52 protein-coding genes and 1 tRNA gene (1 of these 53 cut by a window edge) are annotated in these 56,887 nt (G+C 64.2%); 42 read left to right on the top strand and 11 right to left on the bottom strand.

Annotation, left to right across the window (positions count from 1 at the left end):
• The 6 genes from ACTIFK_RS05910 to ACTIFK_RS05885 all read left to right on the top strand — a co-directional run.
• Positions 1-296: the 3' portion of a CDP-alcohol phosphatidyltransferase family protein gene (locus ACTIFK_RS05910; RefSeq protein ID WP_439542449.1), read on the top strand. The gene continues 235 nt to the left of window position 1, outside the view; 296 of the gene's 531 nt are visible here — the last part of the coding sequence; the start codon falls outside the window, past its left edge; it ends in the stop codon at positions 294-296.
• Positions 297-406: 110 nt separating this feature from the next.
• Positions 407-1,495, top strand: a complete 1,089-nt coding sequence (locus ACTIFK_RS05905) for an AI-2E family transporter (protein ID WP_439542127.1) — start codon at positions 407-409, stop codon at positions 1,493-1,495.
• Positions 1,492-2,208 (top strand): HdaA/DnaA family protein, encoded by a 717-nt coding sequence (locus ACTIFK_RS05900; RefSeq protein ID WP_439542126.1) that lies wholly within the window; start codon positions 1,492-1,494, stop codon positions 2,206-2,208. Before ACTIFK_RS05905 ends, ACTIFK_RS05900 begins: the two co-directional genes overlap by 4 nt.
• A 92-nt stretch (positions 2,209-2,300) precedes the next feature.
• A complete protein-coding gene (locus ACTIFK_RS05895; RefSeq protein WP_439542125.1) occupies positions 2,301-4,487 on the top strand; it encodes an RNA degradosome polyphosphate kinase in 2,187 nt (728 codons plus the stop codon).
• 120 nt (positions 4,488-4,607) lie between these two features.
• Entirely contained in the window at positions 4,608-6,146 is a 1,539-nt protein-coding gene (locus ACTIFK_RS05890; RefSeq protein ID WP_439542124.1) for a Ppx/GppA family phosphatase, read from the top strand.
• 130 nt (positions 6,147-6,276) lie between these two features.
• On the top strand, positions 6,277-7,176 hold the full coding sequence (locus ACTIFK_RS05885) for a DnaJ C-terminal domain-containing protein (RefSeq protein ID WP_439542123.1): 900 nt from the start codon (positions 6,277-6,279) through the stop codon (positions 7,174-7,176).
• A 151-nt stretch (positions 7,177-7,327) separates the two neighbouring features.
• Here ACTIFK_RS05885 and rnd read toward each other — a convergent pair whose 3' ends face one another.
• Complete coding sequence (gene rnd, locus ACTIFK_RS05880; protein WP_439542122.1) at positions 7,328-8,485, bottom strand: ribonuclease D; 1,158 nt, start codon at positions 8,483-8,485, stop codon at positions 7,328-7,330.
• A gap of 450 nt (positions 8,486-8,935) precedes the next feature.
• On the opposite strand from rnd, the gene ACTIFK_RS05875 reads away from it, so the two are divergent.
• Together ACTIFK_RS05875 and aspS are read left to right on the top strand one after the other, a co-directional pair.
• A complete protein-coding gene (locus tag ACTIFK_RS05875) occupies positions 8,936-9,589 on the top strand; it encodes a hypothetical protein (RefSeq protein WP_439542121.1) in 654 nt (217 codons plus the stop codon).
• Between the two features lie 369 nt (positions 9,590-9,958).
• Entirely contained in the window at positions 9,959-11,785 is a 1,827-nt protein-coding gene (gene aspS / locus ACTIFK_RS05870) for an aspartate--tRNA ligase (RefSeq protein WP_439542448.1), read from the top strand.
• A gap of 5 nt (positions 11,786-11,790) precedes the next feature.
• Here aspS and ACTIFK_RS05865 read toward each other — a convergent pair whose 3' ends face one another.
• Both ACTIFK_RS05865 and ACTIFK_RS05860 read right to left on the bottom strand, forming a co-directional pair.
• Positions 11,791-12,264 carry a hypothetical protein gene (locus ACTIFK_RS05865; RefSeq protein ID WP_439542120.1) on the bottom strand — a complete coding sequence of 158 codons (474 nt, stop codon included), beginning with the start codon at positions 12,262-12,264 and terminating at the stop codon, positions 11,791-11,793.
• Between the two features lie 343 nt (positions 12,265-12,607).
• Positions 12,608-13,243 carry a TetR/AcrR family transcriptional regulator gene (locus ACTIFK_RS05860; protein WP_439542119.1) on the bottom strand — a complete coding sequence of 212 codons (636 nt, stop codon included), beginning with the start codon at positions 13,241-13,243 and terminating at the stop codon, positions 12,608-12,610.
• Between the two features lie 108 nt (positions 13,244-13,351).
• Here ACTIFK_RS05860 and ACTIFK_RS05855 point away from each other — a divergent pair, with 108 nt between their 5' ends.
• Positions 13,352-13,810 carry a YaiI/YqxD family protein gene (locus ACTIFK_RS05855; protein WP_439542118.1) on the top strand — a complete coding sequence of 153 codons (459 nt, stop codon included), beginning with the start codon at positions 13,352-13,354 and terminating at the stop codon, positions 13,808-13,810.
• Positions 13,811-13,830: 20 nt separating this feature from the next.
• Here ACTIFK_RS05855 and ACTIFK_RS05850 read toward each other — a convergent pair whose 3' ends face one another.
• Positions 13,831-15,597, bottom strand: coding sequence for a hypothetical protein (locus ACTIFK_RS05850; RefSeq protein ID WP_439542117.1), 1,767 nt, complete (start codon positions 15,595-15,597; stop codon positions 13,831-13,833).
• Positions 15,598-15,926: 329 nt separating this feature from the next.
• Here ACTIFK_RS05850 and ACTIFK_RS05845 point away from each other — a divergent pair, with 329 nt between their 5' ends.
• Together ACTIFK_RS05845 and ACTIFK_RS05840 are read left to right on the top strand one after the other, a co-directional pair.
• Positions 15,927-16,358 carry a TIGR02301 family protein gene (locus tag ACTIFK_RS05845; protein ID WP_439542116.1) on the top strand — a complete coding sequence of 144 codons (432 nt, stop codon included), beginning with the start codon at positions 15,927-15,929 and terminating at the stop codon, positions 16,356-16,358.
• Between the two features lie 207 nt (positions 16,359-16,565).
• Complete coding sequence (locus ACTIFK_RS05840; protein WP_439542115.1) at positions 16,566-16,814, top strand: hypothetical protein; 249 nt, start codon at positions 16,566-16,568, stop codon at positions 16,812-16,814.
• Positions 16,815-16,900: 86 nt separating this feature from the next.
• Here ACTIFK_RS05840 and ACTIFK_RS05835 read toward each other — a convergent pair whose 3' ends face one another.
• Positions 16,901-17,560, bottom strand: coding sequence for a LysE family translocator (locus ACTIFK_RS05835; RefSeq protein ID WP_439542114.1), 660 nt, complete (start codon positions 17,558-17,560; stop codon positions 16,901-16,903).
• A 236-nt stretch (positions 17,561-17,796) separates the two neighbouring features.
• On the opposite strand from ACTIFK_RS05835, the gene ACTIFK_RS05830 reads away from it, so the two are divergent.
• From ACTIFK_RS05830 to ACTIFK_RS05780, 11 genes are all read left to right on the top strand, one after another.
• Positions 17,797-18,387, top strand: coding sequence for a hypothetical protein (locus ACTIFK_RS05830; protein ID WP_439542113.1), 591 nt, complete (start codon positions 17,797-17,799; stop codon positions 18,385-18,387).
• Between the two features lie 215 nt (positions 18,388-18,602).
• A complete protein-coding gene (locus ACTIFK_RS05825) occupies positions 18,603-19,445 on the top strand; it encodes a L,D-transpeptidase (protein ID WP_439542112.1) in 843 nt (280 codons plus the stop codon).
• 212 nt (positions 19,446-19,657) lie between these two features.
• On the top strand, positions 19,658-21,199 hold the full coding sequence (locus ACTIFK_RS05820; RefSeq protein ID WP_439542111.1) for an amidohydrolase family protein: 1,542 nt from the start codon (positions 19,658-19,660) through the stop codon (positions 21,197-21,199).
• Between the two features lie 49 nt (positions 21,200-21,248).
• Positions 21,249-22,124, top strand: coding sequence for a CAF17-like 4Fe-4S cluster assembly/insertion protein YgfZ (gene ygfZ / locus ACTIFK_RS05815; protein ID WP_439542110.1), 876 nt, complete (start codon positions 21,249-21,251; stop codon positions 22,122-22,124).
• Positions 22,121-22,738, top strand: a complete 618-nt coding sequence (locus tag ACTIFK_RS05810) for a DNA-3-methyladenine glycosylase I (RefSeq protein WP_439542109.1) — start codon at positions 22,121-22,123, stop codon at positions 22,736-22,738. The genes ygfZ and ACTIFK_RS05810 overlap by 4 nt, the downstream gene beginning before the upstream one ends.
• Positions 22,739-22,745: 7 nt before the next feature.
• Positions 22,746-23,369 carry an HD domain-containing protein gene (locus ACTIFK_RS05805; protein WP_439542108.1) on the top strand — a complete coding sequence of 208 codons (624 nt, stop codon included), beginning with the start codon at positions 22,746-22,748 and terminating at the stop codon, positions 23,367-23,369.
• Positions 23,370-23,494: 125 nt separating this feature from the next.
• Entirely contained in the window at positions 23,495-24,559 is a 1,065-nt protein-coding gene (locus ACTIFK_RS05800) for an NUDIX hydrolase (RefSeq protein WP_439542107.1), read from the top strand.
• Between the two features lie 225 nt (positions 24,560-24,784).
• Positions 24,785-25,906 (top strand): quinolinate synthase NadA, encoded by a 1,122-nt coding sequence (nadA, locus tag ACTIFK_RS05795; protein ID WP_439542106.1) that lies wholly within the window; start codon positions 24,785-24,787, stop codon positions 25,904-25,906.
• A 90-nt stretch (positions 25,907-25,996) separates the two neighbouring features.
• Positions 25,997-27,673, top strand: coding sequence for an L-aspartate oxidase (locus ACTIFK_RS05790; protein ID WP_439542105.1), 1,677 nt, complete (start codon positions 25,997-25,999; stop codon positions 27,671-27,673).
• Complete coding sequence (gene nadC, locus ACTIFK_RS05785) at positions 27,664-28,536, top strand: carboxylating nicotinate-nucleotide diphosphorylase (RefSeq protein WP_439542104.1); 873 nt, start codon at positions 27,664-27,666, stop codon at positions 28,534-28,536. The genes ACTIFK_RS05790 and nadC overlap by 10 nt, the downstream gene beginning before the upstream one ends.
• A gap of 118 nt (positions 28,537-28,654) precedes the next feature.
• Entirely contained in the window at positions 28,655-28,885 is a 231-nt protein-coding gene (locus ACTIFK_RS05780; RefSeq protein ID WP_439542103.1) for a hypothetical protein, read from the top strand.
• A 67-nt stretch (positions 28,886-28,952) separates the two neighbouring features.
• Here ACTIFK_RS05780 and ppdK read toward each other — a convergent pair whose 3' ends face one another.
• Complete coding sequence (gene ppdK / locus ACTIFK_RS05775; protein WP_439542102.1) at positions 28,953-31,664, bottom strand: pyruvate, phosphate dikinase; 2,712 nt, start codon at positions 31,662-31,664, stop codon at positions 28,953-28,955.
• A gap of 134 nt (positions 31,665-31,798) precedes the next feature.
• Here ppdK and ACTIFK_RS05770 point away from each other — a divergent pair, with 134 nt between their 5' ends.
• From ACTIFK_RS05770 to ACTIFK_RS05750, 5 genes are all read left to right on the top strand, one after another.
• Entirely contained in the window at positions 31,799-33,202 is a 1,404-nt protein-coding gene (locus ACTIFK_RS05770; protein WP_439542101.1) for a M20/M25/M40 family metallo-hydrolase, read from the top strand.
• Between the two features lie 2 nt (positions 33,203-33,204).
• Positions 33,205-33,984, top strand: coding sequence for a ribonuclease T2 family protein (locus tag ACTIFK_RS05765; RefSeq protein WP_439542447.1), 780 nt, complete (start codon positions 33,205-33,207; stop codon positions 33,982-33,984).
• Between the two features lie 154 nt (positions 33,985-34,138).
• Positions 34,139-34,636, top strand: coding sequence for a hypothetical protein (locus tag ACTIFK_RS05760; RefSeq protein WP_439542100.1), 498 nt, complete (start codon positions 34,139-34,141; stop codon positions 34,634-34,636).
• 212 nt (positions 34,637-34,848) lie between these two features.
• On the top strand, positions 34,849-35,232 hold the full coding sequence (locus tag ACTIFK_RS05755) for a hypothetical protein (protein WP_439542099.1): 384 nt from the start codon (positions 34,849-34,851) through the stop codon (positions 35,230-35,232).
• Between the two features lie 130 nt (positions 35,233-35,362).
• On the top strand, positions 35,363-35,848 hold the full coding sequence (locus tag ACTIFK_RS05750; RefSeq protein WP_439542098.1) for a hypothetical protein: 486 nt from the start codon (positions 35,363-35,365) through the stop codon (positions 35,846-35,848).
• A gap of 23 nt (positions 35,849-35,871) precedes the next feature.
• Here ACTIFK_RS05750 and ACTIFK_RS05745 read toward each other — a convergent pair whose 3' ends face one another.
• From ACTIFK_RS05745 to ACTIFK_RS05735, 3 genes are all read right to left on the bottom strand, one after another.
• On the bottom strand, positions 35,872-36,630 hold the full coding sequence (locus ACTIFK_RS05745) for a hypothetical protein (RefSeq protein ID WP_439542097.1): 759 nt from the start codon (positions 36,628-36,630) through the stop codon (positions 35,872-35,874).
• A gap of 514 nt (positions 36,631-37,144) precedes the next feature.
• Positions 37,145-37,891: a TorF family putative porin gene (locus ACTIFK_RS05740; RefSeq protein ID WP_439542096.1), complete on the bottom strand. Its 747-nt coding sequence runs from the start codon at positions 37,889-37,891 to the stop codon at positions 37,145-37,147.
• 244 nt (positions 37,892-38,135) lie between these two features.
• Positions 38,136-38,864: a TorF family putative porin gene (locus ACTIFK_RS05735; RefSeq protein WP_439542095.1), complete on the bottom strand. Its 729-nt coding sequence runs from the start codon at positions 38,862-38,864 to the stop codon at positions 38,136-38,138.
• Between the two features lie 506 nt (positions 38,865-39,370).
• On the opposite strand from ACTIFK_RS05735, the gene ACTIFK_RS05730 reads away from it, so the two are divergent.
• The 5 genes from ACTIFK_RS05730 to ACTIFK_RS05710 all read left to right on the top strand — a co-directional run bounded on the left by ACTIFK_RS05730 (position 39,371) and on the right by ACTIFK_RS05710 (position 45,174).
• Positions 39,371-40,129, top strand: a complete 759-nt coding sequence (locus ACTIFK_RS05730; protein ID WP_439542094.1) for an SDR family oxidoreductase — start codon at positions 39,371-39,373, stop codon at positions 40,127-40,129.
• 377 nt (positions 40,130-40,506) lie between these two features.
• Positions 40,507-41,859 (top strand): glucosaminidase domain-containing protein, encoded by a 1,353-nt coding sequence (locus tag ACTIFK_RS05725; protein WP_439542093.1) that lies wholly within the window; start codon positions 40,507-40,509, stop codon positions 41,857-41,859.
• Positions 41,860-41,918: 59 nt separating this feature from the next.
• Positions 41,919-43,484 (top strand): glucosaminidase domain-containing protein, encoded by a 1,566-nt coding sequence (locus ACTIFK_RS05720; protein ID WP_439542092.1) that lies wholly within the window; start codon positions 41,919-41,921, stop codon positions 43,482-43,484.
• A 242-nt stretch (positions 43,485-43,726) separates the two neighbouring features.
• Positions 43,727-44,062, top strand: coding sequence for an Mpo1-like protein (locus ACTIFK_RS05715; protein ID WP_439542091.1), 336 nt, complete (start codon positions 43,727-43,729; stop codon positions 44,060-44,062).
• 206 nt (positions 44,063-44,268) lie between these two features.
• On the top strand, positions 44,269-45,174 hold the full coding sequence (locus ACTIFK_RS05710) for an alpha/beta fold hydrolase (protein ID WP_439542090.1): 906 nt from the start codon (positions 44,269-44,271) through the stop codon (positions 45,172-45,174).
• Positions 45,175-45,262: 88 nt separating this feature from the next.
• Here ACTIFK_RS05710 and ACTIFK_RS05705 read toward each other — a convergent pair whose 3' ends face one another.
• Positions 45,263-46,246: a hypothetical protein gene (locus ACTIFK_RS05705; protein ID WP_439542089.1), complete on the bottom strand. Its 984-nt coding sequence runs from the start codon at positions 46,244-46,246 to the stop codon at positions 45,263-45,265.
• A 286-nt stretch (positions 46,247-46,532) separates the two neighbouring features.
• Between ACTIFK_RS05705 and uvrC the strand changes: the two genes are divergently transcribed.
• The 6 genes from uvrC to ACTIFK_RS05675 all read left to right on the top strand — a co-directional run bounded on the left by uvrC (position 46,533) and on the right by ACTIFK_RS05675 (position 53,281).
• Positions 46,533-48,632, top strand: coding sequence for an excinuclease ABC subunit UvrC (gene uvrC, locus ACTIFK_RS05700; protein WP_439542088.1), 2,100 nt, complete (start codon positions 46,533-46,535; stop codon positions 48,630-48,632).
• A gap of 240 nt (positions 48,633-48,872) precedes the next feature.
• The gene (locus ACTIFK_RS05695) at positions 48,873-49,952 is read left to right on the top strand and encodes an NAD(P)-dependent methylenetetrahydromethanopterin dehydrogenase (protein ID WP_439542087.1); all 1,080 of its coding nucleotides are present in this window, start codon (positions 48,873-48,875) and stop codon (positions 49,950-49,952) included.
• A 350-nt stretch (positions 49,953-50,302) separates the two neighbouring features.
• Positions 50,303-50,893 (top strand): CDP-diacylglycerol--glycerol-3-phosphate 3-phosphatidyltransferase, encoded by a 591-nt coding sequence (gene pgsA / locus ACTIFK_RS05690; RefSeq protein ID WP_439542086.1) that lies wholly within the window; start codon positions 50,303-50,305, stop codon positions 50,891-50,893.
• Between the two features lie 64 nt (positions 50,894-50,957).
• Positions 50,958-51,209: a molybdopterin converting factor subunit 1 gene (gene moaD, locus ACTIFK_RS05685; protein WP_439542446.1), complete on the top strand. Its 252-nt coding sequence runs from the start codon at positions 50,958-50,960 to the stop codon at positions 51,207-51,209.
• Between the two features lie 4 nt (positions 51,210-51,213).
• Positions 51,214-51,684 carry a molybdenum cofactor biosynthesis protein MoaE gene (locus ACTIFK_RS05680; RefSeq protein ID WP_439542085.1) on the top strand — a complete coding sequence of 157 codons (471 nt, stop codon included), beginning with the start codon at positions 51,214-51,216 and terminating at the stop codon, positions 51,682-51,684.
• A 214-nt stretch (positions 51,685-51,898) separates the two neighbouring features.
• Entirely contained in the window at positions 51,899-53,281 is a 1,383-nt protein-coding gene (locus ACTIFK_RS05675) for an N-acetylmuramoyl-L-alanine amidase (protein ID WP_439542084.1), read from the top strand.
• Between the two features lie 722 nt (positions 53,282-54,003).
• On the opposite strand, the gene ACTIFK_RS05670 is transcribed toward ACTIFK_RS05675, so the two are convergent.
• Entirely contained in the window at positions 54,004-54,678 is a 675-nt protein-coding gene (locus ACTIFK_RS05670) for a hypothetical protein (protein WP_439542083.1), read from the bottom strand.
• Between the two features lie 342 nt (positions 54,679-55,020).
• Between ACTIFK_RS05670 and ACTIFK_RS05665 the strand changes: the two genes are divergently transcribed.
• The 4 genes from ACTIFK_RS05665 to ACTIFK_RS05650 all read left to right on the top strand — a co-directional run bounded on the left by ACTIFK_RS05665 (position 55,021) and on the right by ACTIFK_RS05650 (position 56,750).
• Positions 55,021-55,112 (top strand) — tRNA-Ser (locus tag ACTIFK_RS05665).
• A 298-nt stretch (positions 55,113-55,410) separates the two neighbouring features.
• Positions 55,411-55,806: an EF-hand domain-containing protein gene (locus ACTIFK_RS05660; RefSeq protein ID WP_439542082.1), complete on the top strand. Its 396-nt coding sequence runs from the start codon at positions 55,411-55,413 to the stop codon at positions 55,804-55,806.
• A gap of 179 nt (positions 55,807-55,985) precedes the next feature.
• Positions 55,986-56,144 carry a hypothetical protein gene (locus ACTIFK_RS05655; protein ID WP_439542081.1) on the top strand — a complete coding sequence of 53 codons (159 nt, stop codon included), beginning with the start codon at positions 55,986-55,988 and terminating at the stop codon, positions 56,142-56,144.
• A gap of 180 nt (positions 56,145-56,324) precedes the next feature.
• The gene (locus ACTIFK_RS05650) at positions 56,325-56,750 is read left to right on the top strand and encodes a hypothetical protein (protein ID WP_439542080.1); all 426 of its coding nucleotides are present in this window, start codon (positions 56,325-56,327) and stop codon (positions 56,748-56,750) included.
• Positions 56,751-56,887: the final 137 nt, after the last annotated feature.

The raw sequence follows: 56,887 nt of genomic DNA, 5'->3' as shown, positions 1-56,887 counted from the left end.
TGCGGGGCGCGCTGCCGTCTTGGCTCGTGATCGCGGTGGTCTCGCGCGACATCCTGATCGTGGTCGGCGTCATGCTCTCGTGGCTGCTCGACAAGCCCGTGCGCATCAGCCCGCTGGCCGTCAGCAAAGCCAATACCGTGGCGCAGATCGTGCTCGCCGGTGTCGTACTGGCGGATGACGGTTTCGGGCTCGGCCTGGAAGCGCTCCGGATCGGGCTCGTCTGGGTGGCCGGTATCCTCACCATCGCTTCGCTCTATGCGTATCTGCGGGCTTGGCTTCGGCACATGTCGGGGTAAAGTCCGCGACAGTGGTCAAGCGCGTGACCGTGCACCGGCGCGCGCATGACACGCCTGTTTTGGCGAAGCTTTGCGTTTTGGCGAAGCATTGAGGACATTGAGGAGACACGATGCGGGCGGAGCGGCAGGTCCTGTTCTGGATGACGGCGGCCGCACTGCTGATCCTCACGATCGCGGTGCTCAAGGATATTCTGCTGCCGTTCGTGGCCGGCATCGCCATCGCCTATTTTCTCAGTCCGCTTGCCGACAAGCTGGTCGAACTGGGATTGAACCGCGTCGTCGCCTCGCTGCTGATCGTCGTGACGCTCGTCGTCCTGGCGGTCGCAAGTCTTGTCCTTATCGTGCCGGTCATCCTTTCGCAGGCGCAGGACCTCGCGGCCGCATTGCCGGGTGAGGTGACGCGGCTTCGGGAAGGGGCGGACGCGTGGGCACGGGCACGTTTCGGGCCGGGGTTCACCGGCCTCGATACGCAGATCGGGCGCGCGACCGAGGCGCTGTCGGAGAACTGGGCGAGCCTAGCTGGTTGGGCCGCGACATCGATCTGGAGCCGCAGCCTCGCGATCGTCAATTTTCTGGCATTGCTGCTCGTGACGCCGCTCGTGGTGTTCTATCTGCTGATCGACTGGCATCCCATGCTGCAAAAAATCGATGGCTGGCTGCCCCGGGGACATGCGTCCTCCGTGCGGGCGCTGGCGACGGACATGAACGATGCCGTTGCGGCGTTCGTGCGCGGGCAGGGCACCGTGTGCCTGATCCTCGGCGCCTTCTACGCCATCACACTCACCGCCATCGGCTTGAACTACGGCCTGCTGATCGGGCTCGTGACGGGCGCGCTCGCATTCGTGCCCATCGTGGGCTGGCTGATCGGCTTTCTCACCGCGACGACTGTCGCCATCGTGCAGTTCTGGCCGGACATGCTGCCGATCCTACTCGTCGTCGCCGTATTCATTGCAGCGCAAGCGCTCGACGCGGGCTTTCTCGGCCCGACGATCGTCGGATCCAAAATCGGGCTGCATCCCGTGTGGCTGATCTTCGCGCTCTTCGTTTTCAGCTATCTGTTCGGCTTCGTGGGCACGCTCATCGCTGTACCACTCGCCGCCGCGCTCGGCGTGCTGATCCGGTTCGCAATCGACGTCTATCTCAAGAGCCCCGTCTATCAAGGCTCGCCCGATCCACTCCTGCGCGAGACGGCCCCATGACACTCGGCGCTAAAGAGACGCCGCAGCAACTCGTCCTCGCTTTGCCGCACCGGCAGGCGCAGGAGGCGGAGGACTTCCTCGTCAGCCGGTCGAACGCGGCTGCCGTGGACCTGGTCGATAAGTGGCCCGAATGGTTGCAGCCCTCGCAGCTCGTGGTCGGTCCTGCCGGGTCCGGCAAGAGCCATCTGGCCAATGTCTGGCGGCGCCGCTCGGGCGCGGCGGTCGTGGCGGCGTGCGCCCTCGACGAGGCCGTGGTGCGCGACTTCGAGGTCAAGCCCGCGCTGGTGGTGGAGGATATCGACCGGGGCGTGGGCAACGAACAGATCCTGTTTCATCTGTTGAATCTCGCGCGCGAGAAATCAGGTGCGCTGCTCATGACGTCACGCGTGGCGCCGGGCGAGATCGCCATCACGTTGCCGGATCTCCGGTCGCGGCTGAGGGCGACGTCGCCGGTGCAGATCGCCTCGCCGGACGAGTCCCTGATCCGTTCGGTGCTGGTGAAACTGTTTTCGGATCGCCAACTCATGGTCGAACCGCATGTCGTGAGCTACCTCGCGCTGCACATGGAGCGCTCGATGGACGCGATCCTGCGCGTGGTGGCGCATTGCGACCGGCTTTCGCTCGCCGCCCAACGCAAGGTGACGCGGGCGATCGCCGCGGCGGCGCTCGCCGCTGACAGGCCTGCCGAAGGGCTTGAGGAGTATGACGAATAAGCCCCTGTCGGGCTGTCCCACTTCATCATACTGTCGCAATAGACACGCCTCATCCCGGTCGATTGGACCGGATTCTGCAGGAACACCAAAAAATGGCCTCGACGAGATCTAAGACCAAAGCGTCCGAAGTCAGGGCTCCGGCGCTGGAGGTCCCTGAGGGCCCGGCCCGGTTCTACAACCGCGAGCTGTCATGGCTGCAGTTCAACCGCCGCGTCCTCGAAGAAGCGCAGAACAAGAACCATCCCGTGCTCGAGCGCTTGCGGTTCCTGTCCATCTCGGCATCCAACCTCGATGAATTCTACATGGTGCGCGCGGCCGGCATCTATGGCCAGATCGCAGCCGGTGTGACGACGCTGACGCAGGACGGGCTGACGCCGCAGAAGCAGCTTGCCGAGGTCAATCGCTTCGCGGCGCGGCTGGTCGCGGACAAGCAGGCGTGCTGGATCGAAGTCAAGCGGGACATGGCGACGGCGGGAATCGCCATCGTCGAGCCGGCCGACCTCACCGCGCCCGAGAAGATCTGGCTCGAACGCCTGTTCATGTCGCACGTGTTTCCGATCCTGACGCCGATCGCCGTCGACCCGGCGCATCCATTCCCGTTCATCCCCAACCTCGGCCTGACGATGGCCGTGTGGATGCAGCGCAAGAGCGACGCCAAATCGATGAGCGGCCTCATTCCCATTCCGGGCCAGCTCGAACGCTTCATCCGCTTGCGCGCCGAAGGCAGTACCGAGGAGCAGATCCGGTTCATCCGGATGGAAGCGCTGATCAGCATGTTCATCTCGGAGCTGTTTCCCGGCTTCGACGTCAACAGCCAGGGCGCTTTCCGCGTGTTGCGCGACAGTGACGTGGAGCTGCAGGAAGAAGCCGAGGATCTGGTGCGGTCGTTCGAGACGCTGCTCAAGCGGCGGCGCCGCGGGCATGTGATCCGTCTCGAACTCGACGCGAAGATGCCCGACAGACTGAAGAAGTTCGTCATCGACGAGCTGGAGGTCGGCGAGGAATCCGTTTTCATCAAGGAAGGGTTGCTCGGCCTTTCGGACACCTCGCAATTGATCGTTTCGAACCGGCCGGATCTGATCTTCAAGGTCTACAATCCGCGCTTTCCGGAGCGTATCCGCGAATTCAACGGCGACTGCTTCGCGGCCATCAGCAAGAAGGACATCATCGTCCACCATCCGTACGAGAGCTTCGACGTGGTGGTGCAGTTCCTGCGGCAGGCGGTGGCCGATCCGAACGTGATGGCGATTAAGTGGACGCTCTATCGCACCAGCAACGACAGCCCCATCGTGCAGGCACTGAAGGAAGCGGTGGAGGCGGGCAAATCGGTCACCGCCGTCGTCGAGCTGAAAGCGCGCTTCGACGAGGCCGCCAACATCCGCTGGGCGCGCGACCTCGAAAAATCCGGCGTGCACGTTGTGTATGGGTTCATCGAGCTGAAGACGCATGCGAAGCTCGGGCAGATCGTGCGGCGCGAGAACTCCGAGCTGGTGACCTACTGCCATATCGGCACGGGCAACTATCACTCGCAAACGGCGCGCATCTATACAGACCTGTCGCTGTTCACGACGGACTCGGGGATTGCACGGGACGCCACGCGTATTCTCAACTTCGTCACGGGTTACGGCGAGCCGACGGAACTCGAGCACATGGCGGCCAGCCCGCGCGGTATCCGCAACCGGATCGTGGGCCATATCCGAGGCGAGATCGCGCACGTGAAAGCGGGCCGTCCCGGTGCGATCTGGATGAAGATGAACTCCCTCGTCGATGCGCAGATCATCGACGCGCTCTACGAGGCCAGTCAGGCGGGCGTTGAGATCGATCTCGTCGTGCGCGGCGTTTGTTGCCTGCGGCCCGGCATTCCGGGCCTGTCCGAGAACATCCGCGTCAAAAGCATCATCGGCCGCTTCCTCGAGCATGCGCGGATCTACTGCTTCGGACAGGGTGAAGGGCTGCCCTCGCCGGCGGCGGCCGTCTACATCAGCTCGGCCGACATGATGCCGCGCAACCTCGATCGGCGCGTCGAGGCGATGGCGCCGATCAAGAACGCGACCGTGCACGAGCAGGTGCTCGATCAGATCATGGTGGCCAATCTCAAGGACAATCAGCAGAGCTGGGAGATCAAGGGCGATGGCTCGTCGTCGCGAATCGTTCCGGCGGAGGGCGAGGCGCCGTTCAACGCCCACAAATATTTCATGACAAACCCATCGCTCTCCGGCCGCGGTCAGGCGCTTAAGGATCATTTCCCGCCGCGTTTCGATTTCATGCAAAAAGACTAGACCGTGTCCGTCCGACCCCCTATCAGGAGACCATCGTGCGCTGGCCGGGAGACGCATCAGCCCGGGCAGATCAACGCACATTGCCGTTGGTCATAGGCACGAGTCTGGGCAGCATCTTTGGTGAGCTTGACGCAGGTGTTCGGCGGGCGGGGAAAAGCGGTGGAGCTTGAACCGCTTGGCGTGATCGACATCGGGTCGAACTCGGTGCGCCTCGTCGTATATGAAGGCGCCGTGCGCGCCGCGCTTCCTATCTTCAACGAAAAAGTTCTCTGCGGTCTCGGCAAGTCGATCGTGTCGACGGGACGGCTCGGAGACGAAGGCGTCGAGCGGGCGCTGGAAGCGCTGAGCCGCTTCCGCGTCATCGCGCGCATCCTCAAGGTGAAAAACCTACGTGTGCTGGCGACAGCCGCCGTGCGCGAGGCCGAAGACGGGCGCAGCTTCATCCAGCGCGCGGAACGTGCGGCGGGAACGCGCATCGAAGTGCTGTCCGGCGAGAAGGAAGCCCAGCTTGCCGCATACGGCGTCCGGATGGGCTTCTGGGAGATCGACGGCACGGCTGGTGATCTCGGCGGCGGCAGCCTGGAGCTGATCGAGATCAACCGGGAGGCGATCACCAATGCGTCGACCCTGCCGCTCGGCGGGCTCCGGCTGATCGACCAGACCGGCAACAAGATCGATCGTGCGTTGCCCGTCGTCGATGAGGCGTTCGCGAAGACGAATTGGATGATCGGCGGACGCGGCCGGCCGTTCTACGCCGTCGGTGGAACGTGGCGCGCGCTGGCCAAGCTGCACATGGTGCAGACGAACTATCCGCTGCGCGTCATGCAGGGCTATGCCGTTTCGACGCGCGAGATGATCGAGTTCTGCCAGTTTATCCGGCGGCACAAGAAGCTGGCAACGCTGCCGGGCATGCAGGAAGTGGCGCGGGCGCGGCGCGAGGTCGTCCCGTTCGGGGCGCTCGTGCTGGAACGCCTGCTCGAATCGATGGCGCCGTCCGAGGTCGTGCTCTCGGTCTACGGCATTCGCGAGGGACTGCTTTACAGCCTCATGACCCGGCATGAGCAGGCGAAGGATCCGCTGCTCTGCTTCTGCGAGGATTATGCCCGATTGCGTTCGCGGTCGGTTGTGCACGCGCAGGAGCTGTGCAGCTGGACCGACGCGCTGTTTGACGGCGAGGGGCCGAAGGAAACACCCGAAGAACGCCGGTTGCGCTATGCCGCGTGCCTGCTCTCGGACATCGGATGGCGAGCGCATCCCGATTATCGTGGTGAGCAGAGCCTCAACGTGATCGCGCATGCCGGGCTATCGGGCATCGATCATCCGGGTCGCATCTTTCTTGCCCTGGCGGTCTATCATCGGCATGTCGGGTCGGACGACGGAGCCGCCATCGACGCGCTGTCGACACGCCTCAGGCTCACGATCAGCAAACGGGCGCAGAAACGTGCGCGAATCATCGGTGCGGCCGTCCGCGCCGCCCATATGCTGTCGATCGGCATGCCCGGCGTGATCGACGAGACCCAGCTGTTCCACGAAGGCACGAAGCTGGTTCTGACATTGCCCAAGAGCTATGTGGCATTGGATGGGGAGCGCCTGCGGCGGCGCTTCGGGGTGTTGGCGGCGCTGCTGCTGCGCGAGCCGGAAATCCGCATCGTCCCTTAGCGCTGCGGCGCCCACCTCATTTTGCGCTGGTCTCGCCCCGTCGAGATTTCGTATCAATCGGCGTCGCGTGGAGCGCTTGGCTGCTCCCACGGCGGAACAAATACCTTCACGCCTAGGATGCTCGCCTGACATGGCCGACGACCCGTATACCGTTCTGGGTGTGCCGCACGGCGCGACGGACGATCAGATCAGGAAGGCGTACCTGAAGCTCGTCAAAGAGCTGCATCCGGACGTCAATCCGGCCAAGACGGCCGAGGAGCGCTTCAAGAAAGTGACGGCGGCGCACGAGATCCTTGGGGATCCGGAGCGGCGGCGCCAGTTCGATGCCGGCGAGATCGATGCCTCGGGCGAAGCGCGCAGGCCGACCTGGCGGCCGCAAGGGGCGGGCGGCGGCGCGGGGACGCGAGGCCGGAGCGGGCCCATTTTCGAGGATTTCGGCGACGTCTTCTCCGACCTCTTCGCGGGCGGCGGCCGGGCCGGCGCACGCGGCGGAAATTTCGCCACGCGGGGCCGCGACGTGCGCTACACGCTCGACGTCGATTTCCTGGAGGCGGTGCAGGGCGCCAAAAAGCGGGTGACGCTGCCGGATGCGGGCGTGCTCGATCTCAACGTGCCGGAAGGCGTGACGGACGGCCAGGTGCTTCGCCTCAGGGGGCGCGGGGAGCCGGGGGTGGCCGGCGGAGAGACGGGCGATGCGCTCGTCGAAATTCGCGTCCGGCCGCACCGCGATTTCAGGCGCGAGGGCGACGACATCCTGTTGGATCTGCCGATCACGCTCGACGAAGCCGTGCTGGGCGGGAAGGTCGAAGTTCCGACCGCAGGCGGGCGCGTTCAGCTGACGATCCCGAAGGGCACCAGTTCGGGCCAAGTGTTGCGGCTCAAGGGCAAGGGCGTGCGGAATGCGACAACGGGCGCGACCGGCGACGAACTGGTGACCGTGCGGATCGTGCTGCCGGACACCATCGACGAGGGGCTCGCGTACTTTCTTTCGGAGTGGCGGCAGAAGCACCGTTACGATCCGAGGAAGTAGGCAGCAGGCAGCAGGCAGCAGGCAGCAGGCAGCAGGCAGTAAGGCAGTCGGCAGTAAGGCAGTCGGCAGTAAGGCAGTCGTGGGAAGTGCCGGGGCTGGGCTGGTGCCGCGCAGGTGAAGTTTCGGCTGCCTGTTGCCGGCTGCCCGTTGCCTAACTTTGGCCGGAGCTGATGGCGAGGACTTCGCCCTTGGACAGCGTCAGGGCAAGTTCGCCGCGCTTCAGTTTCAGGGCATCGTCCCCGAAAAGCTGACGGCGCCAGCCCTTCATGGCGGCCACGTCGGGTTCAGCCTCGCTGGCGATGCGCTCGAGATCCTCTGAATTGGCGATCAGGCGGGGCGCAACGCGGTGGCGGGCGGCAGCGGCCTTCAGCAGCACCTTCAACAGCTCGATCGTCGCCGTCGCCTCGGCGGTCATCGGCTGGCTATGGGTGAGCGGCGGTACCGTCTTGGGATCGCGCTCCAAACCGCGCGCCACGGCGTCGATGATATCGCGGGCGCGCTGGGAGCGGGCAAAGCCGTCGCTGAGGGTTCGAAGTTCCGAGAGCTTATCGGGCGAGGTCGGCTGCTGGTTGGCGATGTCGTACAGCGCTTCGTCGCGCAGGATGCGGCCGCGCGGCACGTCCTGGGCCTGGGCGAGGCGTTCGCGCCAGGCCGCCAACTCGATCAGCACGGCGAGCGCCTTGCGGTTCTTGACGCGCATTTTGAGCCGCTGCCAGGCGTTCTCGGGGTGGCTCTCATAGGTCGAGGGGGCCGTCAGGTCGGCCATCTCCTCGTCGAGCCACGAGGCCCGGCCCGTGTTCTCGAGCTCGGTCTTGAGCACGATGTAGATGTCGCGGAGGTGGGTGACGTCGCCCAGGGCGTAGACGAGCTGCTTGTCGGTCAGCGGGCGCCGGCTCCAGTCCGTGAAGCGGGAGCTTTTGTCGAGGTCCCGGCCGGTGATCTTCTTGACGAGATTGACGTAGCTGACGCTCTCGCCGAAGCCGCAGACCATGGCGGCGATCTGGGTGTCGAAGATCGGTGTCGGGATGAGGCCGGCTTCGCAGAAGACGATTTCGACGTCCTGGCGGGCGGCGTGAAACACCTTAACCACGCGCGTGTCGGCCATCAGGTCGTAAAACGGCTTCAGGTCGATGCCTGCCGCCATGGGATCGACAATAGCCTCCTCGTCCAGACCCGCGAGCTGGATCAGGCACAGGTCGGGCCAGAAGGTTTGCTCACGCATGAACTCCGTGTCGACGGCGACAAAATCGCCTTCGGCAAGTCTGGAGCAGGTCTCGGTGAGGGCCGATGTGGTGGTAATGACGCGCATTGCGGGACGTTTATACGCATGACGAGGCCAATATCGCTAGTCCCCCCTCTCAGAACGGCTGTGCGGCACTGAATTTGTTGGCTGGTGCCGTCGCCGCCTCGACTGCGCGTCGCGCATGCTTTGGACCGAGTCAGGCTCGCGGCCGGGCCCGCTTCGTCACCTGCATTGTTGGACCGAACTGCCGGCCGAACTCCGGGGCGGGTGTGTTGGTGCAGCGTCGCTGCCGGCGCGGCGCCGGATATCGTCAGCGCGGGGACATCAAATTAAATCTCGTGAAATCGTAAATTCTTAGGGTGCGGCATCTAGTCAGCAAATATCCGGCGTTGTATAAAAAGTGCCAGGGCGCGGTTTATCGTGCGTGCGAATACAGCGGGTGTCGTTTCCGGTTAATTGCCGTCGCCAATACGCGGCTGGCGCCGAAAACCCATTCTCATCTTCGGACGGTTTCGATTGCTTTCCATTCGCGTGGAGAAAGCGTCTCATTTCGTGGCCGGCGGTCGAACGCCGGGTGGCTCTATTGGTCTCTTCGGCCGGTCTTTTCGACCTAGGCGGCCGCGTAGGGAGTTCGGTGTGCTAGAGATCACGAGGCAAAAGTCGAAAGGCGCCCGGTTACCGCCTCTGCATAATTATCTCGTGGAACGACAGTCGCTTGAACCGGTGCGGCCGGGGCCAGCCGTGCAGCTCATCGCGCGCGATGCGTTCGTCGCCGACACCGCGATCAAGCTCGACCAGATGCTCATCGAGATGAAATCCCTCGGGCGGGAGCTGCAACTCGTAAAAAGCGATATTGCGGAATTGCGTGACGACTCCGTGCGCGGCTACCGGTTTTCGGAATTTCTCGAGCGTGAGCATAAATTGCGCGCCGCAAAGCTCGACGACTTAAGCCGGAGATTCGACTATCTGAAAACGCGCGTTGACGCCGTCGACGGAAATTCGAAAGGCGATTTTCACGCGTTTCGAACTTTTGAAGCGGTGAGCCGCAGGTTGACCGAACTCGGGTCACTCGAGCGGGAATTTCATCAGACGTCGTGGAATCTGAAACTCAGCACGGGGCTGTTTGCAGCGTCGTTGGTGCTCTGGGTGACGATGGTCGTGCTTCTCTGAAGCGGTCGCTATTCTCCGTGGCAGGCGATGATGCCGGCGGGGGGCGAACGCGACTTGCGAGAGTGCGGCGCCCGGCGCAACCCGGCTTTTTCTGGAATCCGCGTTTCAAGGCCTGAAGCGGCCGCCCGGCGCGCGCCAAGCCGCTGCGCAGCCGAATCAAACCGCTGGGCCGTAACTCCGGCTATTTCCGCGGGCTGGACAATCAGGTCATCATGCCGGCCACAGCCGGAAATGCCGGCGAGCCCGGCCACCCCCTATCTTGACTTTGGGGGCCTATCCATGCGCTTGTCCGCCGATTCAAAAAGGCAAGATCAGGCGGGTTGCGGGGCTATGGCGAACGCAAAGACTACGGCAGTTGGCGGCGCTCAGCTGCATCGATACCGGTCGCACACGTGCGGCGCACTGCGGGCCACGGATATCGGGAGCACGGCGCGGCTCTCCGGTTGGGTGCATCGCGTTCGCGACCATGGCGGCGTGCTGTTCATCGACCTGCGCGACCATTACGGGCTGACCCAGGTGGTCGCCGACCCCGACAGCGCCGCCTTCAAGATCGCCGAAAAGCTCCGCTCCGAATGGGTCGTGCGGATCGACGGCGCGGTGCGCAAGCGTCCCGAGGGGACGACCAACGCCGACCTGCCGACGGGCGAGATCGAGGTTTATGCGACCGAGATCGAGGTGCTGTCGGAAGCGAAGGAACTTCCAGTTCCGGTGTTCGGCGAGCCCGACTATCCGGAAGACATGCGGCTCACGTACCGGTTCCTGGACCTCCGGCGCGAGACGCTGCACGCCATCATCATGAAGCGGCTCGCGATCACCTCCTCGATTCGCCGCCGCATGCACGAGGCCGGCTTCAATGAGTTTCCGACGCCGATCCTGACCGCTTCGTCGCCCGAAGGCGCGCGCGACTTCCTGGTGCCGTCGCGCATCCATGCGGGCAAGTTCTACGCGCTGCCGCAGGCTCCGCAGCAGTACAAGCAGCTGCTGATGGTGTCCGGGTTCGACCGGTACTTCCAGATCGCGCCCTGTTTCCGCGACGAGGATCCGCGCGCCGACCGCCTGCCCGGCGAGTTCTACCAGCTCGATGTCGAGATGAGCTTCGTCGAGCAGGAAGACATCTTCCAGACGATGGAGCCGGTGCTGACGTCGGTGTTCGAGGAGTTCGCGGGGCCTGCCGCAGGCGGGCAAGGACAGACCAAGCGCGTGGACCGCGACTGGCAGCGCATTCCCTACGATACGGCGATCGCGACCTACGGCTCCGACAAGCCGGACCTGCGCAACCCGATCGAAATGGCGGATGTGACCGAGCATTTCCGCGGCTCGGGCTTCAAGGTCTTCGCCGGCATGATCGAGCGCGATCCCAAGGTTCGCGTGTGGGCCGTCCCCGCGCCGGGCGGCGGAAGCCGCGCGTTCTGCGACCGCATGAACGGCTGGGCGCAGAAGGAAGGCCAGCCGGGCCTCGGCTACATCTTCTGGCGCGAGGAAGAGGGCTCGGCGGGCGCCGGTCCTGTCGCCAAGAACGTGGGCGGGGAGCGCGCCGCAGCCATCCAGGCCCAGATGGGCCTCAAGACGGGCGACGCCTGCTTCTTCACGGCGGGCGATCCGGCCAAGTTCTACAAGTTCGCAGGCCTTGCGCGCGACGAGATTGGGCGCGAGCTGAAGCTCATCGACGAGGGGCGCTTCGCGTTCGCGTGGATCGTCGATTTCCCGTTCTACGAATGGAACGAGGACGAGAAGAAGGTCGACTTCTCGCACAACCCGTTCTCGATGCCGAAGGGCGGCGCGGAGGCGTTGACCGCAGCGGAGACGGAGGGGCGCGATGCGCTGCTCGGGCTCAAGGCCAACCAATACGACATCGTCTGCAACGGCTACGAGATCGCGTCCGGGTCGGTGCGCAACCATGTGCCCGAGACGATGGTGAAGGCGTTCGAGATCACGGGGCTCAGCCGCTCGGATGTCGAGGAGCGGTTCGGCGGACTGTATCGCGCGTTCCAGTACGGCGCGCCGCCACATGGCGGCATGGCGGCCGGTATCGAGCGCATGGTGATGCTGCTCACGGGCACCAAGACGGTGCGTGATGTCGCCTTGTTTCCGATGAACCAGCAGGCGAACGATCTGCTGATGGGCGCGCCGAGCGACGTGTCGCCGAAGCAGCTGCGCGAGCTTTCGATCCGGGTGGTTGTGCCGGAGAAGAAGTAGACTGTTCAGCGCCCTTTCTTAAGTGGCGGTTCGAACAACTTTTGAGGCTTGAGCGGCCTTGCCTGCGGATCAACTCCAAAAAGGTCGGGCAAATCTGGTTCGGACAACCGATCACGTTTATACGCGACGAAGATGTGTGCGACATCTTCCCACAATACAACTTCCGTGGGATGGGCCGATTGTGAATAGCGTGCCAACCAAACATCCCTCATTGAGGATTGCATGGCTGAACCAACTGTATTTTCCTCGATGGTAGCCTTGATTCGCTCAGCTAGAGGATCGGTGGCGCGCACTTGTGATTCTGCAAAAATGACCGATTGCTGAGCGGACATCTTTTCAGCAACGGTATCGGTAGCTTCCGCAGGCTTGGTCCGGGTCAGCGTAGCTTTAAACTTGGCTACTCGATTGAGCGCAGCCCGTTGCAAGATGTGAGCTGCAACGGTGACTGCGATAACGGCCGAGATTGCCAAATAGATCATTATGCTACTGGCTCATCCATACGCTCATTCAGTAGACGAATTGCGCCCAAGTATACGAAGATTGCGCAAGCGAGCGACCCAAAAGTAAGAACTGCCATTTCTGGTCTTGAGACGACATCCGGCGCGGTGCCGGTGACCATATTTGCGATGGGACCAAGCGTCCCAGTGGCCGTTAAAACAACGGTTACGTTACTTAGGAAATTCGCGTGAAAATTCAATATCTCGTTCTCAACGTCTTACCGACATTTTCCCCCTCGGATGCCCTTTTCAGATCGCTGAGCGCTTAAGATAGGCGATTCAACGCCAGGCATCACCAATTATTCAGTTAACTGCATTGTGGCCGTCAGCGCCCGCCGAGGCCGTCGAGGTAGATCAGCACGGCAGCCTCGAGGAGTTCTTCCGGCGACATGGGGATGGCGCGGCGCGAGCTGTCGCCGCGCGCGAACAGCGCCGCCGTGCCGTGCGACAGCGACCAGATATGCAGCGCCATCATCAGCGGGGGCGGGCGGCGATCGCCCGGCAGTGTCGCGATGACCGCTTCGCACGCCTCGCGCAGAACGGCGAACGCTCTGTCCCCTTCAGCACGGACATCGGGATGGTCGGCGAGCGACAGGCCGGATTCGAACATGGCGGCAAAGTAGGCCGGCTCCTTGCCCGCGAAGGCGAGGTACGCCGCACCGACGCGATTGAATGCTTCGCGCGGGCCGGGGCGTCCCTCATTCCAGGCGGCTGTGAGCGCGGCAGCGAACGCTTCGAAGCCGCGGCGGGCGACATCGGCAATCAGGGCGTCGCGGTCGCGGTAATGGCGGTAGGGGGCGGCGGGCGAGACGCCGGCAGCACGGGCGGCTTCAGCGAAGGTGAAGCCGGCGGGGCCCTTCTCGCGTATGAGTGCCAGCGCGGCCTCGACCAGGGCCTCGCGCAGGTTGCCGTGGTGATAGCTGCGACGCTCGCCGGGGCCGCGGTCTTTGTGCCATGTCATGGGCGCGTTGTAGCCTATTTGTGGGCAGCAGGCAGCAGGCAGCAGTTAGCGGGCAGTGAGGCAGTCGGCAGTTGGCAGTCGGGGTAAGAAGGGCAGCGGGATGAGCGAATGGCCGGCGTGATCTATGTCGATGCGGATGCCTGTCCGGTGAAGGACGAGGCGCTCAAGGTGGCCGACCGGCACAGCCTCGAGATTTTCTACGTGTCCAATTCCTGGATGCGCCTGCCCGAGGGCCTGCGCGTCAAACGCGTGGTCGTGGAAGAGGGCGCGGACGCGGCGGACAACTGGATCGCGGAGCGGATCGGCAAGGGCGATATCGCGATCACGGCCGACATTCCGCTGGCGGCGCGCTGCCTTAAGGCCGGAGCGCAGGCGCTGGGTCCGACGGGGAAGCCGTTCACGGATGCGAGCATCGGCATGGCGATGGCGATGCGGGATCTGTCGCAGCACCTGCGGGAAACCGGCGAAAGCCGCGGCTTCAACGCCTCGTTCACGCGCCAGGATCGCTCGCGCTTTCTGGAAGCCCTCGAACTGGCGGTGCAGAGGGCGAAGCGCGGGCAAGCGTAGGATGCTGCCCGGGTGCGGCGTCAGTGCTTGATGTTGCGCAGTTCCTCGGCGATGCGTGCCGACTGCGAGGGCCAGCTTGCGGCCAGCCAATCGTCGGTGCCGAACAGCCAGTACCAGAAGCGATTGCGGCGGTAGTACCGCTCCACCGTCACCTTGTGCATCTTGTCGACGGTGCCCGAAAGCGCGGTCAGCATCTCGACCGGCTTGGCGGCGGCGGTCTCCAGGCTCTGGATGCGGCCCACGATGCCGGCGACCGCGACGGCGGCGTCCTGGCCCTGCGAGTCGAGCGTGGTTGCGAGTGTGTGCTGGTTCGCATTCACCTTGGTCAGGCCGTCATGCAGCTCCGAGAGGTCCTGGGTGAGGTTCTCGGTCAGTTTGGCCATGGCCTCCTGGGCATTGGCGGCGTTCTGGGCGACGGCGTCGGCCAGGCGCTCCAGAAGATCCGTGATGCCGGCGTGGTTTTCGGACGCCCGAGCCTCGGCGCTCTCGACCCGTGCGGCGTGCGCTTCGAGGGCCTCTTCGATGGCCACGAGGCGGCGGTGCGCTTCGGCGAAGCTCTCGGTCGCGGCGGCGTTGTGGGCGTCACGGGTCGCGGCGTCGGCGTCAAAGCGCTCCGTCAGCGGGGGCGAGAGGAGGGCCGCGATTTCGTCGGGCTGGGTCTCCACCGTGGTGCGAACGGTCTCGATGGCGTCGGCGAGAGTCTTTTCGCCGGCGGTTGCTCTTTCGCGTTCATTCGCGATGGCAATTTCGATCACCTCGACCCGCTGCAGGAGCGGAGCGAGATCCGTCTCATGAGCTGAGAATTCCTCGACCGCGGCGCGCGTGACGGAGATTTCCGACTGGATGGCGCGCTCGAGCAGCCCGATGCGCTCGAGGATCGTGCCGGGGTCGCCCCCGTTCGTGTTGCGCGACGTGAGGAACGCCTGTTCGAGGCTTTGCAGCCTGTCACCGAATACGGCTTGGATCTTGTCCGGCGTGACGCTGCCGATGCGCTGGGTGTCTTCGCGTTGGGCCATGAGTTCACGCTGCAGGTCTTGCAGCACTCCCGATATGAGTTTTCGTTCGTTGGCGAGTTCGATCGTGAGCGTGCGCATCGACTGCTCAATGGCATCGAGGCGGGATTGCTGGGTGGTCATCTGCACCGTCGACAGGCCCGTGAGATCGGGCGCGCGCAGGATTGGCTCGGAGGCCGCCGCGGCGCTGCGGATGCGCTCGCGCACGGTTTCTGCGCTGAGCGATGCCTCCTGCGGCCCGCCGGGCCTCGGACCGTTCGACGGCAGAAGCCGGAACAGGCCCGGGAAATCCACACCGCTGTCGAATAAGGCATAGACGATGTCGCCCACGGTCGCCGGGGCTTGACGGCGGTAGGCGCGCGAGGCCGCAATTCTAAGCACTTCCTCGAAGGCGTCGCCGCGCCGCGGTGTCGTCTTTCCGTTGCCGGTGCCGGAGGGAAAGTCGGTCGCGACGGCATTTGCGGCCTCGCGGCGAAGCGCGGCCACGCGCACGCCGCGCGCCTCAAGGATCTCGGCGGCCTCGTCGATGCGGGTCAGCGCGTAGACAAGGTGGTCGAGGCGCACTTCGCCGGCCCGGTGGGCGGCAGCGACATCGAAAGCGTGATTGCAGCATTCGAGGACGGCTTCATCGACCCAGATCGGCGCGCCACGGCTGGATTGAACCGTGGGCCGGGGCCGTGCCGGCGTGATAAAAGGATCGCTCGAGGTGAGGGCGACCTCCCCAGGATTGGCCTGTGGAATTCGCAGGTCCAAATCGTCGCCTCGGTAACCCATTCACGCAACTCCCACCCAACGCGACACACCTTCAGGGGCGGCGAAAACGCCTCCGCCCCCTAGTCCCCATATTCTGGCGTAGATCCCCGCATCATGTGAACCGCCCCGTTCACCATTTCTGCTGGTCTCTACGTGGCCAAACCATAGCGGCTTCCGTTGAAACGGGCGAGGGGCGAGGTGCGTTGGCCGCGAACGTGGTAAACTTCCGGCGGCCGATTTGGCTGGGCGGAGCCCCCGATTTGGCCGTGGGGAGCCGATCGGGCGGCGGTGCGCGCCATTGCGGCGTCAGAATCTGCGATAATTGTCCGGTCAGCCGGAGGGACGTGTTGGTGATCGGTTTCACAAAAGATGCGCGACTGAAGCAGTGGGCCGGAGCGGCGCTGATTGCGCTGGCGGCCGTGGGGCTCGATGCCCGCGTCGGCGCTGGCGTTGCGGTTGCGGCTCCGGGGGCACTCGAAGATTCGAAACCGTATGACGACAAGCTCATGCGCCTTGCCGAGCTGCTTGGCGCCGTCCACTATCTGCGCGAGCTTTGCAGCGCCAATGACGGACAGCTCTGGCGCGAGCGGATGAAAGAACTCATCGATACCGAGGGAGGCACCGCGTTGCGGCGGGCGCGTTTGACGCGAAGCTTCAACCAGGGATATCGCAGCTACCGAAGGACCTACGTCACGTGCACGCCGACCGCGCAGTCCTCGATCGAGAGATTTCTGGCGGAAGGAATCCAGATCGGCGACGGTCTCGTGCAGAACACGCGATAGCTGCAGTTGCGCTACGTTTGCAGGTCATTCCGCTGAAACTGGTCATTCCGCCGAAACACGGTGTAGCGGCTAGTTTACTGTGAATTGCCGGAGAGTCTGGCCGCGCGGATCGCGCGTGTTAGGTGTACTCTTCAAGGCGGGGGAGTCGGAAGGTCAGGGGTGGCCAGGCTCAGTTCGTGATTTTCGCTTCCCGGGGGAAGGACCGTGATGGCAACGCAATTCGAGACCAATACGTCTGAAGATCTAAGCTTTCGTGCGCTGAGTCTTATTCTCGCTGCGTGGGATGAAGGCACCGAGAGCGGCGTTGCGCCGGAACAGATGGCTTATGCCGCTTTGTTCACCGCGCTGACGGATCTCGTGTCTCTCTACGGCGAGGACGCCGTCAAGAAGCTTGCGGCCGGTCTCGAGCGCCGGATCGATCTCGGCGAGTTCACGCTGGATCGTGTCGTCCAGTAGTCGCTGCCGCCTCATTGCATATCCGGGACGGCGCACACCATTCGGCGCGCTGTCTTAGAGCGGCCGGCGAGCTCTCACGGCGCCCGTCAGGGAAGCCGGTTCCACAGCTCCTCGCCGATCAGCAGCGCACCGAAGCCGCACAGCAGAACGCCCGCCACCCGGTTCGTGTAGACGAGGTGGGCGGCGCTGAATTTGTGGCGCAGGCGGCCGATCAGGTGCGACAGGCCCAGCCACCACATGAAACTTCCGCCCATGATCGACGCCACCATGGTGAGCGCATCGACGTAGCTGTGCACCTCGACGAACGAGCTGATGCCGCCGAAAATCGCAAAGAGCCCAAGCACCGCGCCCGGATTGGTGATGGTGAGGAAGAACGTTTTCGGAATGTCCCAGGCGTAGTCGCGCAGCGAGGTCGCGCCATCGGCTTCCGTGCGCACGGCGGCAAGCCCGGGGGGCGAGACATACAATTTGACGCCGAACACGATCAGCGCGAGGCCGCCGACGACCTGGATGGACTGGCGGTGATATTCGATCGCGCCCGAGATGGCGCCGACGCCCAGGCTTGCGAAAAGCGCGATCAGTCCATCGCCCAGCATGGCGCCGATGCCGGCGGCCATACCGCCCCAGAAGCCGCGCTCGATCGCGCGCTGAATGCACAGGACGTTGACGGGGCCGACGGGGGCTGCGACGAGCACCCCGATCACGATGCCGACCGGGATGATCAGCAAGTTGGGGATCAACTGCATGCGCGCCACCGCGGCGACAGCGCAAATTCGACTTCCGGCATTTCACCTCGACTGGGACCTGGATTTGTCAGGTCGATGCAGGCAAAAGGAGACCTCTGATCCACGAACGGACGTTGATCCTGCGCGGGATTAACGGGATGCGGCGACGCTGCAGCCGATCGATGCAAAGGCCCCTATCCGAGAGGCAGATGGCCCCGATGCGTTCTCATCCGCACGTCGCGACATACAGATACGGTGTGGCGTTATTGGTACTGGCCAGCTTCTGCCTTGTCTATTCCCATTCCCTCCCGACGGGAGCCGCCGAAGGGGAAAAGGCTGCGGCCGCGCAGACGCCGCAACCTGCCAAATCGCCGGCACCGAAGGAACGCGCATTCCGCGGCGCTCTGCCGCCCAACGTGGAAGACATGCGCGAGCAAATCCTCGCGGCTGTGCACGCGGGCGATGTAGCGGAGCTGACCGGCGCGATCGAATGGAACGAGATCAAGCCGGACTTCGGCAAGGATGCGGGTTCGGATCCGATCGCGCACTGGAAGGCGAAATCGGCCGATGGCCAGGGCCGGGACGTACTGGCGGTGCTCGGGAACATCCTGGCGCTGCCGCCGGCGCGGCTCGCCATCGGGCGCGATCCGGAGAATACGCTCGTCTACGTGTGGCCCTACCTTGCCGAACTGCCGCTCGACAGCCTGACGCCCGCCGAAGAGGTTGAACTTTATCGCCTCATGCCGGTCTCGGACGCCCGCGCGATGATCAAGGCGAAGAAATGGACGTGGTGGCGGATCGCCATCGGCGCGGATGGAACCTGGCACACGTTCCGCACCTATCCCTAGTCCGGGACTTATCCCTAACGTGACGCGACCGGTGCGGGACCGGCAGATCGCGTCCACGTGACGCGGCTCATCTGCTATCTAAATTTGCCGTTCGGTATCAGTACATTCCGGTCGAGGGGTGCAGGGCGCTGGAAGGATGGCTATAGTGCCCCCATGTTCAGGTCGGCCCGGCCCCCATTTCCGGCCGCCCCAGTCTTGTGAGTCTCGAGGTCGATATGTTGCTGTCCAAGCGTTTCGCGGTTGCCATGGGTCTCGGCTTCGCGGTGTTCTCCGCGTCGCCCGTATCGGCGCAGAGCCTCAGCCAATTCGGAAACTGGGGCGAAGCCCCGGAGCGTAGCAGCAAGGGGCCGTCATTCCTTGGCGCCTCGCCCGCGCTGATGAAACCGGGCGCCGAGTTGCAACAGGGTGGCGGACGCCCCTCGATCTCGCCGCGCACTCCTCAGACGGCGTCCTTCCGGAATGCCTTCTCGCCGGGAACGGTGATTATCGATACGGCTGGCCGCCGACTTTACTACACGCTGTCGTCGAGCAGTGCGTACGTCTATCCGATCGCTGTCGGCAAGCAGGGCTTCGCCTGGAGCGGTGTCGAGCGCGTCTCGAAGATCGTCGACTGGCCCGATTGGATCCCGCCCGCAGAAATGCGCCAGCGCAAGCCCGGGTTGCCCGTTCGCATGACCGGTGGAGTGCGTAATCCGCTCGGCGCGAAGGCCATCTATCTCGGCAATACGCTTTATCGGATCCACGGAACGAACGATCCGAAGTCAATCGGGTCGGCTTCGTCATCCGGCTGCTTCCGAATGCAAAATGAGCAGGTCGTGCATCTGGCGGGGCTCGTGAACGCGGGCACGACTGTGTACGTGATGCGCCATCTGCCGAAATCCGGGGTCGTGGGGCCGCCGAACTACGTCAAGGCTCCCGTTCCTCAGCAAGCAGCGCCGCAGCAGGCCGCTCCGCCAGCCGCTAACGCCGATGCGCCGCCGGCAGCCGAGGCTGCGCCGTCGCCGCCGCCGGTCGAAGCTGTTCCGCCGCCTGCGGAGCCGGCTGACCAGGGGATCTAATTCCCGGCCGACGGCTCAAGCGCTCTGGACAAAACGGCTCGCGCCGACGAATAAGTGCGCCGGAATTCCGGCCGGTGCGGCGGTGGACGGCTGCGTTATCCGGTGGTGCGCTGCTGCCGACTGCAATAAAGTGCGATTCTGACCACCTCGTGCGCGCCGCGAGGTTAAGACGCGCGCAAGCCAGCGCTTATCGAACAACGAGGTCAGGACCAATGAGCAACGCAATCTCACTCGAGCTTCTGGCGTTCAACCTGAAGCTCCTCGGACACCAGCGCCGCAAAAGCCTCTTGATCAGTGCCGGACGTCCCGAAGACAAAAAGCGGATGCTTCCGGCGATCCGGCGCGTCCTCACGCTCGACGTCGAACTCTATGCGACGCCCGGCACCCACCGCTTCTTCGTCGAACACGGCATCAAGAGCACGGAGATCCACAAGATCACCGATAGCCGCTCGCCGAACATCCTGTCCTTCCTCAAGGCCAACAGGTTCGATCTCGTCATCAACGTGCTGACGGGCGATGAGGACTACGACGAAGGCTCGGACGCACGCCTGATCCGCAAGCTGTCCATCGAGAACGGCATTCCGCTGATCACGGACGCCGACGTCGGCATCGCGACGCTCGAACAGATCATCATCGACGCCGAGCGCGGCACTTATCGATATCGGCTGGCGGATGACAGCGAGCCGTGGAACCTGCGTCTGCGCTTCCTGCAGGCCGCAGAGCGGCACGGCGGGCTCGCCAACCATCACGCGCATTTCGACAAGGCCTACCTGATCACGCACGAGAACCTGCGGCTCAGCCAGGTCGACATGCAGAAGAAGTGGGAGCTCTACCGCTACCTCAAGGAAAACTACACGCACGACGATCTCGTGGAGCGCATCAGCCGCGGCCTCGAAGCCATGATCCAGCAGGGCGCGACGTACTGCCGGACGATGGTGGACGCCGACAGCACGGTGGGATTGCTGCCGATCAAGGCGGCGCTCGAAGTCAAGAAGCGCTACAAGGACCGCATCCGGTTCGAGATCGGCGTGCAGCCGCTGCAAGGCGTGCTCGACCCGGCCTCGTTCCAGCAATATGCCGAGGCGTGCGAACTGGCCGACTATTGCGGCGGCCTTCCCTCGCGCGACAGGCCCAAGCCTGAAAAACATCTCGACGTCATTCTTTCGCTCGCCAAGAAGCTCGGCAAGCCCGTGGACGTGCATATCGACCAGGAGAACAATCCGCTCGAAAACGAGACGGAGCTGCTGGCCGAGAAGACCATCGAGCACGGGATGCAGGGCCGCGTGTTCGGCGTGCACGCCATCTCGCTTTCGGCAAAAGAGGATCGCGAGCAGGATCGCATCATCGAGAAGGTGCGCGAAGCGGACATGGGCATCATCATCTGCCCGTCGGCCGCGCTCAGCATGAAGCAGCTGCCGATGACGGCGCCGCTGCACAACTCCATCGCGCCGTTCGTGAAGCTGCGCGAGGCGGGCGTGCGCACCTACCTAGGCGTCGACAACGTGCACGACCTGTTCATGCCGATGGTGGACGGCGACATGTGGACCGAAGCGCGGATGCTGATGGAGTCCTGCCGCTTCTACGACATCGATGCGGTCGCGGAATGGGCATGCCAGAAGCCGGTGCCGCTCAAGGCCGGTGCTGCGGCCAAGACGCCTGCCCCGCGCGCGGCGCCGGCCGCCAGCGAGACGCCGCGCGCGGTGGAAAAAGAACCGGCTAAGAAGCGCGCCGCCAGTGGCAGCCGGCGCCGCTGAGCGCCCGCTGCCCCCCAATTCGAAGCGTGGAGCGCGTGAGGCGAAGACGATGAGCCAAGTTTCGATCCTGCCGGATCGCGGTGTGGTGTCGGTTGCAGGCGCCGACGCGGAAAAACTGCTTGGCGGGCTCATCACAAACGAGATGGCTTTGCTGGATACGGCTCCGGCCCTCCATGCAGGGCTGCTGTCACCTCAAGGCAAGATCCTGTTCGACTTCTTCGTCGTGCGAGCCGGCGACGGTTATCTGCTCGAGACCGCCAGCGACAAGGCGGGCGATCTCGTCAAGCGGCTGTCGATGTACAAACTGCGCGCCGACGCCGCCATTCGCGATGTGTCGGATGAGTACGTGGTTGCGGTGGCGTTCGGCGGTGACGCCGAAGTGCCGGTGGTCGAGCCGGAGGGTGCGATCGCCTTCGTCGATCCAAGGTTGCCGGGGCTCGGTGTCCGCGTGCTCGTGCCGGGCGCGGCGGAGAGCATCGCAAACCTTGGCGCTCCAGCCTCGGCAGAAACCTACCATGCGCATCGGATCGGGCTCGGCGTTCCCGAAGGCGGCAAGGACTTCGTCTTCGGCGACACGTTTCCGCACGAGGCGCTGATGGATCAGTTGCATGGCTTGTCCTTCACGAAGGGATGCTTCGTGGGCCAGGAAGTGGTGTCGCGCATGCAGCACCGCACAAACGTGCGCAAACGCATTGTCGAGGTGTCCGCCGAAGAGGCGCTTCCGTCCGGGCCGCTGCCGGTCACGATCGGGGAGGCCGAGATCGGCCGCCTCGGTTCTGTCGATGGCGCGCGCGGGCTGGCGCTCGTGCGCATCGACCGCGTCGCTGAAGCGCAGCGGGACGGTATGCCGGTCACGGTGGCGGGCTTGCCGCTCACTGTCACGGTGCCGGCGTTCGCGACTTTCGCCATCAAGGCTTCGGCATGAAACCGCCTGAGACATCCGCCGCGCAGCGTTGTCCCTGGGCCGGAATCGACGATCCGGTCTATGCCACCTATCACGATGAAGAATGGGGCGTGCCGCACGCTGATGACCGGCGGCTGTTCGAGAAGCTGGTGCTCGAAGGTTTCCAGGCGGGGCTATCCTGGATCACCATCCTGAAGAAGCGGGAGGCGTTCCGCAGCGCCTTCCACGATTTCGACGCGGCGCGCATCGCCCGCTACGGCGAGAAGGATATCGCGCGCCTGATGGCTGACGCAGGCATCGTGCGCAACCGGCTCAAGATCGAAGCGACGATCGACAACGCCAAGGCGTTTCTCAAACTCACGCAACGGCAGTCGCTGGCGTCGTTTCTCTGGCAGGAATCGGGCGGCAAGCCGTCGCCCGTCAGCCGGGCCACATTCCGTGACGTGCCGCCTTCGACGGAGGCGTCGACGCGGCTGTCGAAAGCGCTCAAGCGCGAGGGGTTCCGGTTCGTCGGCCCGACGACCGTCTATGCGTTCATGCAATCGACGGGCATGGTGAACGATCACCTGACAAGTTGCCCGCGGCACGCGGCGTGCGCCAAGCTGCAGCGCGCGTTTGTCGTGCCGACGTCGTGAGGCGGCCATGAGTACGCTGCCTCCTCACACCGCAAAGCCGCGTGCCTGGCAACGGATGCTCTCCGGGCGGCGCCTCAACCTGCTCGATCCCGATCCGGCCGATGTCGAGATCGAAGACATCGCGCACGGGCTCGCGCGCGTGGCCCGCTGGAACGGACAGACGCTCGGCTCGCATGCGCTCTCGGTTGCGCAGCATGTCGTGCTGGTCGAGGAAATCGCGGCCGAACTCAACCCGGAGTGGCAGGCGGACTGGCGTCTCGCGACGTTGTTGCACGACGCTGCGGAGTATGTGATCGGCGATCTCATTAGCCCGTTCAAGACGGCGATCGGGCTCGACTACAAGGCATTCGAGCTGCGTCTGCTCGATGCGATCTATCGCCGTTTTGGATTGCCGCCGGAGCTGCCGGACGACGTCACGGCGGGCATCAAAGGGGCAGATCGAATCGCGGCATTTTATGAAGCGACGGGCCTCGCGGGCTTCGCGAGGGACGAAGCGCTTGAATTTTTTGGTGCGCCGCCGCCACTCAGTTCAATGCTCTCGCAACGCTTACTTAATCTTGTCGCGATGCCGGCTCTGGACTCTCAGCGCCTATTTCTCGAACGTTTCGGCACCCTCAAGCGTTCTGCTTAAGGCGCGCACGCAAGGCCGTGCCTGCGCTCTGATTTTATTCCCTCCCGCGCGAAGAATATCTTGCTTTTTCTTAGTCCGGAAAATCGCCACGATCGGCAGGTAGCGGCAGTTTAGGAGCTGGTGCCATGATCCCTGAAGCGAACATCAAGCGACGGTTCCGGACTGAGGAACTCGAAGCAGACGACAGCGACGATCCCGCCGCGCGCAGCGAGGCGGCTGGTGTCGAGATCGGTCTCAACGCGGCCATCGTCGCGGTGATCGACGACGAGCCCGTCGTGCTCGTGATCCGCAGTGACGCGGATGGCGCGAACGGCCAGGGCGATACCTTGCCGTTCGGACCATTCTCGCCCGTCGCGCATCGTACGCTCGAAAGCGGGCTGCGCTCGTGGGTCGCCGAGCAGACCGGTCTCGGTCTCGGCTATGTCGAACAGCTCTATACCTTCGGCGATCGCGGACGGCACGCGGAGCCCGGCGATCAATCGCTGCATGTGGTCTCGATCGGATATCTGGCGCTGACCGAAACCGGTCACGCCCGCGACCTGCAGCACGGCACGTGGCGAAGCTGGTATCAGTATTTCCCGTGGGAGGACTGGCGCAAGGGCCGGCCCGAAATCCTCGTGACGGAGATCGAGCCGCGTCTCAGGGATTGGGCGCAGCGTCCGGCCCTTCGTTCCGCGCCCGTTCGGCCCGTGCCGCGCGAAGATCGCATACGGATCTGTTTCGGCCTCGACGGCGGCACGTGGGACGAAGAGAAAGTTCTCGATCGCTTCGAGCTGCTCTACGAAGCGGGCCTCGTCGACGAAGCGTGCCGCGACGGGCGCGAGGCGTCTTCGATCTGGACGGGCTCCGTGCCGCGTCTCGGCGTGCCCATGCAGTTCGATCATCGCCGCATTCTCGCGACCGCCATCGGCCGCGTGCGCGCCAAGATCAAGTATCGCCCGGTGATCTTCGAACTGATGCCGGACGACTTCACCTTGTTCGAGCTGCAGAAGACCGTCGAGGCGATCCTCGGTCCGCACCTCCACAAGCAGAATTTCCGCCGCCTGGTGGAGAGCGCTGGCCTCGTGGAGCCAACCGGCGACGTGAAAACGCAGACGGGCGGCCGGCCCGCCAAACTATTCCGCTTCCGCCGCGAAGTGGTGCTCGAGCGGCCGGCTCCGGGCGTGCGCGTCAAGGCAATCCGAAGTTGAGTGCGTAGGCTTACTGTCAGTAGGGCCATGCAATTTTTTCGTGCAATGGCCTAGCAAAACGGCCTTCGGTCCATTAAATTTGTTTTTGACGTTCTATGCTCTAAACGAGCATAAAGGCGGAACCTTCGGGTTTCGAGGGGCGTATGGAGTACTGGCTAAGTTGGCCGGTATTTTTCAGGTCTCTCATATGCTCGACGTGAGTATATGATCAACTTGGAGGTCAAAATGGCGCTTGATTTGGCCCATTCGACTGTCAGCTCCGCGGGTCCGTCGGGTGCTCCGGCGGACAAAACGGGTGTCGCGGGGAACCCGACGTGCGCGGCTCCCCGCGCGCGCTCGAATTCCGTATCGCCTCCGTTGGCCTTTACGCCCGCGCTCAAGCGCGAGCTGGAGCCGCTGTACGAACGCGTCAAACACGTCGTGACGCCGATGGAGTGGGTGCAGTACGCGCCGCTCATCAAGGCGATTAACGATCTCAAGGTGCGCCGCAACGCCGTCATCCTGGCGCACAACTACATGACGCCCGAGATCTTCCATTGCGTGGGTGACATCCGCGGCGACAGCCTGCAGCTCGCCAAGGAAGCGGCGCGCACGGAGGCGGACGTCATCGTGCAGGCCGGCGTGCACTTCATGGCGGAAACGTCGAAGCTGCTCAATCCCGACAAGACGGTGCTGATCCCGGATCCGCTGGCCGGGTGTTCGCTCGCGTCGTCCATCACGCCGGAAGACGTGCGTGCATTGCGCGAGGCGTATCCCGGCGTGCCGGTCGTCACCTACGTCAACACCAGCGCAGCCGTGAAGGCCGAGTGTGATATCACCTGCACGTCTTCGAATGCGGTGAAGATCGTCGAAAGCCTCGGTGCGCCGCGCGTGCTGCTGATCCCGGATCAGTACCTCGCCAAGTACGTGCAGACGAAAACCAAGGTTGAGATCATCGCCTGGAATGGTGCTTGCGAAGTGCACGAGCGCTTCACGGGCGAAGAGATGGAAGCGATGCGCGCGGCCGAGCCCGGCCTCAAGATCATCGCGCATCCCGAGTGCCCGCCGGACGTGATTAATGCGGCCGACTTCACGGGCTCGACGGCGGCCATGATCGACTGGGTCAAGACCAAGCGCCCGGCGAAAGTGGTGCTCGTCACCGAATGCTCGATGGCCTCGAACGTGGCTGCCGAGACGCCGGACGTCGAGTTCGTGCGTCCCTGCAACCTGTGCCCGCACATGAAGCGCATCAGCCTCGAGAAGATCTACGAGGCCCTGCTTCACATGCGTTACGAGGTGACCGTCGATCCGGCCATTGCCGCCCGCGCGCGGCGTGCGGTGGAGCGGATGGTCGAAGCCTCGGCCTAACGACAACAGCGGCGCGGGCCATCAAGCCCGCGCTTTCGCCGGACTTTCTCGGAAGCCCGCATTTTTCGGAAGCTTTGTTGGAGGTCCGCCATGGACTTCGATCGCATCCGCAGCCTGCCGCAGGGATTTGCCGACCCTGGCCATCCGCTCGACCGTGGCGATATCGTCGTCATCGGGGCGGGGCTGGCTGGCCTGTTCACGGCCCTCAGGCTCGCGCCGCTGCCGGTGACGGTGGTGGCGGCGGCTCCGCTCGGCCAGGGTGCTTCGAGTGTCTGGGCGCAGGGCGGCATTGCCGCCGCGGTCGGCGACGGCGATACGCCGGAAAGCCATGCCGCCGACACCATTGCCGCGGGCGGCGGGATCGTCGACGCGCACGTGGCCGCCGTCGTCGCCAGCGAAGCGCCGGCGCGCATTACCGACTTGTTGCGCTATGGCGTTCCGTTCGACCGCGATCTGGCGGGGCATTTTGCATTGTCGCGAGAGGCTGCGCATTCGCGGGCCCGCGTCGTTCGCGTGTCCGGCGACCGCGCCGGGGCCGCGATCATGCATGCGCTCATCGCCGCCGCGCGTGCCGCGCCCTCGATCCGCATTCTCGAAGGCTATGAGGCGACCGATCTCATTCTTGACGCGGGCACGGGCGACGGCGGCCGGGTTACGGGCGTTCGCCTCGTGCGGACTGAGGCGGACGGCATCGGCACGTTCGATTTCATGCCGTCGAGCGCAGTTGTGGTCGCCACGGGCGGGGCAGGCGCTCTCTATTCGGTCACCACCAATCCGATCTATGCGCGGGGCGAAGCGATCGCCTTCGCGGCGCGCGCCGGCGCGGTCATCGCGGACGCCGAATTCGTCCAGTTTCACCCCACCGCCATCGACGCGCATGTCGATCCGGCGCCGCTTGCGTCCGAAGCGCTGCGCGGCGAGGGCGCGAAGCTGGTCAACGCGAACGGCGAGCGGTTCATGGACCGGCTCGATCCGGCCGGCGATCTGGCGCAGCGCGATGTGGTCGCGCGCGGGGTGTTTGCCGAGATCGCGGCCGGCCGCGGCGCCTTTCTCGATTGCCGGGATTCGATCGGCGCGCATTTCCCGACGTCGTTCCCGACCGTCTACGGCCATTGCATGGCTGCCGGGATCGATCCGGTCACGCAGCTCATTCCGGTTGCTCCGGCCGCGCACTATCACATGGGCGGCGTGGCGACGGACCTTGCCGGCCGCACGTCGCTTGAAGGCTTGTGGGCCGTGGGCGAGGTTGCCTCGACGGGGCTGCACGGCGCCAACCGGCTGGCGTCGAACTCGCTGCTCGAAGCGACCGTGCTCGGCGCCCGTGTGGCCGACGATATCCGCCGCATCGTCTCGCCGGCGATCGCGCACCCGATTGCCAAGACGTATCGCGCTGCGTCCGACCGGCCGCGCGACGATGCCCGCCGCGTGCAGCTCATCGCGTTGCTGCGGCGGACCATGAGCGAGCATGTTGGCGTCGTGCGCTCGGGGCCCGGACTGGAAAAGGCGCTCGCCGTGCTGCGCGAGATCGCGGCGGAAGCCGGCGACGACATGCTCGTCGCCAACATGGCGCTCGCGGGCGAAGTGATCGCAGGCTCGGCACTCGCCCGCAAAGAAAGCCGCGGCGCGCATTTCCGCTCGGATTTTCCGGACCCCGTGACGGCGCTCGCGCGGCGCAGCTTCGTGACGCTCGCGGACATTCGCGCGATTGGAGCACGCAGCATCCGGGCGAGCAGCGCCGCTGCTGCTGTCGCGGAGCTTTGTCTGTGAGCACGACCGATTTCGCGCTTCCACGTTTGCTGATCGCGCGCGCTGTCGAGCAGGCGCTGGCCGAAGATCTCGGCGTGCGTGGCGACCTCACCACGGATGCAACGGTGCCTCGCGGCACGATGTCGGCGGCGACGTTCGGCGCGCGGTGTCCGGGCGTGATCGCCGGGCTGGCCGTCGCGGAGGCTGCGTTTCACGCGCTCGATGCGTCGGTTGTCTTCGAGCCGCTGGTGGCGGACGGCGCGAGCGTTGCCGCAGGCGATGTCGCCGCGCGCGTTTCGGGTCCGGCGCACGCGTTGCTGACGGGCGAGCGCGTGGCGCTCAACTTCCTCTCCCACATGAGCGGGATCGCGACGCTCACGCGCCGTTACGTCGATCTTGTCGAAGGGACCGGCGCGCGCATCGCCGACACACGCAAGACGACGCCCGGGCTGAGGGCGTTCGAGAAGTACGCCGTACGCTGCGGCGGCGGGCAGAACCATCGCTCCGGTCTCTATGACGCGATCCTCATCAAGGACAATCACATCGTTGCGGCGGGTGGGATCGAGGCTGCACTTTCGGCGGCACGTGCGCATGCGGGACACATGGTCAAGATCGAGATCGAGGTGACGAGCCTCGAAGAGCTTGCCGAGGCATTGCAGCATCCGATCGATGCGGTGCTGCTGGACAACATGGAGCCACCGATGCTCCGCGAGGCCGTAGCCCTGGTGGATCGGCGTGCGATCACGGAAGCGTCGGGTGGCGTTTCACTCGAAACCGTGCGCGCGATTGCCGAGAGTGGCGTCGATCTCATTTCCATCGGCGCACTGACACATTCGGCGCCTATTCTCGATCTCGGTTTGGATTTCACACCACACGCAGGTTGAAAGCATTAACCGCGCGCGTCATCAGATCGCTTTGGCGGGTCTGCATACTTGATTTCGCCGCAGTTTTTGCCCATGTGTCGCGAAGGCTTCGCACCGAAGTGAGCGGGAGAACACGACCATGATGCCGGCGGTGATCGTCATTTGGGGCTTGGCTGCCATCATCGCGGCCGCTCTGGCTGGCTTTGTCGCGGGCTGGAAGAACCGCGACTACTCGTTCTGGATGGCGTGGTGCTTCCTTTTCCCGCCGCTGATCCTCTGGCTCGCGCTGATGCCGAAGAAGGTGGGCGTGCGCCCTCGCCGTCCGAGCCTCGACGAGCTCGACCGCATCGAGAATCGCGACCTCGTTTAATTCCTTTGCCGATATCGGATCACGCGCCGCCAGACCGAAGACGCTTCGGTCTGCGGCGCGCATCGCGTTACGCGTCGAGTTTCGCGCGGATGGCGGCTTGCGCTGCCGCGAGCCTCGCAACCGGCACACGAAACGGCGAGCATGAAACATAATCGAAGCCTGCCGAGTGGAAGAACGCGATCGAGTCCGGGTCGCCGCCGTGCTCGCCGCAGATGCCGATCTTGAGCGTGGGCTTCTTCTCGCGGCCCCGCTCCACGCCGATGCGGACCAACTCGCCCACGCCCTGCTGATCGATGGACGCGAAGGGATCGGCGTCATAGATGCCCTGCGTGGCATAGGCGGAGAGGATCGGCGCGGCGTCGTCGCGGCTGAGGCCGAGGGCGGTCTGCGTCAAATCGTTGGTGCCGAACGAGAAGAAGTCCGCTCCGTCCTCGCCGTCAGCGAGATCGCCCGCACGGAGACAGGCGCGCGGCAGCTCGATCATGGTGCCGAGCTTGTAAGCAAGGCGGACGCCGGCCTCTTTTTCAATCGTGTCTGCCGTGTTGCGAATGACGCCCGCCAGGATATCGTACTCGCGCCGGTAGGCGACGAGGGGGATCATGATCTCCGGCTCGACTGTCACGCCCTGGCGCTTGCCGGCCTCGATGGCGGCTTCGAAAATGGCGCGGGCCTGCATCTCCGTGATTTCCGGATAGCGGATGGCGAGGCGGGAGCCGCGCAGGCCGAGCATCGGATTGAATTCGGATAGTTCGTCGACGCGGGCCTTGAGCTTGTCGATCGGCATCTTGAGCTGGGCGGCGACGGCTTCCAGCTCGCGCTCCTGGCGCGGCAGAAATTCGTGCAGAGGCGGATCGAGCAGGCGAATGGTGACTGGGAGCTCTCCCATGATTTCGAACAGCTCGACGAAGTCGGCGCGCTGGACTGGAAGAATGCGGGCGAGCGCGGATTTGCGGCCGGCCTCGTTCGTCGCGCATATCATCTCGCGCATGGTCAGGATGCGCTCGGCGTCGAAGAACATGTGCTCCGTACGGCAGAGGCCGATGCCCTGGGCGCCGAAGGCGCGGGCCTGGCGGGCGTCCTTCGGCGTGTCGGCGTTGGCGCGCACGGACAGACCTCCGGCCGCGTCCGCCCAGGCGATGAGACTCGCGAAGTCACCGGAGAGCTGCGGCTGGCGCATGGGCACCTCGCCGACGTAGACACGTCCGGTCGCGCCGTCGATGGTGACGATGTCGCCCGCTTTCAGCACGCGTTGGCCTACGCTCAACGTTGCGGCTTGCTCGTTGATGCGGATGGCGCCCGCGCCGGACACGCACGGCACACCCATGCCGCGCGCCACGACGGCGGCGTGGCTCGTCATGCCGCCGCGCGCCGTGAGAATGCCGGCCGCGGCATGCATGCCGTGGATGTCCTCTGGGCTCGTCTCCGTGCGCACGAGGATGACGGCGCGGCCTTGTTGCTTTTGCCTCTCGGCTTCGTCAGACGAAAAGACGATCTCGCCGGAGGCGGCGCCGGGAGACGCGGGCAGGCCGGAGGTCAGCAGCTCCATCTCGGCGGACGGATCGATGGTCGGATGCAGCAGCTGCGTAAAGCTCGAGGGATCGACGCGAAGGACCGCTTCGTCGCGCCGTATGACGCCTTCGGCGGCAAGGTCGACGGCGATCTTCACGGCCGCTTCCGCGGTGCGCTTGCCCGAGCGTGTCTGCAGCATCCAGACCTTGCCGTTCTGGATTGTGAACTCGATGTCCTGCATGTCGCGGTAGCGGCTCTCGAGAGCGCCGAAAATCAGCTTCAACTCGTGGAATGCGCCCGGCAGCTCGTCTTCGAGGGACGGATTGGGATCTTCGGCCTCTTCGCGGGCCTTGATCGTCAGAGTGTGCGGCGTGCGGATGCCGGAGACGACGTCTTCGCCCTGCGCGTTGATCAGGTATTCGCCGTAGATCTCGTTGGCGCCCGTCGAGGGATTGCGCGTGAAGGCCACTCCGGTGGCGGACGTGTTGCCCATATTGCCGAACACCATGGCCTGCACGTTGACGGCTGTGCCCCAGGACTCCGGAATGGCGTGCAGACGGCGATAGGTGACGGCGCGGTTGTTTTGCCACGAGCCGAAGACGGCGCCGATCGCGCCCCACAGTTGCTCGTTGGTGTCTTGCGGAAAGGGCGCGCTGCCGGAGTCTTCGATGGCGCCTTTATAGGCCGCGATGACTTCACGCCATTCGCCGGCGCCGAGTTCCGTATCGAACGAGAAGCCGTTCAGGTTCTTGAAATTGTCGAGAATGTCCTCGAACACCGCGTGATCCACGCCGAGCACGACGTCGCCGTACATCTGGATAAAGCGGCGATAGCTGTCGTATGCGAAGCGCTCGTCGTTCGAATTGCGGGCCAGGCCCTGCACGGTGCGGTCGTTGAGGCCGAGATTGAGGATCGTGTCCATCATGCCGGGCATCGAGGCGCGTCCGCCCGAGCGGACGGCGACCAGCAGCGGGTTTTCCTCATTGCCGAAGGAGAAGCCCGTCTCCTTGCCGACACGCTCCAGGGCCCGCTCGACCTGGGGCACGAGGCCTTCGGGCAGGCTGCGCTGATTTCGGTAGTAGAGCCCGCAGACTTCGGTGGTGATGGTAAATCCCGGTGGGACGGGCAGCCCGAGGTTGGCCATCTCCGCCAGATTGGCGCCCTTGCCGCCGAGCAGGTCTGACATGTCCGCGCGGCCTTCGGAGTCTCCCGCCGCGAAATAGTAAACCCACTTCGGGGTCGCTTCGCGGGATGGGTGGCCCAATGCCATGAAGTCTCCTGCCTTGCCTTGATTGTCGTGCACGATGCCGGATTGTTGCCGGCGGGGAACTGTGGCATAGGCCCGGTTATCAGCCAACACTCCCGTTGACGCCTCATCGCCGACCGGCTTCCGACAGGGTTCCCATGACCGATCATGTGCCGAAGGTTCTCGAACGGCTCGACCGCAATTTCGATGCGGGCCTGGCGCGGTTGTTCGAGCTGTTGAGGATCGAAAGCATCTCGACCGATCCGGCGTACAAGGGCAGTTGCCGCGAGGCGGCCGATTGGTGCGCCAAGCAACTTCAGGACATCGGCATCAACGCTTCGGTGCGGGCGACATCGGGCCATCCGATCGTCGTCGGGCACGATCGCGACAAGGTCGCGAAAGGCACGCCGCATGTTCTGTTCTACGGACACTACGACGTGCAGCCGCCGGATCCGCTCGATCTGTGGACGAAGCCGCCGTTCGAGCCGCGCATCGCGACCGACAAGATCAACGGCAAGATCATCGTTGCGCGCGGCGCGGAGGACAACAAGGGTCAGCTGATGACGTTCTTCGAGGCGGTGCGCGCCTGGAAGGAAGTCGCCGGAGAACTGCCGATCGCGGTTTCGGTGATGATCGAGGGCGAGGAGGAATGCGGCTCGGCTTCGCTGCCGGCGTTCCTCAAGAAGAGCGGCAAGGAAATCACGGCCGATCTCGTGCTGGTCTGCGATACCGGGCAGTGGGACAAGGATACGCCCGCCATCACGACCATGCTGCGCGGGCTCGCGGGCATCGAAGTGATCGTCAAGGGCCCCTCGCGGGACTTGCATTCGGGGCTCTACGGCGGGCCGGCGATGAACCCGATCCGCGCGCTCGCCAGCGTCATCGGGCGGATGCACGACGCCAAGGGGCGCGTTGCCATCCCAGGCTTCTACGACGGCGTCATTGTGCCGACCCGGGCGCAGCTCAAGCAGTGGCAGGCGCTGGGGCTCGAAGCCAAACATCTCCTCGAGCCGGTCGGGCTCTCGCAGCCGGCCGGCGAAGCGTCGCGGTCGCTGATCGAGCAATTGTGGTCGCGGCCGACGCTCGAATTCAACGGCATCACGGGCGGCTATCAAGGCGCGGGATCGAAGACCGTCATTCCGGCCGAGGCGTCCGTAAAGATCACGTGCCGCTTGGTGCCTGGGCAGGACCCGGAGCACGTGCTGGCGTCCCTCCGTGAATTCGTGACGGATAACCTGCCGGTCGATTGCGAAGCCGAGTTCATCGGCGGACATGGCAGCGCCGCCATCGGTTTCGACACCACGTCACCCGCGATGCAGGCGGCCGCGGCCGCGCTCGGCGCTGAGTGGGGCGTGAAGCCGGTGCTGATGGGATGCGGAGCGTCCATTCCGATCGTCACGTCGTTCAAGGCCGCGCTCGGCATGGACAGCCTGCTGATCGGCTTCGGCGTCGAGGACGACAAGATCCATTCGCCGAATGAGAAATACAACCTAAAGAGCTTCAAGAAGGGCGCACGGAGTTGGGTGCGCATTCTCGACGCGCTGGCGCGACAGGCGGCGTGACGATGCGGACGCCGCCCAATCTTTCGTGGCCAGCCATTGGGGTGCTGATCGTCGTTGCGCTCGTGCTGATGTATTTCGAGCGGGGCGGCGGGTCGCCGCAGCCGTCTCCGCAATCGCCGTCCGCGCCAACTGAGCGGACCGGCAATGCGCCGCGTCCCGCCGGGACGGCATCTCACGCACGCAACAACGAGGCCGGAGACTTCGACTACTACTCGCTCGTGCTTTCCTGGAGCCCGACGCATTGCGAGTCTCCCGAAGGCCGCGATGATGAGACCCAATGCGCGCCGCGCGGCGGCCGGCGCTACGCTTTCATCCTGCACGGGCTGTGGCCGCAGTACGAGCGCGGCTATCCAGAGGACTGCCCGACCCGCACCCGGCCCTACGTGTCGCAAAATATCATCGACGACATGTTCGATATCATGCCGAGCAGGCGCCTCATTATCCACGAATACCGCAAGCACGGCGTATGCTCCGGTCTCACGCCCGAAGGCTATTATCAGACGGCGCGGCGGATCTTCGAAAGCGTGACGATCCCGGAGCAATTTCGCAATCCGCCCGAAGAGCTGTACGTGAGCCCTGCCGATGTCGTGCGTGCGTTCGTGCAGGCCAATCCCGATCTTCGGCCGGACATGTTCGGCGTCGCTTGTCGCGGCCCCGGCACGCGTTTTCGCGAAGTTCGCATCTGCTTTTCGAAGACGGGCACGCCGCGCTCGTGCGGGCCGAACGAAGACCAGCGTCAGCTTTGCCGCAGCTCGCGGATGCATGTTCCGCCCGTCCGCTAAGCCGTTGCGATCGCGCACACGTTGATTGCGCGCTGGGGCTTGTGGATAACCATTTCCACGTCCAGCCGTTGCCGCAATGCAGCTTGCCGCCAAAGCGTCCTGCCCGCAGACTTTGAGTCGTTCTGCGTTTGTCATCGCTATGCTGGCAGGATGCATGCCGAGAAGTGCGAACGAACGCGACCTCACGCCCCTCATGATCCCGTCAGCGGTCCCCGCCGCGGGCAAAGGTCGCGCGCGCGGCATCATGAAACTCGTGGCGGCCTACAGCGGAGCTGAGCGCCGCCGCGCCGGATCCCTCGCCGGCATGCTGGATGGAATCGGAGGCCTGGGCTGGAGCGTGGCCGGCTTCGTCGTCGGGGCTGTCTTCTGGCACTTCATCGGGTTCTGGAGCTTCGTCGCCGACGTCGTGCTCGCGGGTGGACCGGCAGCCGGTATCGACAAGGCCGCACGCGGCCAGCCGCAGCAACAGCTGGTGCGCATGGCGGACGCGGAGACCGTCGCTTCCACGGTCGTGGCGGCGGCCTGCACGTCTCTCGTGCTCGATCGCCGGACGGGGATCACCTCGGCGGGGGCCTGCCATGCGGGCCACGCTTCCCTCCCCATGGATGCGATGGAGGGGCGCGAAGATCGCCTCCGCGGAACCGGCCGCTAGCGTGCGTTTTAGCGACTTTTTTGCCCCGGTGTGACGTTGAGGCTGAACGCGTTGAGAAACAACGAGCTCGCGCGGCGCGTTGAGGCAGCGTGTGAGCTCCGGGGCAAACATTGCCCGAAAGCTGCCCCGATGGGGGGGTAGAGCCGCGCGGACTTTGGCTCAATCGCTCGCTCAAACACCTGAGCCGCTTCTAGTTTCCTTGGGGTCGTGCCATGCAATTTGCTGCCGGACAGAGCTGGACTTATCGTGCGCCTGAGGGCTTCGAGGGGTCGCGGCTGCTGATTGGCGCCATCGCTTCGTTCGACGGCGACCGGAATATCGTCTGCGCGGCCGTCACGCACGCGCCGCGCCGCCATGCGGACGGGCATCTCGAGGCGATGACCATTCCGTTCCTCCCGATGACGGACGCCGCCTTCAACGCCAGCGTCGTGGCGCTGGAGGGAACGGCCGACCTGCCGGCCAGCTTTGCGGAAAAGCTCGAGGCGTGGAGCACCGACCCGAAGGGTCTCACAGCCTTCACCGTGCCGTTCGACGGCTTCCTCGATCATATGATCGCCAACCAGATGGCTGAGATCGCACGGCAATCCGCAGCTTGAGGTTGCTTTCTCTTACAAATAGTCATCTGACGGACGTAACACGCTCAATTTGAAGCAACACTTAGGTTTTGATTAACCTCACGATGTAATGCTCATCCGAGATCCGTCCGTGGACGGCTTGGAGATCGCGATGCCTATCGGGGCGCAAAAGCCTGGGGTTCTGGCAAGGCTGATTGAGTGGGTGCGAGCCGCATTCCAGGGCGCGCAGGCGTTTGTGGCCGCTCCGGCCTCGGCAGGCGACCTGCCCTCGCTCTTCATTCCCCGGATTGCGGCGGCGCGCGCCGCGCTGGTGGTGCCCGTCGCGCTTGCTCCCGTGATGGATTTCGCGGCCACGCTCAGGACGTTCGCGCTTGCTGCACGCCTGCGCTCGGTGGCAATGCAAAATGTGCGCTGCTCGCTCAAAGGACGGCGGAGGCGCCGGACCGCGACGGCCGGCAAGCCGATCCCGAAGCCGACGCCGCGCGTGCTCAAACGCTATTCGCCCGCGCGTGCGCCGATCGCGCCTCAGCGGCGGTGCGGGACGGGTTGGACGGCGCGCAGTGCGGACGTTCTCGCATTGCCCGAGATTGCCGCCCGGACTGCGTCACATGAGGGCAGCGAACGGCAAGCGGCATAACCACAGCTGCCGCCCTTGCGAGATCAACCGGCTTTGCGCAGGCGCTCCGCGCGCCAGGACGACGGCGCGAGGGCGATGTAGCCCAAGCCGTCGCCCGCCAGATCGACGTCTTCGAGTTCCGTCGGGTCGAGGCTCCACCGCTCCGCGAGATGGAGAACGTGCTCCTCGGTCGGGTAGAGGATGATTTCGCCGCCGGCGTCGCCTTTCCTGCCCCGCACGCCGCGGAAGTCGAACAGCTTGAGGCCGAGCGCGCGTTCTTCCTTCGTCGTGCGGCCCTTGTTCCAGACGATGCCGGTGTCGGTAATCGCGAACGCGCGGACGACGCGCCCTTCGAGCAGGCGCGCCCAGGCGAACAGGTCGATCGGCGGATAGGCGAAGAAATACTGAACCTCGACGAAGCGGCTGCCGAGCCGATCGAGAAGAGGCGTGCACTTGTCGATGAAGGTCCGGCCGACGGGGTAGGGCAGCGCCAAGCCGACGACGAAGGTCCAGCCGTTGACCGGCGGCGACACGAAGATGTGGTCATTGCCGAGGCGGTTGTCGTAGACGGTGCCGATGCCGGAGCGCCAATTGCAGGGCTGCGGATCGACGAGACCAAGCGCCTCGACAACGGCGGCCGTGTCGCGGCTGCGGACGGCAAGCCAGGCCATCTTGTAGCCGAAGGCGGCGGGGCGGTCGGGACTGCGGGCGAAGTAGACACGCTCCTCCGACAGCCGCGGCGCGAGCACACGCGCGGCGATCGCGATCGTCAAAGTCACCATGATGGCAATGGTGAGAATCACGGCATCCGCCCAATTTGCGCCTAGGATTTTCTAGGGCGCAGGCTGGGCGATGAGCAAGCGCCGGACCGCAAGACCTGGGGAAAATCCCGCGCGCTCATTTTTTTTTGGGCGCTCTGGCGATCAGAAGCAAACGAGGCCAGCCTGCTCTCGCTCCGGCAGCGGGGAGCCGAGCAACGAGCTAGGCTGGCCTGTCTTTTCCGCCTCGTGACCCATGGGTCTGGCGTGGCGGCCGCAAAAACGGATGAGCTACGAGGGCGATGCACATCCGTCTCCTGTCCCTCTCGCTCGCGCTGTTAGCGCGTTACATGCCCGGCGCGGGGAAATGCAGCGAGAGGATCAGTCGATCCAATGCGGGCAAACTAACGGCGGCGCGTGACAAGATCGTGAAGGCTCAGGCGGCCCCGGCGACGCCAGGTAGACGCATATTTCCTGGTGCGGTTATGAGCGTTCAGGTCCTGAAACGCGAACGGGGCCCGTGAAGGGCCCCGTTCTGAAACGTTCGATTGCTGCGCGATTAGGGCAGCGTGATCGATGCCGTGAACACGAAGCGCTCGTCGGCAAGGCCGCCGCCGCCGTTGGCAAGCGTCGTATCCCAGTAGCGGAAGTCGAAGGTGAACTTCTCGACCGCAAGAGCGAGGCCAGCGTTCCAGTAGGTGTAGTCATCTTCGCCGAGGAAGATGCCCGAGCCGCCGTCGCCTTCGGTGTAACCGACGAGTGCGCTCACGGTCGGCGTGAAGATGCCAACTGGATTGAGCGCGTAAGCGAAGGTGCTTTCGATCGTGTAGGTCTCGACGTAGTTCTCCTGGTCAGGGGTGAACCAGAAGGTCGGCGAAACCGTGAAGTTCTTGAATGGCGAGCCAGAGACGCCGGCCTTGAACTCAACGTAGTCGAGGCCGAACGTGCCGCCGGGATCGCCGCCGGGGTACGTGTAATAGACGACGCCGAAGTCGAAGGTGGCGGGTCCCCAAACCGGCTTGATACCCATGTAGGCGTCAACCTCGACTGGCGCATAGCCTGCGCCGTCTACGTTCGATGACCACAGGCCGGCGTAGAAGATGCCGTAGGACATGTTGATCGATGCCTGGAGGGCCGGGTCTTCGCCGCTCAGCGAGATGCCGCGGAAGATGTAGTCGCTCGTGCCGGCGACAGTGAACGACCACTCGAACTCACGAGGTTCATCGGCGAGTGCCGGGGCAGTGAGACAGAAAAGCGCCGCGGCGCCTGCCGCGATAGTGCGAGCCGTGCTGTGCAGGCCGAACATGGATAATCCCCCTTCAAGATGCCATGAAGAATCATGGCCGGATAATGCGGTGGTTTAGGAGAACGCGTTCACGCAGAGGAAACAAGCGCTTTTGCCTTGGGAGCCTAGCTTTTGCGAGGCTTGTGGCAGGTTGGCCACGCACTTTCCGGCGGCAGACGTTTGTTTAGAACCTTCTGGTTCGATTGAGAAACAACGGGGCCGATCAAGGCCCCGTTGCATGTCGGATCTGAAGCCGACTGCCGATTTACGGCAGTGCGAGCTTGGCGGTGAACACGAAGCGCTCGTCCGAGAGGTTCTCGCCGGTGGCGCTGATGATGTCGATGTCCGTATCCCAGTAGCGGAAGTCGAAGGTGAACTTCTCGACCGCGAGGGCGATACCAGCGTTCCAGTAGGTGTAGGACAGAGCGCTGAAATCGTCGAATTCCGAGTGACCGACAAGGCCGCTCACGGTCGGCGTGAAGATGCCAACCGACGGAAGCGTGTAAGCGGCGGTGCCTTCGTAGGTGAAGATCTCGCCCGTGTTGAAGGTGCCTTCGTCCGTGTAATACAGCGTGGCCGCCAGGGAGAGGTTCTTGACCGGCGAGATGCTCGCGCCGGCCTTGCCTTCCACGTAGTCGGCGACGTCGAAGTCGTCACCCGGGTAGTAGTAGTAGATGATGCCGAAATCGAAGGTGACAGGGCCGAGAACCGGCTTGATGCCAGCATAGAAGTCGACTTCAGCCGACGAGTTGGTGAAGGCGTCGTCGGTGTTCGAGCCCCAGATACCGGCATAGAGGATGCCGTAAGTGAAATCCGCGCCGGCCTGGAAGGCGGGGTCGCCGTCCGTCTGCGAAACGCCGCGGAAGATATAGTCGCTCGTGCCGCCGACATTGACCGACCAGCCGAACGCGCGATCTTCAGCGGACGCGGCGCCCGACAGTGCCAAAAGCGCGACTGCTGCAGCGCCGGCCGTTTTCGCAATATTTGATTTCATCGACATCGTACCTCTAACCCCCAAAAATCCCACACTCGAAGTCCCTGCGCCCCCACGTCCACGCCAACACACCTTCGTTCAAGACAGGCAAGATGTGAGCGTGTTGTGCCGTTTGACGGCGCGTCTTGAGACCATAGAGGCCCAATCTTGGCCGCCCGAACAAGGACTATGACGGTCTCGATGCATGCTCACATTCAGGGGTGTTTCCCAGCAGCAACGTTGAGCGAATAATGGTCACAACTTGCTCATAAACAGCCCAAATCACGAGCATCCGTCGACGGAAAGTGACTGAAATTTGGGAGGTGATTGCACAGTGTTTGTGCGGTCGCCAGGCTCGTCTGGACCGAGGTGGACGGGGCCGGGCCGTCCGGCGGTTTCGCAATGGTGTTTTCCGGAGTCGTTTCAGGCCGCTCCGCTCTCGATTGCGTGTGCGAAATAGGCCATACCGGCACGACAGGGCCAGACCGTCTCAGGCACCCCGTCCGCACTTCGACAGGAACTTCGATATGTCCACTCCCGGTGGGACTGCGCCGACCGTTTTGATCACCGGCAGCGCCCGGCGCATCGGCCGCGCGATCGCGCTCGAGCTGGCGCGAAGCGGCTGGCAAGTCTGCGTGCATTATCGGCGGTCGGCCGGGGAAGCCGAGGCGGTCGTCAGCGAAATCCGGGCGCTCGGCGGCAAGGCCGTTGCTCTGGCCGCAGACCTTGCCTCGCAGCAGGACGTCGATGAGCTCATTCCGCGCTGCCGGGCTGCGCTCGGGCCGCCGCTTTGCCTCATCAACAACGCTTCGGAATTCCTCGTCGATTCGGTCGCGACGGCGACGCCCGGAACCTGGGACACCCATCTCGATATCAATCTCAAGGCCCCGGTTTTTCTTGCGAAATCGCTATTCCTCAATTTGCCGGACGGGGCGCCCGGGAACGTCATCAACATCATCGATCAGCGGGTGTGGAAGCTGACGCCCGACTTCTTCTCCTACACGATCTCGAAGGCGGGGCTGTGGACGGCCACGCGGACGCTCGCCCAGGCTTTGGCGCCGCGGGTCCGCGTCAATGCGGTCGGGCCCGGTCCGGTTTTGAAGAGCGTCCATCAGACGGAGCTGGATTTTGCGCGGGAAGCGCACGCGACGCTGCTCAAGCGCGGGCCGTCGCCGGAAGAAATCGCGGCGGCGGTGCAGTTCATCCTCGGCTCGCCGTCGCTGACCGGGCAGATGATCGCCCTTGACGGCGGGCAGCACCTGACCTGGTCCGACCCGGCGGTGTAGGGCAGTTGGTTGTTATCGGCTCGGTTGCGCAACGGGTTACGACGCGCGGATGCTATGATGCGCGCTGCGATTGATGGCGTGGGCCTCGACGCCGCCCGGGGCCTTCAATCTCGACGCTTCGCCTTGCCGCTCCGGTCGCGGCGATCTGCGCCGCTTTGCGCCACAATTCCTCCCTTTCCCGCCCCCACTCGCGCCCCAAAGCTACGTCAGGGGTAGATCTCATCTGTCGCCCTTCAATTCGCGTGTAAACCAGCTCTTAAGCTTAAGGGCTTAGGAACCAATGCTCGGATTGTAGGGTGCCCATCGGGCGGCGAACTCGCATATGCATCAGCGAGGCGTAGCCGCTCTCGGCGCCGCGTAGAAAACTGGGGTGTCCCATGACCTGCCGATCAAGGTCTTTTCGTTCCGGCGTGGCAATCGTCGCTTCACTCATTGCGCTTCCGGCCGCGGCTGCAGCCGCGGATCTTCCGCCCATCAAATCCAGCGAGAGCAACCGCGTCCCCGAGTGTGCGACGCCGGGCCGGCTGATCGCCTACATTCGCGAACGTAACCCGAAGCTCGATGCCCGCTATGATGGAATCGCAGCCGACTACATGCGCCACGGAGAGGCGCGGCACATCCGCTGGGACTACGCGTTCTTCCAGATGCTGCTCGAGACCGGCTATCTCACCTACAAGGGCGACGTGAAGCCCGAGCAGAACAATTTTGCCGGTCTTGGCGCCATCGGCGGCGGCGCGCGGGGCGAGAGCTTCAAGGACGTTTCAACCGGCGTCCAAGCGCATATCGAGCATCTCGTGATGTACTCGGGCGAGCGGGTGGAAAGCCCCGTCGCGGAGCGCACCCGCAACATTCAAGAGTGGGGCGTCCTCACGTCCTGGCAGCAGGGCCTTTCGGGGCCGATCACGTTCAGCCAGATGGCCAAGAAGTGGGCGCCCGGTAGCCGCAGGTATGCCAGCGACGTCGACACGATCGCCGACCGGTTCTTCGACGGCCTATGCAAACAGCCCGACCCGCAGGCCGAGGTTGTCGCGGCCGTGAGCGGACCGGATACCACCGCAGTCGCCGAGACTGCCGCCAAAGCTGAAACGCCGCCCATGACGCGCGGTCTCGAAGCGCAGAAGCGGGCGCTGGAAGCGGCCAAGGCCGAAGGCGGCGGATCGATCCGCGCCGCGCTGGGCGCCGCTCCCTCGGGCGACGAGAAGCCGGCGAAGGCTGCCAGCGCAGAGGCCAGTGCGAGCGCCCAACCCGCGACGCAGACTGCGGCCGCCACGCCGCCGATCACGTTGCTCAATGGCGCACCTCCAGCGACGGAAGCCGCTGCCGAAACCAGCGCCAAGCCTGATGCGAGTGCTAAGGCTGACACCACTGCCAAGGCCGAAGCCAGTGTCAAGGCGCGGGCTGAGAAAGCCGCGCCAGAGACCGGCAAGGCGATCGAAGTGGCGGCTCTGCCAGGAGCCCTGAAGAATGCCGGCAAGGTCGAAAAGCCCGCCGCCGCATCCGGCAAGTGCCGCGTGTGGACAGCGAGCTACGGCGGCGCCAAGGCGATCATCATCAAGGCCGTCGTGGATGCGACCGTGAACTACACGGTGCTCGACGTGAACGACGGCGCCGAAAAGCGCGAGGCCGACGCCTATATCAGCGCCTATGCCAAGGGCGGGCAGTCGATCGGTGAATTCACGACCCAGTCGCAGGCGCTCGAAAAAGCATTCGAGCTCTGCCCGGAAGGCTGAACTGACGTCTCATCATCCCGCCTGGTTTCTCCTGTTCCTCGCGTAAAGTTAGGCGTCTCATGATCGCATTGTTCTCGGGCCTGTCCCGTGTCCGGCCGTCGCGCCGCTTGCCGTTCGCGGCCGGGCTTCTCGCAGCTCTCGCCGGATCGGGTGGTGCACTGGCCGCCGGCGAGTTGCCGGAGATCCGGGTATCCAAAGCGAACCCGGTGCCCGCTTGCGCCACGCCCGATCGGCTGATGGCCTTTCTCAAGCGGCGCAACGCGGCGCTGTCTCCGCGCTTCAGCAAGATCGCGTCCTTCTACAAGACCCACGGCGAACGCTGGGGCGTGCGGTGGGACTATGCGTTCTTCCAGATGGCGATCGAGACGAACTTTCTCACCTATCGCGCGCCGAATGGGCGGATGGGCGATGTCGATCCCAAGCAGAACAATTTCGCAGGCATCGGCACGACCGGCGGCGGAGTGCCCGGCGACAGCTTTCCGGACGTGAGCACCGGCGTGCTGGGGCAGATCCAGCATCTGGTCGCCTACTCCGGGGAAGAAGTGCCGAACCCCGTCGCGCAACGCACGCAGTTGAAGCAGGTGCATATTCTCGAAAAGTCTCGCGAGCTGCGCCGGCCGGTCCGATTCTCCGATCTCGCCAAGCGTTGGGCTGTCGATCCGAAGTACGGCAATTCCATCGAGTGGGTGGCGCAGAAGTTCCGCGCCGAGTTCTGTCCGTCGGGGGGCGGCGGAAAACGGCAGGAGGTCGAGGTGCTGCCGTGGCAGCGGACCTCGGACGCCCAGCCCATTTCGCCGCAGGAGGCGGGGTCACCCGTCCGCACCGTGTGGCGCCAGGATCAGGCGCAGGCGTCGGCCGATGCGATGCCGGCGCCGAAACGTAAAACGATCGCGACTGTTTCGGCGCAGGCCGACGCAAAAGATGTTGGGACGCCGGCCGCTGCCGCAGCCGAGGCCGCCGCTGCTCCGGACGCCGACGCGCCTAGCGCGCCCGAGATCGTCGCGGATGCGGCTCCTGCGCTCGCGGCGGGTGCTGCGGCGGAAGAGCCGCATTTCGCTTTGTTCACGCCGCCCACGGCTCTCGCCGACGCAAGCGTGTCCGCGGGCAGCACAGCCGAAGCCGTTGTGGCGCCGGTCACGCCTTCGAAGGTCGCCACTGTTCCGGAGCCCGCGGGGCCGCCTCCACCGCCTGCCGCTACGGCTACCCCCACGAATGCCGGCGCGAACGCCGCGGCGAACACCGGCGCTAATGACGTGGTGATGGGGCCGCCGCCTCCGAGCAATGCCGACGTCCAGACGCTTGCGACGTTGGCGCCTTCGGAAGAGGTCCCTCCCACGGCAACCGTGCAGGCGTCGAAGTCGACCTTCCTGCCGCCCTCCGGTCTCGGCGTGAAGCCGGGACGTTGCATCGTCGAAACGGCGACTTTCGCGGGAGACACAACGGTGCTGGTCAAGAGCCCGGTCGGCGCGGACGTGCACTACATCGCGCTTTCGGTGCTCGACGGGTTCGAGGAGAGCATGGCGCGAAGCTTCATCGACGCGCGGCCGCAGGGCGGCGAAGCCCTTGGCGTTTATCCCTCCAAGGAAGCCGCACTGACGCACGCGCGGACGCTCTGCCCGCAGTGAGCGGGTGCTTCGTGCGACGCCGGCCGCTGCTCGTTCTTGTCGGTGATTGCGTCGTCGATCACGCTCGCTCCGCGATTTTTACGCGGCTTGCTTTTCACATCTCCGCTCGAGTCACCTGGGGAATAGTGCTCAAAATCGCGTATCGGTAGATTGGCTCAGCGAGGGGGACGAACCACAGTCTTACCTTCTGCGTTTCCGAGCAATACAATGGCGTCTGCGAGTAGCGCCTGAGGGAGACCGACATGACCGCGCCTGCCTCTTTCGAAGAATTCTGGCCTCATTACCTCGAAGCGCACTCCAGCCACAAAACGCGATCGTCTCACGTTTTTGGAACGCTGCTTGGCTTCGGCATCGCCGCAACGTGTGTCGCTTATGGCGAGCCCTTGTGGGCGCTTGGCGCTATCGGCATCGCTTATGGGGTTGCCTGGATCAGCCACCTTGTCTTCGAGAAGAACATGCCGGCGACATTCTCAAACCCGTTGTGGTCGCTCAGAGGCGACATGCGCATGGTGCAGCTCGCGCTGACCGGCCAGCTCGAAACCGAGATCGCGCGTTTCGAGGACAATCGGCCCGCGTAACGGCGAGTCTTCGACTACGGGTTCGAACACGCGAGGTCTGCCGATTGCGTTGCCGATATCGCCGAGCGACCTGGCCGCACCGACCTGCCTGATGCCGGTCCAGACGGGACGACAATCACGCCGCTACTTGTATGTTGTGGTACAAGTCGGGGCTCCGACGTGCGCGCCCACAGGCCGTGGCTGCCGCCCGCCAACCCAGGTGATCCATGCTCCGCAGCCTTGTCGCGTTGGCCGTGTCTTTAACGGCAATTCCTTGTGCCGCCGAAGAGCTTTCCTTCCCGGAGAATTTCACCACCCAGGAGGTCACCACCAACGGTGCAACGATCCATGTGCGCGTCGGAGGGCATGGCCCGGCCGTCCTGCTGCTGCACGGCTACGGCGAAACCGGCGACATGTGGGTGCCAATGGCCGTCGATTTTGCGCGCGATCATACGGTCGTCGTACCCGACCTGCGGGGCCTTGGCTTGTCGTCGAAACCGACCGCGGGCTTCGACAAGAAAACGCAGGCTGGCGATGTCGAAGGCGTTCTGAACAAGCTGAACATCGACAGCGTCGAGATCGTCGCTCACGACATCGGCAACATGGTCGCCTACGCTTTCGCCGCCCAACACCCCGAGCGCGTGCGAAAACTCGTGCTGATCGACGCACCTGTTCCCGGCGTCGGGCCCTGGGAGGAGATCCTCAAGAACCCGTTGCTCTGGCACTTCCGCTTCGGCGGCCCTGATATGGAGCGTCTGGTCGCCGGACGTGAGCGCATCTATCTCGATCGCTTTTGGAATGAGTTCTCGGCGACACCTGCGCGTTTCAGCAACGCTGCGCGTGAGCACTACGCCGCGCTCTATGCGCTGCCCGGCGCGATGCATTCCGGCTTCGCGCAATTCGCCGCATTCGATCAAGATGCGACCGACAACAAGGCGTTCATGGCAAAGGGCAAGTTGAAGATGCCCGTGCTCGCCGTGGGCGGGGAGAAATCTTTCGGGCCCATGATGGCGACCGTCATGCGGTTTGCCGCCGACGACGTGCATGAAGCAATCGTGCCGGACGCTGGCCACTGGATCATGGAGGAGAACCCGAAGGCGACGATAGACGTGGTTCGCGCCTTTCTCCAATGACCGCCCCGATCAAAAGCGAGCGCGTGCGCCGCATTTTCCGCAGGGCGCAGCAGTCTTGGCGTGAGGGTCATTGCCCTGGGGCGAAGTCTCAGGGCGCGGGTGCGAAGTATTTCAAGGCGGCCGTCGAGAGCGCGCCGCCGACAACGCAGGGGATGCCCGCCACCACTAGGCCGCCTGCCGCCGCGCCGACACAGCCGAGGGCCAGCGCGGTCTGTCCCGCCTGTCCCCACCACGAGTAATTGCGGGAGCTGAGCGAGCCCTTGGTTTTCAGTTCTTCAACGGCGGCGAGGGCGTCCTTGCGGATCTTGCCCGTTTCGAAGGTTTCGGCGGCCTCGATGACCTCGCGCAGCGGCTTTCGCACTTCGATAGGCTGCGTGTTCATCTCCTCGGCCAGGATGTCGAGCAGCTCCTTCTCGCGCGACGCGTTGGTGGCGAGCGTCCATTTCGCCATCGAACCGATGGTGAGTTTTTCGACGTCATTCTGGTCCAGCGACCAGGCGAGCGCACCGACGATGCGCTTCACCGGCTCAGCATCGCCGGTGGCGAAGTAGTAGCCCCAGAGCGTATCGAGGACGTACGCGTCGACCGGGAGTTCGGCGAGGGTCTTGCCGTCGCCGTAGAGATATTTGCGAAGCAGCACCATGCGCGCGGGCATGCGCTCGACGAATTTTTGCAGCAGGTCTTTCCAGCCCGGCAGGCCCGAGTAGGCGATGGCGCGGATCAGCACGACCTGGTCTTCGGGCGGCATCGGGAACATGCCGGCCACGAGCTTCTCCGCCTTGTCCGGGTTCGAGCCAAGGACGCCGGCGGTGAAGCCGATATAGACGCCGGCCTGATCCAGCTCGCGGAAGAGCCCAAGATCGCCCATGGCGTGCACGACTTCGGGCAGCTTCGAGGGGTCCGGCGCGCGGCGGTATTCGTTGATCCACTTGAGCACGTGCTCGGAGCGCTTGAACTCCAGGGCCGGAGCGGGAGCCGGGGCGCGCTTGGCCTTCTGTTGGGCGACGGCCGGCGACAGCACCAGCACGGCGGCGGCAACGACAGCGGTCAGGACTCTGGTCAGGACTCGCATGGGCCACGCCTCCGGGGCACCGGGTCTCGGATGTCGGAACTGTTTCACTAAAGCCTTTCCGCGATTAAGTGGAATCGCCAAAAGGCTCTAGCCCTCTGTTTGGTCGTGCTTCTTATCGGAAAACCGGTTCCCACTTTTCCGGAAGCACTCAGAAGGCTCTCCCAGACCCCAAGGTCAGCAGCGTCCGGGCGGATTTGTGGCGAAATAGCCCTAATACGACAATTCGTCCCTGCTTGACCCGTGGAGCCGGGTTGACGCGCGGAGCCGGGCCGCCAATGTTCCCGCCATGCCCAACACCGACGACAAACCGAGCGACGGCCTTGCGCCCTCCGCGTCCCTTACGACCAGGGCGCCTCTTGCGCCCGGCGCCGCGCTTCCCGACGAGCACGCGCCTCAACCTCAAACGCCGCCGAGGACCGGGCCCGAGGTCATTCATGCCTATCTCAAGACGTTGTCGTCGGGGCCCGGCGTCTATCGCATGCTCGATGCCGGCGGCGACGTCGTCTACGTCGGCAAGGCGCGCAATCTCAAGGCGCGGGTGTCGAACTATACGCGGCTCGCCGGATTGCCGAACCGGACCATCCGCATGATCCAGTCGACGGCGTCGATGGAGTTCGTGTCGGTGCGCACGGAGGCCGAGGCGCTGCTGCTCGAAGCGAACCTGATCAAGCGCTTCCGGCCGCGTTTCAACGTGACGCTGCGCGACGACAAGTCGTTTCCGTACATTCTCATTCGGCGCGACCAGGGCGCCCCGCAGATCCTCAAGCACCGCGGCGCGCGCACCGTGAAGGGCGAATATTTCGGGCCGTTCGCTTCGGCGGGCGCGGTCAACCGCACCATCAACATGTTGGAGCGGGCGTTTCTGCTGCGGTCGTGCTCGGACAGCGTATTCGAGAGCCGGACGCGGCCGTGCCTGCTGCATCAGATCAAGCGCTGCTCGGCGCCGTGCACCGGCGAGATCAGTCTCGAGGACTACGGCGCGCTGGTGGACGAGGCGCTGCGGTTCCTCAAGGGTGAAAGCCAGTCGGTGCGGGAAATGTACCAGCAGCTCATGCAGGAGGCGTCCGAGCAGCTCGAATTCGAGGCTGCTGCTCGGTTTCGCAACCGGCTCTGGGCGCTGGCGCACGTCACGTCCGAGCAGACCATCAATCCGGAGGGCGTCGAGGAAGCCGACGTGTTCGCCGCCTACCAGGAGGGCGGGCAGACCTGCATCCAGGTGTTCTTTTTCCGCGTCGGACAGAACTGGGGCAACCGCGCGTACTATCCCAAAGCGGACCGTTCGCTTACCGAAGAGGACGTGCTCGACAGCTTCATCGCGCAATTCTACGACGACAAGCCGGTGCCGCGGCTCGTGCTGCTCTCGCACGAGATCCCGAGCGTGGCGGTGCTGCAGGAAGCGCTCTCCATCAAGGCGGATCGCCGGATCGAGATCCGTACGCCGCAGCGCGGCGTGAAGTCCGGGCTCGTGGAGCACGCCCTGACCAACGCGCGCGAAGCGCTGGGGCGCAGGCTTGCCGAAAGCTCGTCGCAGCGGACGTTGCTGGCGGCGCTCGGCGAGCGGTTCGGTCTGCCGCGGCCGCCGCGGCGCGTCGAGGTTTTCGACAACAGCCACATCATGGGCACGAATGCCGTTGGCGCCATGATCGTCGCGGGCCCGGAAGGCTTCGCGAAGGGGCAGTATCGGAAATTCAACATCCGCTCGGAGATCACGCCCGGCGACGACTACGGCATGATGCGCGAGGTGCTGGAGCGGCGGTTCCGCCGGCTCGCGGAAGACGAGGCGGAGGCGCCGAAGCCGACGGCCGAGGCCGAGCTTTGGGAGACTGTGGCAGAAGCTGAGCGTGCGGGCGGCGATGCGTCGTTTGATCCGTCGTCCGATCCCGCGTCAGATCCGGTGTCGGATGAGGTTTCGGTCGGAGAACCCGTTCCGGAGCGGCCGGACCTCGTGCTCGTGGATGGCGGCGCCGGGCAGCTCTCGGTCGCGTCCGAAGTCATGGCGGCGCTCGGGCTCACGGGCATTCATCTGGCGGGCGTCGCCAAAGGTCCGGACCGGGACGCGGGCCGGGAGCACTTCCATCTGCCGGGCCGGGCGCCGTTCATGCTCGAGCCGCGCGATCCCGTGCTGTACTTCGTGCAGCGGCTGCGCGACGAGGCGCACCGGTTCGCGATCGGGACGCATCGGGCGAAGCGGGCCAAATCTCTCGGCGTCAATCCGCTGGATGATATCGCGGGCATCGGGCCGACGCGGAAGCGGGCGTTGCTCAAGCATTTCGGCTCGGCAAAAGCCGTTTCGCGTGCAGGCGTGGACGACCTCGCGGCGGTCGACGGCATTTCCGGCGAGATGGCCCGAAAGATTTACGATTTCTTTCACGAGAAGCGAAATTGAATCGGTTTCCGCCGGCGTTAATACCCGCGAAATAATTTATCGCCGGAGTCGCCTATTTCTCGCGCCTTTGCCGCATGCTGAACTGGCAAAAATTGTGTGTTCAGAACAAATTGTACGGGTTTTGTAAACCACCGACTGTCATCCTGCTCTGTGCGTGATGCGGAGACTCCCGAGTGCCTTGGGCAGCCGAACTTGCGAACTTTGGTTTGCGTGTCCTGCGGGGCCTTAAGGAACTATAAGATGCGTTTGAGTGTAGACATGCTGAGTGGCGAGCCTGTCCGTGCGCCGCATGGCGACCTGGTCCCCGCCGTAAAGAAGCGCTCCAAAAAGCGCGCGGACGCCTCCCAAGCCGCAGTTCCAAAAACAGCCAAAAGCCGCTCGCGGAAAAAGGCGCAAGAGAAGGCCGTTGCCCCCGGCACGCTGCCCATTCTCTATATGCTGTCGCCGCAGAAATTCATGAGCCCGTTCGATTGCAATATGGCCGTCGATTCCGGCTATACGGTCGTGCTCCCCTACGACAATGTCGGTGTTTCCGATGTCGGCGCGCTGGTGCAGGATGCGATCTTTTCGCGCCCGCCGAATGCGAGAACCGGCATATTCATCGGCGGCAAGGATATTACCCTCGCCCTCGAAATGATGAACGCCGCGCGGCACGCCATGGTGCCGTCGTTCGAAGTTTCCGTTTTCGCAGATCCTGGCGGGTCGTTCACCACGGCGGCCGCGATGGTCGCCTGTGTGGAACGCGTGCTGGCACGCAATTTCTCGCGCGGGTTCAGCGGTCTTCGCGTCGCCGTGTTCGGCGCGACGGGGGTGGTCGGATTTGCATCGGCCGTGATCGCGGCCAACGAAGGCGCGGACGTACGTGTCGTGGCGCATGACACTCTGGAGCCGCTGATCGCTTCGGCAGAGTTCGCCGCGGATACCTTCAACGTGTCTCTCAAGCCCGTGGCCGGCCATACGGATGCGCTCAAGGCGAAAATCCTGCGCACGTCGGACGTGATTTTCACGGCGGGACCGGCAGGCGTGAACATTCTCACGCGCCGTCAGCTTGCGCGCGCGCCGGGTCTGCTCGTGACGGCCGACGTCAATGCCGTCACGCCCTACGGTGTCGAGGGCATCGACCTCTTCATGAACGGTACGCCGCTGCCGGGCTGCAGCACGCTCGGCGTCGGTGCGCTGACGATCGGCGACGTGAAGTACAAGACGCAGGCGGGCCTGTTCCAGCGCATGATCCATTCGAAGGACGCGCTTGAGCTCGATTTCCGCGACGCCTTCCTGCTTGCGCGCGAGATCGTCTCCGGCGGGCCGAAGGCCGCTTGAACCGTATCGGCGTCCCCGCCCATCCGGAGGCAAGAGCCCTGCATAAAAAAAACGGAGCAGGAGCTTTCGCTCCTACTCCGTCTCTTTGGCGCCTCCTTGCCAGTATACGCGGCATACTCGAGGCGCTGACGATCTGCAGCCGACACGCTGTACTAATCCGGCTACTTGACAGTCCTGCAACCACAACGGCGAATCGGGCGGTTTAGTCCCGCGGGATGTCCGTTTGCCTGTGGACAAGTCAAATTTCCGAATAATCCCTCTGAGATCGCCGCGCAAGCTTCGAGTGTGATGGAGCCGGGACGCGGTACCCCATTGACTGGCGTGTGTGGCGATGGTGTTAGCTTAAGTTCATGGACCCTTCGATCCCAAGCCGCCCGAACGCGATCAGCCTGCCGAACGTGCTCACGTACGCGCGCATCGCCGCCGTTCCGGCGTTGGTGGCGTGCCTGCTGTTCGTGGAAGGGGAGCCTGGCCGCTGGGCCGCATTCTGGCTGTTCGTGGCGGCCGCGATCACGGACTGGCTGGACGGCTACCTTGCGCGCCGCCTGGAGCAGCAGTCGACGCTCGGGCGCATGCTCGATCCGATCGCGGATAAACTGATCGTCGGCGCGGCCCTGATCATGCTGGTGCACGACAAGACCATCGACGGCTGGTCGATCTGGGCGGCGATCGTCATTCTGTGCCGCGAAATTCTCGTCTCCGGCCTTCGCGAATTCCTCGCCGAACTCAATGTGAAGGTGCATGTGACGGCGCTCGCCAAGTGGAAGACGGCCGCACAGATGGTGGCGCTGGCGTTTCTGATCGCCGGGCCGGCGGGGGATGTGATCGTGCCGGGCACGACCACCGCCGGGATCGCGCTGCTGTGGCTGGCGGCGGTTCTTACGCTTTGGACCGGCTATGACTATCTAAAAGCCGGCGTGCATCACGCCATAGAAGGATAACGCGCCCGTGCCGACGGCCCCGACGATCGAGAGCCTCCGTCCTCAAGCGGCTGCCAGCCAAGTGCTGACGGTGCGCTATTTCGCGTGGGTGCGCGAGAAGGTCGGCCGCGCCGAGGAGCGCATCGAGGTTCCCGCGGGCGTTGCCACGGTCGCCGACCTGGTGGCATGGCTCAAGACGCAGGGCGCGGAGTACGACGCCGCGTTTGACACGGCGGGCGTCGTCCGCGTGGCACTCGATCAGACGCATGTGAAACCCGCGCACCTGCTGGCGGGCGCGAAGGAAGTCGCGTTTTTCCCGCCTGTCACCGGCGGTTGATGCAATGGCCGTGCGGGTCCAGAGCGAGCCGTTCGACGTGGGCGCCGAGGTCGAAGCGCTGACGGCTGGATCTGCGGATGCGGGTGGCGTCGTGACGTTTACCGGGTTCGTGCGGGGGCAAGCGGACGGGCGCGCTCTGGCGCTGCTGACGCTCGAGCACTACCCCGGCATGACGGAGCTGGAGCTGCAACGCATCGACGACGAGGCGCGCAGCCGCTTCGATCTGCTCGGCTCGACGGTCATCCATCGGGTCGGCCCGCTTCGCCCGGGGGACCCGATCGTGCTCGTCGTGACGGCAGCAGCGCACCGGCGTGCCGCGTTCGAGGCGGCGGAGTTTCTGATGGACTATCTCAAGTCGCGGGCGCCCTTCTGGAAGAAGGAATCCTTCCGCGACGGGACCGAGCGCTGGGTCGACGCGCGGGATTGCGATGGTGCCGCGATGGAACGGTGGGCTGGATCAGCAACCGAAAATTAACCGTAAGCGCCTTATCAACCATCATCATTAGCCGATTGAAACTGCGCGCAAATTTATTGCTGGCTGTGCCGAAGCCGCTTCGGCGTTAGCATTTGATTAACCTTTCTCATTCCATAACAAAGCCTGATGGCGTCCTGCAAAACGCCATCATCTACAAATATTGAATGACTGTCCCGCCAATGGACCGTGTTGCGTAGACGGGGGTCAACCAACGATGATGAATGCCAAATCGCAGCGCTTTGCGCTGCACCCATCCCTTGCGCGCTGCGCGCCCTTGCTTGCGATCCTGGCGATCGCGGCGGCGGCACCGGCTGGCGCAGCGTCCGATCCGCCGAAGGCGGGTGCGAAGGACAAGGGTGTGGTCGAGACCGGCGCGCTCGGCGCTGCCGCGGGGGCGCTCAAGCCGCCCCCTGCGAACGCTCCTTCTGCTGCCCTCGGCGGCGACGTCACCCATACCCGCTTCCTGATCGGACTTCCCAAGCAGGTCGAATTCCAGGTCTTTTCGCTTTCCAATCCCAATCGCGTCATCGTCGACATCGCTGAAACCGCCCTTCGGCTGCCGCCGCAGCCGGAAGAGAACATCGCCGTCGGACTCGTGCGCTCGTTCTATGCCGGCAAGTCGGCCCCCGGAAAATCCCGTGTCGTGATCGAAGTGACGCGGCCGGTGGTGGTCGATAGCGCCGTGATCCAGGCTGCGAATGCCAAGGGCGAGAAGGGGCACCGCCTGGCGCTCGACATCGTGCCCGTCGGATCGGGCAAGGCAAAAAAGCAGCAAGTCAAACTTGCGTCGCCGTTTTCGCTCGGCGCAGGCGACGTGCAGCCGCCGCTGCCGACGCCAGCCGTGCGGCCCGATGAAGCTGCCGCGCGCTCGTTCAAGCCGATCATCGTGATCGATCCGGGACACGGCGGCCACGACTCCGGCGCCATGAAGAACGGGATCGTCGAGAAGGACGTCGTGCTGGCGTTCAGCCTCAAGCTTCGCGACAAGCTCGAGAAGACCGGGCGCTACAAGGTGCTCATGACGCGCGACAAGGATGAGTTCGTCGAGCTTTCTAATCGCGTGAGCTATGCGGAAGGCCACAACGCAAACCTGTTCATCGCCGTGCACGCGGACTATGCGGGTGGCAATTCCAAGGCGCGCGGCGCAACGATCTATTCGCTGCGCGAGTCGGTCGCCAACTCCTTGTCCCGGTCGGCCAAGGGCGAGGTGAAGAGCGCCGTCCTCTCCAAGGACGAAGTCGAGACCATCAAGACCGCCAGCATCGACAACGATCTTTCCGCGGTGCGCGGCATCCTCGCCGATCTTGCCGGACGCGAAGTCGATGCGACGCAGGAGCGGACCAACGTGTTCACGCGCTCGGTTATCGAATTCATGGGCGCCAGCACGGAGCTGCGCGCCAAGCCCGATCAGCAGGCGGCGTTCCGCGTGCTCAAGACGGCGAAGTTTCCCTCGGTGCTGATCGAACTCGCTTACGTCACGAACAAGGAAGACGCGGAGCTGCTGCGTTCGGATACCTGGCGCGACAAGGTGACGGACTCGATCATGACGGCCGTCGACAACTACTTCGGCGCTCAGATCGCCCGGTTGCCGATGTAACCGCTGCCACTCGGCTTCGGCGGCATCGCCGAGACTTCAGAAAACAGAAGGCCGGCCCTTTCGGGACCGGCCTTTGTTTGTTGTGGCCAGCTTCCGGGTCGCACGCCCTGCCGGCTAAAGGTCAATCAGGATCTACATGGAGGATGAAGAGGTTTTAGGCGCCACAGGAGTACAAGATCCCATTCGATATCGTGCCGAAGCTCATGTGTATGAGCGGCGCTCCTTGGTCGCAATGCGTCGGGGGACCACTGACGAAGGTGCTTCAGCATAGTGCACTCCATCTTCTAGTAAGTGCCGATGTCCTGTTCCGAGCGAACGGGGCCCTCGCAGCCGCGACACACCTCTCCCTTCGCCAGGGTTGGCGAAACGAGACGACGACGGTGCTGACGGGGTCGGAATGGACACGGCGGTCCTGGACGGACTTGTCGTGCGGTGCATTGCGCACCCGGAGAACGCTCCCTCTGACAGCTCCGTCCTGGGCTGCCATGCGTCCCGCCGGGTTCGGCGACCAGCTGATCGGTCGTATTGGCTCAGAGTGCTCAAGGACTCCAGTCCCAAGGCTCTGACGCATGCACCAAATCGAGCGACCGGGCGGCCTAGGCCACGGTCGTACGGCGAGGCAATTCTTCCCTCACGCGAGCAAGTTAATCGATTCGGATGACGGGAAGCTTGCGGCGGCGCAATATTCCGCGCCCGTGGCCCGGCTGACTCACCCGGCTCATTCAGTGCGGGGGACGTTCGCCCTCGGCGGGACCGGGAGGCGGGGCGGCGGCAGGTGCGGCCGGCTCCGGATTGGTCTCGCCGCCGCAATTGGAGAAGAACGACGAAAGGCAAGTCCAGGTGTTGGTGGCCGCGCTGCCGATGGCGCTGCCGGCGTTGCCGATCTGCTCGCCCGCTTTCTTGGCCGTACCGCCGATCGCCTGGCCGGCCTTGTCGATGCCGTCCTTCGAGGATTTGACGGTTTGTTTCGCCAATTCTTCGACCGTGCGCGGGACCTTGGCTGGGGCAGGCTCGGGCGAAGCCGCATCTGGGCCGACCGGCGTGGGACTCGTGGGCGCTGCAACGTGGGGCGCCTGCTTGTCGGGCGACGCTGCTGCGGCCGGCGGTTCAGCGGGCATGACCCCGGGCTGCTTGATGCTTGCCGTCAGGCCGGGACAGGGAAATGGAGCCCCGCGCGAAACGGCGCAGTTCTCGTGACCGCCGCGCGCGGCCATCTCCGAGATGCACATGAGAGATGAGCTGTCGTTTTTGCCGGGACCTTCCGGCGTACCGGCGATCACGCAGCGATACATGGCCGGAGGGCCTTCGCAGGTGACGCAGTATTCGAGCGCGGCGGCCGGTTGCGCAAACGCGAGTGCGAGGCCAGCCCAGCCGACGATACGTCCGCGTTTCAACATCCCCTTACTCCGCATCCGTGTACGTTTTTCGTTTTGTGGTGGCGCGAATGCGCGGCTTCCTCGTGCTTAGCACGGGACTATGACGCCACCAATCATGACCGGGCCTCAAGCGGCCGGTAGGCGGCCGGATCTTTGGCGCGGCGTCACGCTCCCAATGGGCAACGATGCGCGGCGTTTGGGGCAAAAAATCGAACGGGCTGGAAGGGGTGTGGCGCCCTTTTGGGGGGAGTGCGACGCGCTTTTGGGAGGAGTGCGGCGCCCTTTTTGGGGGAGTGCGACGCACTGTGGCGGAGCGCTTGCCAAGCGGCGACCCCCCCTCTATACGGGTGCTTCGCGAAATCCGGAGACGTGGCCGAGAGGCTGAAGGCGGCGGTTTGCTAAATCGTTATACCCCCTAAAGGGTATCAGGGGTTCGAATCCCCTCGTCTCCGCCATTTTCATGTTGCACTGCGTCGGTCGAAGGCAGCCGGCGAGACGTTCGAAGCCGGTGAGGACGCACCCACACGCACCCGTCGACGCACGTACTTGTCGGTATTTATATGGCGACCGACTTCAGGAAGCCGCCTGATCGAATGGGCATCCCGCCGTCATGCGGTGCCGTTGGCCGGGAACCTTTCCCTGTACACCGCGTTTCTTCCTTGGCCGAACGGTCCTGATCCCAGGATCTCGAAACCCCACCAAAGCTTCCAGAGCTACGGCGGGGTTTTTCGTAAGACGGCGAGGAGAGACATTATGAAAAAAATTGCCCTTACATTGCTTTTGGCGAGCGCCATGGGCCTTTCCGCGTGTGGTCAATCGGGCGACAGCAGTGCGGCGCTCAAGGCGCTCGATCCCGACAACGACGGCACGATCGACCTGGCGGAAGCACAAGCCGGCGGTACGAAAAAGTTCGCCAAGCTCAATCCCGACAATGACGGTACGTTGGACGAGAAGGAGCTTTCAGGCGTTCTCGATGCGGCGGCGCTCAAGGCCGCGGATCCCGACAACGACGGCACGCTCGACACCAAGGAATATGCAGCGGTCATCGAGCAGAAGTTCAAGACGGCCAATCCCGACAACGATGGCACGATCGACAAGAAGGAATTGGAGTCGGCTGCCGGTCAGGATTTGCTGAAGCTCATCTACTGACGCCGGCGCGGCTATTGTCGCAGACATGCCGAGGGCATCCAGCCCTTGGCGACATTGATCAGGCCTGCTGACGCGCCCCTAGCCGGGCGCGTTTTTCGTGGTTGGCCCCTCTGTCGGCTGCTCCGGCATCGAGACGGTGCTTTCGCGCTTCTGCTCGCTTTTGGCGGGCGGCGTCGGGGTTGTTCAAGTCGATCGGCAATGTGTTCAAGTCGATCTTCAAGTTCGTCGGGCAGGTGTTCAAGGCGATCCTCAACTCGTCGCTCAACATGGACGGAACTGAGCTTTACTACCTCCTCAATAAAAATTCTGGCGCCATTGATAGGATAGGAGTGACGTAAGACCGTTCGCGTCGCTACACACAAGCCTACCTCGACGCAGAGAATGTGATTTACCAACCTCAAGCTCACTATCAATCGAGATATGCAGCCCACTTGGATGAGTTCGTTAGATTGCAAACATATCGGTATGCAAATGGAAGTTACCCCAGACTGAACTTTAGCGGCAGGTAAGTTAGGAACATGCATTTTAGGTGGTCAGCCGAGGTTTTTAAAGATGCGTCCGATGGACTTCGGCGCTGCAGCAAGGCCGTTGACGCCTATTTGCAGAGTGGTTTCGCTAAATCGGATAAGTTATCCGACCTTCCGATAACTGTGCGCTACGTGCCCATCGCCATGCCACACGAGGCGCTACATCGGTATCCAGCACGGTCGAAGTTGCGGAAGAAGGAACGGCTCTATGACTGCGCGCCACAGCTTGATTACGATGTGTTTGTCTCGGGCACATTTGAAGAGCAGCTGCGGGAATATCTACGGGGTCTTGCGGAAACCACACCGCATCTCAAAGAGCTCGGTGCGAACGATGATCAAGTTGTAGAGTTCGAGAGTATTCTGCGTAAGGCGGTCGATGAAATACTGACCAATGAGATTGGGCAGACGCGCCACTGAGATGAGATGACCACCTCGGCTCGGTCGACGTGATCACGGACACGGCCCGCGCCGTCGTCGAGCGCCTGAGCTTCGACGCGTGGGGCAAGCGGCGCACGTTCGACTGGAAGGTCTACGTGGCGGCGGCGCCCTACCCG

This window comes from Hyphomicrobium sp. (genome assembly GCF_051860585.1).
Taxonomy (GTDB): Bacteria; Pseudomonadota; Alphaproteobacteria; order Rhizobiales; family Hyphomicrobiaceae; genus Hyphomicrobium_C.
Note: the sequence above shows the minus strand (reverse complement) of the source record. Positions and strands in the feature narration are given on the sequence as shown.

Coding starts and splice junctions, on each gene's coding strand:
- ACTIFK_RS05905 (WP_439542127.1), top strand. CDS start 407: ATGCGGGCGGAGCGGCAGGTCCTGTTCTGGATGACGGCGGCCGCACTG.
- ACTIFK_RS05900 (WP_439542126.1), top strand. CDS start 1,492: ATGACACTCGGCGCTAAAGAGACGCCGCAGCAACTCGTCCTCGCTTTG.
- ACTIFK_RS05895 (WP_439542125.1), top strand. CDS start 2,301: ATGGCCTCGACGAGATCTAAGACCAAAGCGTCCGAAGTCAGGGCTCCG.
- ACTIFK_RS05885 (WP_439542123.1), top strand. CDS start 6,277: ATGGCCGACGACCCGTATACCGTTCTGGGTGTGCCGCACGGCGCGACG.
- rnd (WP_439542122.1), bottom strand. CDS start 8,485: ATGCGCGTCATTACCACCACATCGGCCCTCACCGAGACCTGCTCCAGA.
- ACTIFK_RS05865 (WP_439542120.1), bottom strand. CDS start 12,264: ATGATCTATTTGGCAATCTCGGCCGTTATCGCAGTCACCGTTGCAGCT.
- ACTIFK_RS05860 (WP_439542119.1), bottom strand. CDS start 13,243: ATGACATGGCACAAAGACCGCGGCCCCGGCGAGCGTCGCAGCTATCAC.
- ACTIFK_RS05855 (WP_439542118.1), top strand. CDS start 13,352: ATGGCCGGCGTGATCTATGTCGATGCGGATGCCTGTCCGGTGAAGGAC.
- ACTIFK_RS05850 (WP_439542117.1), bottom strand. CDS start 15,597: ATGGGTTACCGAGGCGACGATTTGGACCTGCGAATTCCACAGGCCAAT.
- ACTIFK_RS05840 (WP_439542115.1), top strand. CDS start 16,566: ATGGCAACGCAATTCGAGACCAATACGTCTGAAGATCTAAGCTTTCGT.
- ACTIFK_RS05835 (WP_439542114.1), bottom strand. CDS start 17,560: ATGCAGTTGATCCCCAACTTGCTGATCATCCCGGTCGGCATCGTGATC.
- ACTIFK_RS05825 (WP_439542112.1), top strand. CDS start 18,603: ATGTTGCTGTCCAAGCGTTTCGCGGTTGCCATGGGTCTCGGCTTCGCG.
- ACTIFK_RS05820 (WP_439542111.1), top strand. CDS start 19,658: ATGAGCAACGCAATCTCACTCGAGCTTCTGGCGTTCAACCTGAAGCTC.
- ygfZ (WP_439542110.1), top strand. CDS start 21,249: ATGAGCCAAGTTTCGATCCTGCCGGATCGCGGTGTGGTGTCGGTTGCA.
- ACTIFK_RS05810 (WP_439542109.1), top strand. CDS start 22,121: ATGAAACCGCCTGAGACATCCGCCGCGCAGCGTTGTCCCTGGGCCGGA.
- ACTIFK_RS05805 (WP_439542108.1), top strand. CDS start 22,746: ATGAGTACGCTGCCTCCTCACACCGCAAAGCCGCGTGCCTGGCAACGG.
- ACTIFK_RS05800 (WP_439542107.1), top strand. CDS start 23,495: ATGATCCCTGAAGCGAACATCAAGCGACGGTTCCGGACTGAGGAACTC.
- nadA (WP_439542106.1), top strand. CDS start 24,785: ATGGCGCTTGATTTGGCCCATTCGACTGTCAGCTCCGCGGGTCCGTCG.
- ACTIFK_RS05790 (WP_439542105.1), top strand. CDS start 25,997: ATGGACTTCGATCGCATCCGCAGCCTGCCGCAGGGATTTGCCGACCCT.
- ACTIFK_RS05780 (WP_439542103.1), top strand. CDS start 28,655: ATGATGCCGGCGGTGATCGTCATTTGGGGCTTGGCTGCCATCATCGCG.
- ppdK (WP_439542102.1), bottom strand. CDS start 31,664: ATGGCATTGGGCCACCCATCCCGCGAAGCGACCCCGAAGTGGGTTTAC.
- ACTIFK_RS05770 (WP_439542101.1), top strand. CDS start 31,799: ATGACCGATCATGTGCCGAAGGTTCTCGAACGGCTCGACCGCAATTTC.
- ACTIFK_RS05765 (WP_439542447.1), top strand. CDS start 33,205: ATGCGGACGCCGCCCAATCTTTCGTGGCCAGCCATTGGGGTGCTGATC.
- ACTIFK_RS05760 (WP_439542100.1), top strand. CDS start 34,139: ATGCCGAGAAGTGCGAACGAACGCGACCTCACGCCCCTCATGATCCCG.
- ACTIFK_RS05755 (WP_439542099.1), top strand. CDS start 34,849: ATGCAATTTGCTGCCGGACAGAGCTGGACTTATCGTGCGCCTGAGGGC.
- ACTIFK_RS05750 (WP_439542098.1), top strand. CDS start 35,363: ATGCCTATCGGGGCGCAAAAGCCTGGGGTTCTGGCAAGGCTGATTGAG.
- ACTIFK_RS05740 (WP_439542096.1), bottom strand. CDS start 37,891: ATGTTCGGCCTGCACAGCACGGCTCGCACTATCGCGGCAGGCGCCGCG.
- ACTIFK_RS05735 (WP_439542095.1), bottom strand. CDS start 38,864: ATGAAATCAAATATTGCGAAAACGGCCGGCGCTGCAGCAGTCGCGCTT.
- ACTIFK_RS05730 (WP_439542094.1), top strand. CDS start 39,371: ATGTCCACTCCCGGTGGGACTGCGCCGACCGTTTTGATCACCGGCAGC.
- ACTIFK_RS05725 (WP_439542093.1), top strand. CDS start 40,507: ATGACCTGCCGATCAAGGTCTTTTCGTTCCGGCGTGGCAATCGTCGCT.
- ACTIFK_RS05720 (WP_439542092.1), top strand. CDS start 41,919: ATGATCGCATTGTTCTCGGGCCTGTCCCGTGTCCGGCCGTCGCGCCGC.
- ACTIFK_RS05715 (WP_439542091.1), top strand. CDS start 43,727: ATGACCGCGCCTGCCTCTTTCGAAGAATTCTGGCCTCATTACCTCGAA.
- ACTIFK_RS05710 (WP_439542090.1), top strand. CDS start 44,269: ATGCTCCGCAGCCTTGTCGCGTTGGCCGTGTCTTTAACGGCAATTCCT.
- ACTIFK_RS05705 (WP_439542089.1), bottom strand. CDS start 46,246: ATGCGAGTCCTGACCAGAGTCCTGACCGCTGTCGTTGCCGCCGCCGTG.
- uvrC (WP_439542088.1), top strand. CDS start 46,533: ATGCCCAACACCGACGACAAACCGAGCGACGGCCTTGCGCCCTCCGCG.
- ACTIFK_RS05695 (WP_439542087.1), top strand. CDS start 48,873: ATGCGTTTGAGTGTAGACATGCTGAGTGGCGAGCCTGTCCGTGCGCCG.
- pgsA (WP_439542086.1), top strand. CDS start 50,303: ATGGACCCTTCGATCCCAAGCCGCCCGAACGCGATCAGCCTGCCGAAC.
- ACTIFK_RS05680 (WP_439542085.1), top strand. CDS start 51,214: ATGGCCGTGCGGGTCCAGAGCGAGCCGTTCGACGTGGGCGCCGAGGTC.
- ACTIFK_RS05675 (WP_439542084.1), top strand. CDS start 51,899: ATGATGAATGCCAAATCGCAGCGCTTTGCGCTGCACCCATCCCTTGCG.
- ACTIFK_RS05670 (WP_439542083.1), bottom strand. CDS start 54,678: ATGTTGAAACGCGGACGTATCGTCGGCTGGGCTGGCCTCGCACTCGCG.
- ACTIFK_RS05660 (WP_439542082.1), top strand. CDS start 55,411: ATGAAAAAAATTGCCCTTACATTGCTTTTGGCGAGCGCCATGGGCCTT.
- ACTIFK_RS05650 (WP_439542080.1), top strand. CDS start 56,325: ATGCATTTTAGGTGGTCAGCCGAGGTTTTTAAAGATGCGTCCGATGGA.